The organism is Aquaspirillum serpens DSM 68 (assembly GCF_000420525.1).
Taxonomy (GTDB): Bacteria; Pseudomonadota; Gammaproteobacteria; order Burkholderiales; family Aquaspirillaceae; genus Aquaspirillum; species Aquaspirillum serpens.
On sequence record NZ_ATVC01000005.1, the window covers coordinates 1 to 57671 of the forward strand.

At 50.0% G+C, this 57671-nt stretch carries 51 protein-coding genes and 1 other RNA gene (1 of these 52 running past the window's edge); 23 read left to right on the forward strand and 29 right to left on the reverse strand.

The features are described 5' to 3' along the window. Positions 1–434: 434 nt before the first annotated feature. Positions 435–2330: a bifunctional tRNA (5-methylaminomethyl-2-thiouridine)(34)-methyltransferase MnmC2/FAD-dependent 5-carboxymethylaminomethyl-2-thiouridine(34) oxidoreductase MnmC1 gene (gene mnmC / locus G465_RS0101880; protein WP_022652785.1), complete on the reverse strand. Its 1896-nt coding sequence runs from the start codon at positions 2328–2330 to the stop codon at positions 435–437. A gap of 101 nt (positions 2331–2431) precedes the next feature. Here mnmC and G465_RS14905 point away from each other — a divergent pair, with 101 nt between their 5' ends. Next, complete coding sequence (locus G465_RS14905) at positions 2432–5320, forward strand: bifunctional diguanylate cyclase/phosphodiesterase (RefSeq protein WP_022652786.1); 2889 nt, start codon at positions 2432–2434, stop codon at positions 5318–5320. 22 nt (positions 5321–5342) lie between these two features. Here the strand turns inward: G465_RS14905 and pdxH are convergent, their stop codons facing one another. Together pdxH and G465_RS0101895 are read right to left on the reverse strand one after the other, a co-directional pair. Continuing rightward, entirely contained in the window at positions 5343–5984 is a 642-nt protein-coding gene (gene pdxH, locus G465_RS0101890) for a pyridoxamine 5'-phosphate oxidase (protein ID WP_022652787.1), read from the reverse strand. Positions 5985–6018: 34 nt separating this feature from the next. Further along, positions 6019–7200 (reverse strand): benzoate/H(+) symporter BenE family transporter, encoded by a 1182-nt coding sequence (locus G465_RS0101895; RefSeq protein WP_022652788.1) that lies wholly within the window; start codon positions 7198–7200, stop codon positions 6019–6021. A 210-nt stretch (positions 7201–7410) separates the two neighbouring features. On the opposite strand from G465_RS0101895, the gene G465_RS0101900 reads away from it, so the two are divergent. From G465_RS0101900 to G465_RS0101915, 4 genes are all read left to right on the forward strand, one after another. Then, positions 7411–9591 (forward strand): TonB-dependent receptor, encoded by a 2181-nt coding sequence (locus G465_RS0101900; RefSeq protein ID WP_162138801.1) that lies wholly within the window; start codon positions 7411–7413, stop codon positions 9589–9591. 77 nt (positions 9592–9668) lie between these two features. After that, the gene (locus G465_RS0101905; protein ID WP_022652790.1) at positions 9669–10349 is read left to right on the forward strand and encodes a Fe2+-dependent dioxygenase; all 681 of its coding nucleotides are present in this window, start codon (positions 9669–9671) and stop codon (positions 10347–10349) included. A gap of 66 nt (positions 10350–10415) precedes the next feature. Next, a complete protein-coding gene (uvrA, locus tag G465_RS0101910; protein WP_027405083.1) occupies positions 10416–13244 on the forward strand; it encodes an excinuclease ABC subunit UvrA in 2829 nt (942 codons plus the stop codon). A gap of 15 nt (positions 13245–13259) precedes the next feature. Continuing rightward, entirely contained in the window at positions 13260–14705 is a 1446-nt protein-coding gene (locus G465_RS0101915) for a protein adenylyltransferase SelO (protein ID WP_022652792.1), read from the forward strand. Positions 14706–14741: 36 nt separating this feature from the next. On the opposite strand, the gene G465_RS0101920 is transcribed toward G465_RS0101915, so the two are convergent. The 8 genes from G465_RS0101920 to G465_RS0101955 all read right to left on the reverse strand — a co-directional run bounded on the left by G465_RS0101920 (position 14742) and on the right by G465_RS0101955 (position 22529). Further along, on the reverse strand, positions 14742–15503 hold the full coding sequence (locus G465_RS0101920) for a hypothetical protein (RefSeq protein ID WP_022652793.1): 762 nt from the start codon (positions 15501–15503) through the stop codon (positions 14742–14744). Between the two features lie 85 nt (positions 15504–15588). Beyond that, positions 15589–15846, reverse strand: coding sequence for a PhaM family polyhydroxyalkanoate granule multifunctional regulatory protein (locus G465_RS0101925; protein ID WP_022652794.1), 258 nt, complete (start codon positions 15844–15846; stop codon positions 15589–15591). A gap of 89 nt (positions 15847–15935) precedes the next feature. Then, entirely contained in the window at positions 15936–16673 is a 738-nt protein-coding gene (phbB, locus tag G465_RS0101930; protein WP_022652795.1) for an acetoacetyl-CoA reductase, read from the reverse strand. A 366-nt stretch (positions 16674–17039) separates the two neighbouring features. Continuing rightward, a complete protein-coding gene (locus G465_RS0101935; protein WP_022652796.1) occupies positions 17040–17363 on the reverse strand; it encodes a DMT family transporter in 324 nt (107 codons plus the stop codon). A gap of 8 nt (positions 17364–17371) precedes the next feature. Beyond that, on the reverse strand, positions 17372–19015 hold the full coding sequence (locus G465_RS0101940) for an ArnT family glycosyltransferase (RefSeq protein ID WP_022652798.1): 1644 nt from the start codon (positions 19013–19015) through the stop codon (positions 17372–17374). 80 nt (positions 19016–19095) lie between these two features. Further along, on the reverse strand, positions 19096–19308 hold the full coding sequence (gene rpmE / locus G465_RS15285) for a 50S ribosomal protein L31 (RefSeq protein ID WP_081642665.1): 213 nt from the start codon (positions 19306–19308) through the stop codon (positions 19096–19098). Positions 19309–19408: 100 nt separating this feature from the next. Next, positions 19409–20794, reverse strand: coding sequence for a cysteine--tRNA ligase (cysS, locus tag G465_RS0101950; RefSeq protein ID WP_027405084.1), 1386 nt, complete (start codon positions 20792–20794; stop codon positions 19409–19411). A 133-nt stretch (positions 20795–20927) separates the two neighbouring features. Continuing rightward, positions 20928–22529, reverse strand: a complete 1602-nt coding sequence (locus tag G465_RS0101955; protein WP_022652801.1) for a YdgA family protein — start codon at positions 22527–22529, stop codon at positions 20928–20930. A 197-nt stretch (positions 22530–22726) separates the two neighbouring features. Here G465_RS0101955 and G465_RS0101960 point away from each other — a divergent pair, with 197 nt between their 5' ends. The 5 genes from G465_RS0101960 (at position 22727) to G465_RS0101980 (ending at position 27531) form a co-directional block, all read left to right on the forward strand. Continuing rightward, entirely contained in the window at positions 22727–23914 is a 1188-nt protein-coding gene (locus G465_RS0101960) for a DesA family fatty acid desaturase (RefSeq protein ID WP_022652802.1), read from the forward strand. A 15-nt stretch (positions 23915–23929) separates the two neighbouring features. Next, entirely contained in the window at positions 23930–24280 is a 351-nt protein-coding gene (locus tag G465_RS0101965; RefSeq protein ID WP_022652803.1) for a RidA family protein, read from the forward strand. Positions 24281–24340: 60 nt separating this feature from the next. Further along, positions 24341–25639, forward strand: coding sequence for a replication-associated recombination protein A (locus tag G465_RS0101970; RefSeq protein ID WP_022652804.1), 1299 nt, complete (start codon positions 24341–24343; stop codon positions 25637–25639). A gap of 192 nt (positions 25640–25831) precedes the next feature. Then, complete coding sequence (locus tag G465_RS0101975) at positions 25832–26947, forward strand: AAA family ATPase (RefSeq protein ID WP_022652805.1); 1116 nt, start codon at positions 25832–25834, stop codon at positions 26945–26947. Then, positions 26941–27531 (forward strand): DUF4276 family protein, encoded by a 591-nt coding sequence (locus tag G465_RS0101980; RefSeq protein WP_022652806.1) that lies wholly within the window; start codon positions 26941–26943, stop codon positions 27529–27531. Before G465_RS0101975 ends, G465_RS0101980 begins: the two co-directional genes overlap by 7 nt. A gap of 29 nt (positions 27532–27560) precedes the next feature. On the opposite strand, the gene nagZ is transcribed toward G465_RS0101980, so the two are convergent. The 14 genes from nagZ to rpoE form a co-directional block, all read right to left on the reverse strand. Then, a complete protein-coding gene (nagZ, locus tag G465_RS0101985) occupies positions 27561–28652 on the reverse strand; it encodes a beta-N-acetylhexosaminidase (protein ID WP_022652807.1) in 1092 nt (363 codons plus the stop codon). A gap of 4 nt (positions 28653–28656) precedes the next feature. After that, a complete protein-coding gene (acpS, locus tag G465_RS0101990; protein WP_022652808.1) occupies positions 28657–29040 on the reverse strand; it encodes a holo-ACP synthase in 384 nt (127 codons plus the stop codon). Beyond that, positions 29037–29771, reverse strand: a complete 735-nt coding sequence (gene pdxJ, locus G465_RS0101995) for a pyridoxine 5'-phosphate synthase (protein WP_022652809.1) — start codon at positions 29769–29771, stop codon at positions 29037–29039. The genes acpS and pdxJ overlap by 4 nt, the downstream gene beginning before the upstream one ends. 25 nt (positions 29772–29796) lie before the next feature. Next, positions 29797–30564, reverse strand: a complete 768-nt coding sequence (recO, locus tag G465_RS13090) for a DNA repair protein RecO (RefSeq protein ID WP_022652810.1) — start codon at positions 30562–30564, stop codon at positions 29797–29799. 9 nt (positions 30565–30573) lie between these two features. After that, positions 30574–31521 carry a GTPase Era gene (gene era, locus G465_RS0102005; protein WP_022652811.1) on the reverse strand — a complete coding sequence of 316 codons (948 nt, stop codon included), beginning with the start codon at positions 31519–31521 and terminating at the stop codon, positions 30574–30576. Beyond that, positions 31518–32228 (reverse strand): ribonuclease III, encoded by a 711-nt coding sequence (rnc, locus tag G465_RS0102010; RefSeq protein ID WP_022652812.1) that lies wholly within the window; start codon positions 32226–32228, stop codon positions 31518–31520. The genes era and rnc overlap by 4 nt, the downstream gene beginning before the upstream one ends. Before the next feature lie 2 nt (positions 32229–32230). Continuing rightward, on the reverse strand, positions 32231–33193 hold the full coding sequence (lepB, locus tag G465_RS0102015) for a signal peptidase I (RefSeq protein WP_022652813.1): 963 nt from the start codon (positions 33191–33193) through the stop codon (positions 32231–32233). Positions 33194–33205: 12 nt separating this feature from the next. Then, positions 33206–34999: a translation elongation factor 4 gene (gene lepA / locus G465_RS0102020; RefSeq protein WP_022652814.1), complete on the reverse strand. Its 1794-nt coding sequence runs from the start codon at positions 34997–34999 to the stop codon at positions 33206–33208. Between the two features lie 66 nt (positions 35000–35065). After that, positions 35066–35317 (reverse strand): glutaredoxin family protein, encoded by a 252-nt coding sequence (locus G465_RS0102025; RefSeq protein ID WP_022652815.1) that lies wholly within the window; start codon positions 35315–35317, stop codon positions 35066–35068. Beyond that, the gene (locus G465_RS13095) at positions 35318–36661 is read right to left on the reverse strand and encodes a DegQ family serine endoprotease (RefSeq protein ID WP_245556736.1); all 1344 of its coding nucleotides are present in this window, start codon (positions 36659–36661) and stop codon (positions 35318–35320) included. 75 nt (positions 36662–36736) lie between these two features. After that, a complete protein-coding gene (locus G465_RS14910) occupies positions 36737–37219 on the reverse strand; it encodes a SoxR reducing system RseC family protein (protein WP_022652817.1) in 483 nt (160 codons plus the stop codon). A gap of 28 nt (positions 37220–37247) precedes the next feature. Then, on the reverse strand, positions 37248–38192 hold the full coding sequence (locus G465_RS0102040) for a MucB/RseB C-terminal domain-containing protein (RefSeq protein ID WP_022652818.1): 945 nt from the start codon (positions 38190–38192) through the stop codon (positions 37248–37250). Further along, positions 38192–38842 carry a sigma-E factor negative regulatory protein gene (locus tag G465_RS14915; protein WP_022652819.1) on the reverse strand — a complete coding sequence of 217 codons (651 nt, stop codon included), beginning with the start codon at positions 38840–38842 and terminating at the stop codon, positions 38192–38194. The genes G465_RS0102040 and G465_RS14915 overlap by 1 nt, the downstream gene beginning before the upstream one ends. Then, on the reverse strand, positions 38842–39441 hold the full coding sequence (gene rpoE / locus G465_RS0102050) for an RNA polymerase sigma factor RpoE (RefSeq protein ID WP_022652820.1): 600 nt from the start codon (positions 39439–39441) through the stop codon (positions 38842–38844). The genes G465_RS14915 and rpoE overlap by 1 nt, the downstream gene beginning before the upstream one ends. A gap of 359 nt (positions 39442–39800) precedes the next feature. Here rpoE and prpB point away from each other — a divergent pair, with 359 nt between their 5' ends. The 4 genes from prpB (at position 39801) to prpF (ending at position 45910) form a co-directional block, all read left to right on the forward strand. Continuing rightward, entirely contained in the window at positions 39801–40682 is an 882-nt protein-coding gene (gene prpB, locus G465_RS0102055; protein WP_022652821.1) for a methylisocitrate lyase, read from the forward strand. 91 nt (positions 40683–40773) lie between these two features. Then, on the forward strand, positions 40774–41922 hold the full coding sequence (gene prpC / locus G465_RS0102060; protein WP_022652822.1) for a bifunctional 2-methylcitrate synthase/citrate synthase: 1149 nt from the start codon (positions 40774–40776) through the stop codon (positions 41920–41922). 63 nt (positions 41923–41985) lie between these two features. After that, complete coding sequence (acnD, locus tag G465_RS0102065) at positions 41986–44604, forward strand: Fe/S-dependent 2-methylisocitrate dehydratase AcnD (RefSeq protein ID WP_022652823.1); 2619 nt, start codon at positions 41986–41988, stop codon at positions 44602–44604. 118 nt (positions 44605–44722) lie between these two features. Continuing rightward, the gene (prpF, locus tag G465_RS0102070) at positions 44723–45910 is read left to right on the forward strand and encodes a 2-methylaconitate cis-trans isomerase PrpF (protein WP_022652824.1); all 1188 of its coding nucleotides are present in this window, start codon (positions 44723–44725) and stop codon (positions 45908–45910) included. A 148-nt stretch (positions 45911–46058) separates the two neighbouring features. Here prpF and G465_RS0102075 read toward each other — a convergent pair whose 3' ends face one another. Continuing rightward, positions 46059–46424, reverse strand: coding sequence for a DUF4870 family protein (locus tag G465_RS0102075; protein ID WP_022652825.1), 366 nt, complete (start codon positions 46422–46424; stop codon positions 46059–46061). 161 nt (positions 46425–46585) lie between these two features. Here G465_RS0102075 and G465_RS15290 point away from each other — a divergent pair, with 161 nt between their 5' ends. Next, positions 46586–46723, forward strand: a complete 138-nt coding sequence (locus G465_RS15290; RefSeq protein WP_022652826.1) for a DUF3149 domain-containing protein — start codon at positions 46586–46588, stop codon at positions 46721–46723. Positions 46724–46826: 103 nt separating this feature from the next. Here G465_RS15290 and G465_RS0102085 read toward each other — a convergent pair whose 3' ends face one another. From G465_RS0102085 to G465_RS0102090, 3 genes are all read right to left on the reverse strand, one after another. Continuing rightward, positions 46827–47162, reverse strand: coding sequence for a helix-turn-helix domain-containing protein (locus G465_RS0102085; protein ID WP_022652827.1), 336 nt, complete (start codon positions 47160–47162; stop codon positions 46827–46829). A gap of 579 nt (positions 47163–47741) precedes the next feature. Continuing rightward, positions 47742–47840: signal recognition particle sRNA small type (gene ffs / locus G465_RS15295), an RNA gene on the reverse strand. 86 nt (positions 47841–47926) lie between these two features. Further along, positions 47927–48373, reverse strand: coding sequence for a c-type cytochrome (locus G465_RS0102090; RefSeq protein ID WP_022652828.1), 447 nt, complete (start codon positions 48371–48373; stop codon positions 47927–47929). Between the two features lie 175 nt (positions 48374–48548). On the opposite strand from G465_RS0102090, the gene G465_RS0102095 reads away from it, so the two are divergent. The 8 genes from G465_RS0102095 to G465_RS0102135 form a co-directional block, all read left to right on the forward strand. Next, positions 48549–48998 (forward strand): Fur family transcriptional regulator, encoded by a 450-nt coding sequence (locus tag G465_RS0102095; RefSeq protein ID WP_022652829.1) that lies wholly within the window; start codon positions 48549–48551, stop codon positions 48996–48998. Continuing rightward, complete coding sequence (locus G465_RS0102100; protein WP_052165358.1) at positions 48983–49945, forward strand: CobW family GTP-binding protein; 963 nt, start codon at positions 48983–48985, stop codon at positions 49943–49945. Before G465_RS0102095 ends, G465_RS0102100 begins: the two co-directional genes overlap by 16 nt. 126 nt (positions 49946–50071) lie before the next feature. After that, the gene (locus G465_RS13110) at positions 50072–50851 is read left to right on the forward strand and encodes a metal ABC transporter ATP-binding protein (RefSeq protein WP_022652832.1); all 780 of its coding nucleotides are present in this window, start codon (positions 50072–50074) and stop codon (positions 50849–50851) included. Between the two features lie 56 nt (positions 50852–50907). Then, positions 50908–51732 (forward strand): metal ABC transporter permease, encoded by an 825-nt coding sequence (locus G465_RS0102115; protein ID WP_052165360.1) that lies wholly within the window; start codon positions 50908–50910, stop codon positions 51730–51732. A 13-nt stretch (positions 51733–51745) separates the two neighbouring features. Continuing rightward, positions 51746–52651: a metal ABC transporter solute-binding protein, Zn/Mn family gene (locus tag G465_RS0102120; RefSeq protein WP_022652834.1), complete on the forward strand. Its 906-nt coding sequence runs from the start codon at positions 51746–51748 to the stop codon at positions 52649–52651. 293 nt (positions 52652–52944) lie between these two features. Next, positions 52945–53580: a response regulator gene (locus G465_RS13115; RefSeq protein ID WP_022652835.1), complete on the forward strand. Its 636-nt coding sequence runs from the start codon at positions 52945–52947 to the stop codon at positions 53578–53580. Between the two features lie 44 nt (positions 53581–53624). Then, positions 53625–55094, forward strand: coding sequence for an anthranilate synthase component I (gene trpE, locus G465_RS0102130; RefSeq protein ID WP_022652836.1), 1470 nt, complete (start codon positions 53625–53627; stop codon positions 55092–55094). Between the two features lie 54 nt (positions 55095–55148). After that, positions 55149–57671: the 5' portion of an EAL domain-containing protein gene (locus G465_RS0102135; protein ID WP_022652837.1), read on the forward strand. The gene runs 399 nt beyond the window's last position; only the first 2523 of its 2922 coding nucleotides appear in the window; its start codon is at positions 55149–55151; its stop codon lies beyond the right edge, outside the window.

Sequence of the window (57671 nt, forward strand, 5' to 3'; positions counted from 1 at the left end):
ATCAAATCCGACAGCAATTCCGGTGATTGGGCAAAGAGACGTTTGAAGATGTAATCGTTCTTCGGGTCGAGCAATGGCAGCATGGTTGGGGCAGAGACGAAAAGTAATACGGATGATTATAGTAGGGTGGATAAACGTAGTGCATCCACCCAAAACAATCATTGAGCAATCAAATTAGAATGGTGGGGACAAAATTGGCGGATGGGTTTGGCGATGCAGTCAGTAGGCACAAAACCCGTGCACGCTACGGGTTTGGCGGATGCGCTGCGCTTATCCGACCTACAGCACTGGCCTCCCCCTGAAATCAGGGGGAGGCTGGGTGGGGGTCAAACCTCGAAAATATCCTCCAACCGCTGTGCTTGGGTTAAGGATACCCCCATTGCGGCAACTCCTCCGGCGACAATGGAACAGCCACTAACTCAAGATTAGCTCATTCAATTACTTTGACCACGCCGTGCCACCCGCATAGCAAAACGCATGGGATCAATGGCGTGCAACAGGCTTTGCTCCACCGGCATCGGTTCGCCTTGGATTTGGCTGGCTAGGATGTCGCCGGCCAAGCTGGCCCACGTCAAACCTCGGGCACCGAATCCTAAAGCACAAAACAAACCGGCAGTGCGTTGAATGCGTTCTGGTGGGCGTTGCAAATTTTGTTGAGTGGAAGCCAAAGCACCAATCAATGGTAGGCGATCAGGCGATGTTGGCCGTTGGCAATAACGACCATTTAACTCAGCCGCCGCCGGCAAAGTAGCATCGGGCAGTAGTTGTGCTAATTTGCGCAAATTCTGTTGATGATGCTGATCAGACACTTGCTCCAGCCCGACCTCACTCGCCCCCAACACAGAATAACCAGCGACATTCGGCGTTAAATAGCCATCGCCACATAAGATAGCCTCTGTTTTTGGCGCAACGGTGGTTTTCAACAAACTGACAAAACGGCGATTTTCACCTAACGGCAACTCAGCACAAGGCGCCAAATCCCGTGCAGCAGTGGCATTCGCGAAAATCACCACTGGTGCAGTGGCAATCAGCTTGTTTTGAGCATCAAAAACTTGCCATTCTCCATCTTCTAATTGTACCAATCGCTGCACTTGTCGTTGCAGGTGCAGTTGAATGCGCTGCGGTTGACTGGCTAACAAGGCGCGGCAATAAGCCGGTGGTTGCACCCACGCCCCATCAGGAAACCACCAACCGCCGCGTGTGAGATGTACCCCTACTCGTTCGCTGGCTTCATCTGGATTTAACCAACTGACTAAGGTCGATGGATAAAACCCTTTGGCGATAATCGCCTGTTGCAATTCAGTGTGTGCGGCGTCGCGTCCGACCTGCAACACGCCGCAGCGTTGATAAGGTAAAGGATGCCCAGCATCAGTCAAGGTTTGCCACCGGCGCAAGGTATAAAAAAAGCCGGCCCGAGAGAAACGTGCCAACAAATTATCATCTAGCGATAAAGTTGGCATCACCACACCAGCATGATTACCAGAGGCATGTTGCGCAATCTCGGCCTCTTGTTCAATCACATCAATTTGCCACCCCCGCGCCGCCAGCCGTTCTGCTGCGGCACAACCAGCAATCCCCGCCCCAATCACAATGGCGCGGTTAACTGCATAGTGTGGTTGTCGATTGGGTACGCGACGTTGGTAAACACCGGCCAAACTTTGCCGTTTTCCGCCAAAACCTGCTCGTTTTTCTACCGCAAAACCACAGGCTTGCAACCCCCGCCGCACATGGCCGGCCACAGTGTAAGTCGCTAGTGTTGCACCAGCTTTGGCGACGCGGGCCAATTGGCGGAAAATGGTTTCATTCCATAATGTTGGATTTTTTGCAGGAGAAAAACCATCAAGATAAAACGCATCAACATTTGCTTGTAACTGAGGCAGCACATCATGTGCATCACCAAAAAGGAGTAATAATGTCACTCCATTTTCTAGCTCTAATTTATGCCAACCGGCGATCAACGGCGGCCATTTTTTGCATAATAATTCACTTAACTCGGCAAACTGCGGCCATTGCTGGTGTAGATATCGCAAATCTTTCGCACTAAAAGGAAATTTTTCGATAGAAATATAGTAAAATTGTTTGCATCGCTGTAAATCATCACGCCACTTGGCCCAAGTTGTTAAAAAATTCAAACCTAAACCAAATCCAGTTTCTAAAATGGTAAAAGACGTTTGTTGTGCCCAACGATGGGGCAGACTATTGCCAGCAAAAAAGACTTGCTCAGCTTGGCCTAATCCCCCAGCAGTGCTGTGATAGACATCATCAAAAGTTTCAGAATAAGGAATTCCTTGTGCATTGTGGTGTAGCGGGGCGGCAGAAATGGGCAACATAATCGAAATTTCACCGTGAAAACGAGCATAATACGGCCAAGCCGGCGTAGTGAGATAGTCTCTCTATTCGCGTCTTTTCCGTTCTTCTGTGTCTGATATCCATGTTCAAAGACCCTACTGAGCATTCGCTCGCCCGCATTCAACTTCTTGGTATGTTGGGCATTTCTTTGCTGATTTCGTTGGTTTTCAGCTTCTATTTCCTGTGGGCACAACGAGAAGATTTTGACTCTACCCTCACCTCAGTGAAGGAAAGGGTATTGTTAGAACAACAAAATATTCTGGCAAAACAGATAGAAACCATTCAAAACGATCTGGACTACCGCCGCAGCAATACCGAATCGATTTTACGGCGCGAGATCCGACAACGTGTCAACGATGCCTATCAAATTGCCGAGAGCCTTTACCAACAAAATCGTCATAGAATGAGCGATCAACAAATTAAAAGCTTAATTGTTGAATCATTGCGCTCACTGCGGTTTTTTGAGGGTCGTGGTTATTATTTTATTGATACCCTAGATGGGCTATGTGTGTTATTACCCACCGCACCACAATTAGAAGGCACTTCATTGTGGGATAACCGCGATCCCACCGGCTATTACATTATGCGTGGTTTAGTTGAAGCCACCAAAAACCCACAACAAGCTGGCTTTTCTCGCTATTATTGGTATCCGCCTAATGAAAAAATCATGCGCGAGAAAATTTCTTATGTCCGCACGTTTCAACCTTTTAATTGGGTGATTGGTGCAGGTGAATATATTTATAACGTAGAACGCGATTTACAAAAAGATGCTTTACAGCAATTACGTTCTATTCGTTTTGGCAATGATGGTTATATTGTTGTTTTCGATCAAAATAAAAGAGTTTTGGTTTCGCCTTCTCGCATTAAATCAGAAGGTAAATCGGTCGATCAATTAACCGGCCTCGAGAAAAAATCTGTTGATAAAATTTTACAACAAGCGCAATTGGGCAATGGTTTAGTCAAATATACTTGGTATCGCCCGGGGACATCGATTGCCACAGAAAAATTCTCTTATGTCGCCAATTACAAGCCGTGGGGCTGGACACTGGTAACAGGGGTTTATTTAGGTGATGTCGATTCACTGATGGCAAACCAGCGGTCGGCAATGGAAAGCCGCCTTGAAGCACGGATTATGGTTGGTATCATCATTACGATTGCAGTGCTTTTGCTAGCCACTATTTTCTCTTGGGGTTTCTCCCACAAAATGCGCTCGCTGATCCGCCGTTATCAAGCCAGCTTGGCCCAAAAAAATGCCGAGCTGGAAGAAAACGCAAAAAGATTGAAGTTATCAGCAGCGGTATTTGAAAGCGGCTCAGAAGCGGTGATGATCAGTGATAGGGAAAATCGAATTGTAACCGTTAACCAACCTTTTACCAAAATCACTGGCTATGCAGCTCATGAAGTGATTGGTAAACGGCCTGATCTATTTTCTTCTGGCTACCATGATGCAGAATTTTACCGGCGGATGTGGGAAAAACTAAAAAGTACAGGGCATTGGGATGGTGAAATTTGGAACCGGCGCAAAGATGGCTCAGTATTTCCAGAGTGGTTACGCATTGCAACAGTAAAAGATATGTCAGGCAATATTGAGAATTATATTGCCACCTTCTCCGATATTTCTGAGCGAAAAAATGCTGAAGAACAAATTCGTCATTTAGCATTTTATGACCCATTAACTGAATTACCCAATCGCCGTTTGTTAATGGATCGTTTACAACAGGCTTTGGTACATAGCGAATATGCCAACACACATGGCGCTGTTTTATTTCTTGATCTTGATAACTTCAAATCATTGAATGACACCAAAGGGCATGACTTCGGTGATTTATTGCTGATGGAGGTTGCCCATCGCTTAAAACTACATGTCCGAGAAACCGATACCGTTGCTCGTTTAGGCGGTGATGAATTTGTAGTGATGTTGGAAGATCTTGCCGAAGATTTTGCAATGGCGGTCAGCGAGGCAGAAAAAATGGCCAAACATCTGATCTCGGTGGTGCAACACGAATTTTCTTTACAAGGTTATGCCTATCATTGCTCATGCAGCATTGGCGCCAGCATGTTTTCTGGTCAGCAAGAAACAGTGGAGGAGCTGATTAAACATGCGGATACGGCAATGTATCAAGCCAAGGCCGCTGGTCGTAATACCACTCGTTTCTTTGTCCCTGCGATGCAGGCAGCGTTGGAATCACGTTTACGGCTCGAAGCCGAACTGCGGCAAGGGATCCAAGAAGGACAGCTGCGGGTGTTTTATCAAGTGCAGATGGGATTGCAACAGCAAGTGTTGGGAGCTGAAGCATTAGTGCGCTGGCAACACCCCGAACGTGGCATGGTCTCGCCAGCCGAGTTTATTCCACTGGCCGAAGAAACTGGTTTGATTCTTCCCTTGGGTTCGTGGGTGTTACGTGAAGCCTGCCGACAGTTGGCGATTTGGTCACGCTCACCGATGACTGCTGAATTGCAAATTGCCGTCAACGTCAGTGCCAAACAGTTCCATCAGGCCAGTTTTGTCGAGGAAGTGCGCAATTTGGTCACGGAGTTCGGTTTCCCGCCTTCTCGCTTAAAGTTAGAACTCACCGAAAGTTTGTTATTGGACAATATCGGCGATTCGATTCAACACATGCAAGCACTACGCGCATTGGGGATTCAATTCTCGATGGATGATTTTGGGACTGGCTATTCTTCACTCACCTATATCAAGCGACTACCGATTGACCAGCTGAAAATTGACCAGTCATTTGTGCGTGATCTCCCCGCCGATCGTGATGATGAAGTGATTGTGCAAGCGATTATTGCGATGGCACATAGCCTGCGTTTGGAGGTAATTGCAGAGGGGGTAGAGACCGAAGAGCAACGGGCGTTTTTAGAAGCCCAAGGTTGCTATGCTTTCCAAGGCTATTTGTTTGGCCGTCCAATGCCAATCGAACAGTTACAAACGCTATTAGAAAAAGCCGCCACACCATCGCTATCCTGATGGTAGGCGGCTAGACACTGACTCAAGGCGCTAAACGGCTCCGCTGCCAGCCCTCAGAGGTGCGTTGATATAACACACGATCATGCAGCCGGCTGGGACGGCCTTGCCAAAATTCAATTCGTTCGGGTGTGACGGCATAGCCTCCCCAATGCGGTGGACGGGGGACATGTAGGGGATGACGCGCCGCAAACAACGCAGCGCGGGTAACCAATTCGGTTTTGCTGCTGATTTCACGGCTTTGTTCCGATGCCCACGCCCCCAAGCGGCTTTGGTAGGGGCGACTGTGGAAATAGGCATCGGATACGTCGTCTGATACTTTTTCTGCCCGTCCTTCAATGCGGACTTGACGTTCTAACTCCGGCCAAAAAAAGGTCAATGCCACATCAGGATGACTGGCAATCGCCTGTCCTTTACGGCTGTCATAGTTGGTGTAAAACACCAGTTGGCCAGCCTCTATGCCTTTTAGCAATACCATCCGCGCACTCGGTTTTCCATCGGCATTCACCGTAGCAAGGTGCATCGCCGTCGGTTCATGCACTTGCGAGGTAATCGCCTCATTGAGCCATATTTCAAACTGTGCCACGGCATCGGCCAAACACTCTTCCGGCGACAATTCTTTCTTGCTGTAATCTTGGCGAATATCTGCCAAATTCGGTGTACTCATCGTCTGTCACTTTCTTTAAAGAATCCTGTTTTGCTTAGTTACGGCGTGGTTGACTATGCAAAACTAAGCTGGCCACACCACCTGCCACCAAGCCCCAAAATGCCGACCCAATGCCCCACAAGGTCAATCCTGACGCCGTGACCAAAAAGGTAATCAAAGCCGCTTCGCGTTCTTGCTCATCGCGCATGGCCGTGGCTAAACCATTGCCAATGGTGCCGAGCAATGCCAACCCAGCAATGGCCAAAATCAAGGTTTTCGGCAGCGCACTGAATAAAGCGGCAACTGTCGCACCAAACACCCCGATTAACAGATAAAACACCCCAGCGGCAACCGCAGCCACATAACGGCGTTGGCTGTCTTCGTGTGCTTCACGGCCCATACAAATAGCAGCAGTAATGGCGGCGAGATTCAACGCATAAGCACCAAACGGCGCCAGCAACAGCGTTACCGTTGAAATCCAACCAATTAAGGGTGAAATCGGCGCTTCATAACCCGATGCCCGAATCACTGCCACCCCTGGGATATTCTGCGAAGCCATCGTCACCATAAACAACGGCAAGGCAATCCCGATCATCGCTGATAATGAAAAACTGGGTTCAATCCACACCGGTAAGGCTACCGCGAAGGCAAAACGTTCAAAGTGTAATTGGCCTTGCACCGCCGCAATCACCGTCCCCACGACCAATGCCAGAATCACCGCATAGCGCGGCAAAAAACGCCGACCCAATAGATAGACCACACACATGCTCAATACCATTGCTAGTGCATGTTGCAGCGAGACAAACACATCCAGACCAAAACGCAATAACACGCCGGCCAGCATCCCCGAGGCCAACGACAACGGGATACGCTTTAATGCACGCTCGAACCAACCAGAAAAACCACTCACCGCCATCAGCACAGCACACACAATAAATGCGCCAATCGCCTCAGCCATCGGCACCCCAGAAGCCGAAGTAATTAGCATGGCTGCCCCCGGAGTAGACCATGCGGTCACCACGGGTACACGGTAGCGCAATGATAAGACGATACAAGTCACCCCCATACCGATACCCAATGCCCACATCCATGACGCCATCTGGGCTGGCGTTGCACCTACGGCATGTCCCGCTTGAAACACCAATGCTGCCGAGCTGGTAAACCCAACCAACACCGTCACAAAACCGGCCAAAATAGCCGAGAGCGAGCAATCTCGCCATACATCACGCAATCGCATGCAAAACTTTCCTTTTTGTTTAAGTTGCAATTGAGACGAGTTCTCAATAGAATTGAGGCCGCATTTAGCCAGCAGCAGCTGATCAGGATAATCGGGTCAGCGTCAACTGCAAGCCACTGCCCACGTTTGGATCAAAACCATCCAACCGTCTGTGCCCGCACCGTATGGCGCGGACGGCTTTCTTTGACGCAAATTCAAGAGCACACCCTGATGATGAAATGCCTGAAAGAGTCTTCTGCAGTCCACAGCTTTGCTAAAGTTCCACTCAGTGTTGCCACTGTGGCAGGTTTATTAGGCACTTTGGCCGCCCCCGCTTTTGCTGATACTGCCGCTAACACCCAAGTTTTACAGCCGGTGAATGTGACGGGTCAAAACAGCACTGGCCGCACACCACAAAATGGCTATGCCGGCAATTTTACCAGTGTTGGCAAAGGCAGCCAGCAACAACGCGATATTCCACAATCCACCACCGTCATTACACAAGAAGTGTTGAAAGATACTGGTGCAACCAGCTTAAAAGATGCGTTGAGAACTGTCAGCGCCATCACATTTAACGCTGGTGAAGGCGGTCGGACGGGTGATATTTTGGCTTTGCGGGGTTTCTCTGCGACCACCGATTTGTTCCTCGATGGGGTGCGTGATGCCGGTCAATACAACCGCGACACCTTTAACATTGAACGTGTAGATGTACTGCGTGGCGCCAGCTCAATGTTGTTTGGTCGAGGTTCGACAGGTGGGGTGATTAACCAAGTATCGAAACGGGCGCATTTAGAGAATGAACGCACGGTTGGTTTAACTGTCGGCACCAGCGATTTCTATCGTGTTGAAGCGGACATCAACCAAAAATTAGATGACACCTCCGCCCTGCGGGTGAATGTCATGGGGCAAGATGCCGAAAGCTTCCGCTCGGGTGCAACCAGTGACCGGTGGGGCGTTGCACCAACTGTTCGCTTTGGGATCAATACGCCAACGGAAGTTGAGCTGTCTTATTTCTATATGAAGGAAAAAAATGTCCCCGATTATGGCGTGCCATTTAATTCCTTTACCCGCGAGCCTTTGGATGTGCCGGTGGATCGTTTCTATGGCTTGAAAAACCATGACTACGAACACACTGAAACTCATATTGCCACCGCCACCATTCAACATCGCTTCAGCCCAACAGCCAGCGTAAAGAACACCCTGCGTTATGCAGAATACGAACGTGATGTGTGGCCAACCGCGCCACGTATCAGCCTCGGCGGGGCCTCGTCGATTAGCGATAAAACCACGGTCAACCGCAGCCGCCCCGGTCGCAGTGGTAAAGATGAAGTCTGGTCGAACCAAACCGATTTTTCGTTCCGATTATTTACTGGCGACATCAAACATGATGTGTTGGCCGGCTTAGAATTGGGTCGTGAAAAATCGAATACCTTGCGTTGGGCTAACGTCAATGGTGCGGTTCCTCCAACAACGGTCGGCAACCCCAATAATAGTGACAACATCACCAATGCCACCAAAGTCTATAGCACAGATGTCAATTTCACGGCAGACACGGTATCGGCGTATGTGCAAGATATGATGTCGATCACGCCAGAATGGAAAGTGCTGTTGGGCGCACGTTGGGATCGTTTCTCGGGTGATTACACCACAGTCAATCTGGCCAATAAAACCAAGGAAGACACTTCGCGTACCGACTCGATGTGGAACTGGCGCGCAGGCCTGATTTGGCAACCTGATGCACAACAGTCTTATTACATTTCCTATGGCACATCGTTTAACCCTTCTGGTGAAGCCTATGCCTTAGATCCTCGTGGTGCCAATACGCCACCGGAGAAAAACCGTAACTATGAAATTGGCGCGAAGTGGGATTTGTTTGAAGGTGATTTGTTGCTGAGAACTGCGATTTTCCGTACCGAAAAAACCAACGAGCGTAATACCGACCCGTTGGTAACCGATGTGTATCTGTTGTCGGGTGCCCGTCATACCGATGGTATCGAGTTGGAAGCAGCAGGTCGTATCACTGACAAGTGGAAGGTGTTTGCTGGTATCGCTTTGATGAACCCGAAAATCACCAAAGCCGCCGGTTCTGCTAAAGGTACCGAGGGCAATGCGCCAGCCAATGCCCCTGAATACACTGCCAACTTGTGGTCAACCTACGAAGTGGGTAATGGTTGGAAAGTTGGCGGTGGCTTCAACGCCGTGGGCCGTCGTTTTGTTAACGCGAACAACGTCAACAAGATGCCGTCTTATGTCCGTTGGGATGCGATGGTGGGCTATGACGCTAAGACATGGGATGCACAGTTAAACATCTACAACGTGTTTGACGAGAAACATTACGAAGGTCTGTATGGCGGTCATGCCTTACCAGGCACCGAGCGTTCTGCCCACGTCAAAGTCAATTTCAAATTCTAATGTGAGCTGATTTCACACTGAACCACAACACGGCACAGCTTTGTGCCGTGTTTTTCATATACCAGAAAGGTCATATTATGTTGCTCCATATTCCTGAAGTGCTCAGTGGTGAATCGCTACAACAGGTGCAACAGCTATTGGAACAAGCGGAATGGGTCGATGGTAAGGTCACCGCTGGCACCCAATCGGCCCAAGTCAAAAACAATATGCAGTTACCGGAGGATAGCCCCGCCGCCCAAGCCGCCGGCCATATTATTTTGACGGCTTTGGGTCATCACCCCATTTTTATGTCGGCTGCCTTGCCAAAACGGGTGTTTCCGCCACTGTTTAATTGTTATCAAGGTGGGATGGCCTTTGGCAATCATGTTGATAATTCTGTCCGCACCATTGCCCGCACTGGCGAGCATATTCGTACCGATGTGTCGTGCACTTTGTTCTTGGCCGAGCCCGACAGCTATGAAGGCGGAGAATTGATTGTTGAAGACACCTATGGCGTGCATTCGGTGAAGCTACCCGCCGGCCATGCAGTGATTTATCCATCAACGAGTCTGCATCGGGTCGAGCCGGTTACCAAAGGCGCCCGCGTGGCTTCTTTCTTTTGGCTGCAATCGATGATTCGTGATGACAGTAAACGGGCACTGTTGTTTGATATGGATATGAACATCATGCGCTTGCGTGAAACCTACGGCGACCAAGAAACCATCATCGGCCTTACTGCGACTTATCATAATCTGGTGCGGATGTGGGCGGAGATTTAACGCGACTCGCGAACTGACAAGCGGGCGGTGTATAGTGATGGGTTTCCTGTACTGCTGGCTTTGGACATGACCGACTTTATCCGTATTCGTGGTGCGCGTACGCACAATCTGAAAAATGTTGACTTGGACTTGCCGCGTCACCAGCTGATTGTGATGACGGGTCTTTCTGGCTCGGGCAAATCTTCGCTCGCTTTTGATACGCTCTATGCCGAGGGCCAGCGCCGTTATGTCGAATCCCTCTCGGCTTATGCCCGTCAATTCCTGCAAATGATGGAAAAGCCGGATGTCGATTTGATTGAAGGTCTATCGCCGGCCATTTCAATTGAACAAAAAGCCACCAGCCACAACCCCCGCTCAACCGTCGGCACCGTTACTGAAATTCACGATTACCTGCGCCTGTTATTTGCCCGTGTGGGTACGCCAATCTGCCCCGATCATGGCCAGCCGCTGGCCTCACAAACCGTGAGCCAAATGGTCGATCATGTCTTGTCCTTACCCGAAGACACCAAACTGATGGTTTTGGCACCGGTGGTGATGGGGAAAAAAGGCGAGAATCACGATTTATTTGAAGAATTACGCGCCCAAGGCTTTGTTCGAGTGCGGGTTGATGGTGAAGTTTATGACATCGACGCCATCCCCAAACTGGAAAAAAACCGCAAACACACCATTGAAGTGGTGATTGATCGTTTAAAAGTCCGTGCCGATAATCAGCAACGGTTGGCAGAATCGTTTGAAACAGCACTTGGTCATGCCGAAGGGCGGGCGATTGCTGTGGAAATGGATAGCGGTAAAGAACACTGGTTCTCTGCCAAGTTTGCCTGTCCGGTGTGCAGTTATTCCTTACCAGAATTAGAACCGCGCTTATTCAGCTTTAACAATCCAATGGGGGCATGTCCCAGTTGCGATGGGCTGGGGCATATGAGTTTTTTTGATCCAAAACGGATTGTTGCCCATCCTAGTCTTAGCTTAGCCGCCGGTGCTATTAAGGGATGGGACCGCCGCAACCAATTTTATTTTCAGATGCTACAAAATCTGGCTGAACACTATCAGTTTGATTTAGAAACCGCATTTGAAGACCTGCCAGAAGCGGTACAACAGGTGGTGCTGTATGGTTCTGGGCACGAGGAAATTGCGTTTACCTATCTCAATGAACGTGGCACGCGTTTTTCTCGCAGCCATCCGTTTGAAGGGATTGTCTCTAACTTCGAGCGGCGCTATCGCGAAACCGAATCCAGCGCGGTGCGTGAAGAACTCGCCAAATATCAAAACAGCCAAGTATGTCCAAGCTGCCAAGGGTCGCGGTTACGCAAAGAGGCACGATACGTCGAAGTCGGCGGCCAGACCTTACATCACATCAACCAATGGCCGTTAAAAAATACCCTCGCTTGGTTTGAACAGTTGCAGCTTGTCGGCCACAAACAAACCATTGCCAGCAAAATCGTCAAAGAAATTGCCGACCGCCTAGGATTCTTGGTGAATGTCGGTCTCGATTATTTATCACTCGAACGCTCCGCCGACACCTTATCCGGCGGTGAAGCCCAACGCATTCGCCTCGCCAGCCAAATTGGTTCGGGATTAACGGGGGTGATGTATGTGTTGGATGAACCTTCGATTGGTTTACATCAACGAGATAATGACCGTCTGTTAACAACGTTGATGCGGCTGCGCGATTTAGGTAACAGCGTGATTGTGGTTGAGCATGACGAAGACGCAATTCGGGCGGCTGATTTTGTGGTGGATATGGGGCCTGGTGCTGGTGAACATGGTGGAAAAATTTTAGTGGCTGGCAAACCAGAAACGGTTGCCAACCACCCGGACTCCATCACCGGCGCTTTTTTATCCGGTCGGCGCAGTATTCCCACGCCGACTGACCGCCGCGCCCCCAGCGATAAAGTATTAAAAATTCATGGCGCCAGCGGCAATAACTTAAAACAGGTTGACCTGACCTTGCCGGTGGGGTTGTTTGTCTGTGTGACCGGTGTATCGGGGTCTGGCAAATCGACGCTGATCAACGATACGCTCTATCACGCTGTCGCACATCATCTTCACAATAGCCAAACCGAAGCCGCACCGTATCAAGACATCACGGGCTTAGAGCATTTTGATAAGGTCATTAACGTTGACCAATCACCAATTGGCCGCACGCCGCGTTCCAATCCCGCCACCTACACCGGTTTATTTACCCCAATTCGGGAATTGTTTGCTGGTGTACCCATGAGCCGCGAGCGTGGCTATGGCCCTGGCCGCTTCTCATTTAATGTCAAAGGTGGACGTTGCGAAGCGTGCCAAGGCGATGGTGTCTTGCGTGTGGAAATGCACTTCTTACCCGATATCTATGTCCCTTGTGATGTCTGTCATGGTAAACGCTACAACCGTGAAACATTAGATGTGCAATATAAAGGCAAAACGATTGATGAAGTGTTGCAAATGACAGTGGAACAGGCGCTGGCTTTTTTTGCGGCTGTGCCGACTGTCGCTCGTAAACTACAGACTTTAATGGATGTCGGTTTGGGCTATATCCGGCTGGGACAATCTGCCACCACCCTATCCGGCGGCGAGGCGCAACGGGTTAAGTTGGCATTGGAACTCTCGAAACGCGATACCGGTCGAACGCTGTATATCTTGGATGAGCCCACCACCGGCTTGCATTTCCACGATATCGATTTATTGCTCAAGGTTCTGCATCGTTTGCGTGAACATGGCAACACGGTGTTGGTGATTGAGCATAATTTGGATGTGATTAAAACTGCCGACTGGATTATCGATCTTGGGCCAGAAGGGGGTGCTGGAGGGGGGATGATTCTCGCCAATGGTACACCAGAACAGGTCGCCGCCATGAACAACAGCCACACCGGCCGCTATTTGGCAAAAGTCTTAGGCATGGCAACACCCTAATTTTAGAAAACTATCATGGCTCAATTTATCAACCGTTTTGCCCGCCTGCCAGACGCCTTGTTTGCGCGGGTGAAAGCCACGCCACTCTCGGACAGTCGGTTGCTGCTATGGAATCAAGCGCTGGCACAACAACTGCAAATAGAAGCGTGGCAACAACAACCGGCAACCCTCGCCGCATTAGCTGGAGACGGCCATCTTGTTGGCAGTGAGCCGCTGGCCGCTTTATATGCAGGTCATCAATTTGGGGTGTATGTGCCACAACTTGGCGATGGCCGCGCATTATGGCTTGGCGAATTGGCTGTCGCCGATGGGCAGTGTGCTGAGTTACAACTCAAAGGCGCCGGCCCTACGCCATTTTCTCGCGGTGCCGATGGTCGAGCGGTGTTGCGTTCCAGCGTCCGCGAATATCTGGCCTCGGAAGCGATGCACGGTTTAGGCATTCCCACTACCCGCGCCCTTGCCTTATTTGCCTCGTCCCAGTTGGCACGGCGTGAGCGTTGGGAACCCACTGCGGTGGTGTGCCGCGTCGCACCGACGTTTATCCGCTTTGGCTCATTTGAAGTGTTGTACTGGCGTGGTGAAACTGCTTTATTAAAAACCTTAGCCGATTTTGTCATTGAACAAAGTTATCCCGACTGTCAATCGGCTCCCAATCCGTATCAAGCCCTGTTGCAATGCGTGGTATTGCGCACAGCAGAGCTGATGGCCGCATGGCAAGCGGTGGGGTTTGTGCATGGGGTAATGAATAGCGACAATATGTCGATTGCTGGGCTGACGTTGGATTATGGGCCATATGGTTTTCTCGACCGCTATGTACCCGATCAGGTATTCAATCACTCCGACGATCATGGGCGCTATGCTTTCTCACAACAACCGCGCATTGGCCTGTGGAATTTATATTGTCTTGGTCAAGCTTTAATCGATCTGATCGGTAAGGACACCACGCTGGCGGTACTCGGACAATATGAAGCGCATTATCAACAGGCTTGGCAACAGAATATGGCCGCCAAATTGGGATTAAGTGAATGGCAACCCGACGATGCCGCTTTAGTTGAGGCATGGCTGGCTTTATTAGCCGAGCAAGGGGCAGACTACACCCGTGCCCACCGCCTGTTGGCTTATTTCTCCAGCACCGAAGCCGCCGGCCCAGTTCGCGATGAATTTGTCGATCGAGCTGCGTTTGACCAATGGGCACAGCGCTATCAGCAACGCTTACAACAACAGGCCTTATCTGATGCCGAGCGGCAAACGATGATGCTGGCGGTGAATCCCAAATATATCCTGCGCAACTACATGGCAGAACACGCCATCCAGCAGCTAGAACAACATCAAGACGACAGCGAGTTACAACGCCTCGCCCATCTGTTACAACAACCCTACGCTGAACAAGAAGAATACGAAGCCTATTTCGCCCATCCACCAGCATGGGCGGAGGGCATCCATCTCAGTTGTTCATCCTAAACACTGCGCCCACCTGCCCCCTCGGGGCAGAACACACTATTTGCTGAGGGGTGCCAGTTGGAGGTAAGGCGAGGTTGGCGCGTAGGCAGGCTGATCACCAGCAGTGGAGACACGATGTAGAGACAATAAGGTGTAATGACCGATATTGCCCTTTTCAATCGCCATCTGTTGCCACTGTTCGCCATCAAATAGCGCAATGCTGTTGCCATGTTCCATCTTCGGGCATTCATCGGCTAAACAGAGGGAATAGCGGGTAAAGCGTGCCGCACCTTCAACCCGTCCATCAGGTAAAAAGCGGACTTGCTGTGGTGTCGCTTGACCGGAGGGGGTCAGGACACGATAGTAACCTTGGAACCACATTTGATTGAGCAAGCTGCGAAACGGCGATGCCTCGTCCGGACTGACTTTCATAAACAAGGCATTATCTCGTAGGCGTTGATACTTGCCATTCGCCAGAGGGATAAAGACTTCTTGTGGATGTTCACCCATCGCCGACACGGTAACGCGACCACTGAAATCACGTTGGTAAGCCAAGCTAAGATTGTGTTTGGCGGTACTCAACAACACTTGTGGCGCGGACGGATGGAAACGCAGCTCTAGTGTTTCGTGAACAGGCAGCGTGCCTTGTAGCGTTTTCGCTGTGGATAAGGTTTCAAGTGCCGATTCATTGATCCACACCCCGCGCTCACCCTGTATTTTTACTTGTTGTGTAGCCAGCGGGGTGGTACACGCGCCCAACGTCAAGCCCATCATCGTTGCGGTCATCGTGGTTTGCCACATGCGTTTTGACATGACCATCTTATTTTTTTCCTTGGCAAAGAAGCAATAGGCGAAGATTAACAGACTTGGCGCTGTCGTACAGCCGCTTTGCAGCATAGATGACTTAGCTATTGTCCTTCGGTTTCAGTGCCGCCAACGCATTGCGTTGCGCTTCTAAGGCACGAACCTGCATGGTAATCATGCCCAAATTCATGGTCAGCCAATTTTCAATCACGCGCAATTCAGCCAACTTACGATCTAATTCCGCTTCGTTCATCGGTGGCATGAATTGTTGTAAGGCTTGTAAAGGATTGACCGTGCCACCCGGCCAAAATTGACGCAACAGGGCAAAGGGATCGGTTGGGTTGAAGTCTTGACTCATACTATCCTCGGCTCACATGAGGTTAAAAAAAGCGCATGCTGAGACATACTCTAACACGCGCTTGTCATTCACAGGAAAAGGTGAGACAGTTACATCATGTGTTGACCGCCGTTGATGGCTACGTTAGCACCGGTCATAAAGCCCGCTGCATCAGAGGCCATATAAGTAACCAAAGAAGCGATTTCTTCTGGTTTACCGAGGCGACCGACTGGGATATTGGCAATGATTTTATTGCGTACTTCTTCCGGTACTGCCATCACCATCTCAGTGGCAATATACCCTGGGCTGATGGTATTGACGGTTACGCCTTTTTTCGCCACTTCTTGCGCCAAGGCCATCGTAAAACCGTGCATACCGGCTTTAGCAGCAGAATAGTTGGTTTGACCAAATTGACCTTTTTGGCCATTGATAGAAGAAATATTGATCACACGGCCAAAACCACGCTCAACCATTCCATCCACAATCGGTTTACAGATATTGAACAGTGAATCCAGATTGGTGCGAATCACCGCATCCCAGCTGTCCTTATCCATCCGCTTAAATGTGCCATCGCGAGTAATGCCAGCATTATTCACCAACACATCAATCGCGCCGACTTCGGCTTGCACTTTTGCCACCATCTCAGCACATGACGAGAAATCGCCAACATCACACTGATAGGCGTGGAATTGGTATCCCTGTTCTTTCATGTTTGCCAACCAATCCTGTTCTTTGCCAGGACGGCTGAATGTTGTCACGACGGTCATTCCAGCATCAGCCAGCATTTTACAAATTGCTGTTCCAATGCCACCCATGCCACCTGTTACAAGTGCGATACGTTGAGTCATGACTCCCCCTTTATGGTTTTTGTGTGTCTTAACATCCTGCTTGCAGCAGTTTCGCTAGCTTGTTTATGCCCATTTTTGGGCCAATTCGTACAATTCAGTACGATCGACAAGATTTGAGACTCGCCCCGCTTGGGTTCACGGGACAGGTCAGATTCAATAGGGTCAATGGTTTTAAAGCCGTATAGCTTAACTTGGTATTGTTAACTTAGCATGAAAGCTGCATGCAACAACAGTTCCACTAGGCGGTAATGTCGCGAAAATGTACGTTTTGTTGCAAAAACGTACAATTCAACACAAAAAAAACCTACTGCCAGCAACGGAGCAGTAGGTTTAGATAGAATTAAATCATTTTGGCAAAAAACAGACTTACTCGCTATGAGACAACTTTAAGCCAACAATCCCAATCACAATGCAGAGCACAGACAGAATCCGCCACAGATTGGCACTGTCTTTAAATAAAGCGATGCCAACAATAAATGCCCCTACTGCACCAATTCCGGTCCAGATCGCATAGGCAGTGCCAATTGGAATGGTGCGTTGAGCTAACCACAAAAAATAGCCACTGGCAGTCATTGCCGCAACCGCAAAGCCGATCCACGGCCATTTATATGGCGTGGTTTGCGACAACTTTAAGCCCAACGGCCAACCAATTTCACACACGCCTGCCAACAACAAATAAATCCATGCCATAAAACGACCTATTGTTTTTTCAATAAAAAATAAAACTCTCGCCGCGAGCCAGGGCGATTACCTTGCCAGATAATTTGCCACTGAGGCGAGGGTTGATAGTCAGAACGGTAGTGCATCACCATCCGATACTGACACGCGGCGCCGGTGGTTTGTTCCGTCGGCAATAACCGAATACCCGCAAAGTAATACCACAACGCACGCTGCACATAATGAGTGGAGGCCGTGGCGACACAGTTGGCATCGGACGGAATCGCCGCTTGCATTGCCAACGCTGTTGAGCGATAGCTTTTTTGTGCATCAAACCACGGCAACCACAGCGTCATGCCTAATCCCCACACCAAAGTTGCCCCTGCCGCCCAATTGGTCACCGCTTGGCGACCACGTACATGGCGGCGTGTAACAGCCCATAGCCATGTCAAGCTCGCTGCAATGCCCAAAATCAGAAAAGGCCAGTTAACGTGAGGCTGGTATGCCGGACTAAAGAAATGTGAACGCTCGGCTAATTTTGTTGGCCAGCCAAAATTCATTGCCCCCCAACCCACCCACATAAACGCCCCCAACAGGCCAAAGGTCATCAACCCAAACCAATTAAGGAAAGAAGCCGCGCCACGCCGTAACGAATCCAACTCGCTGGCAGCCAAGATCACCAAGGGCAATAACAACGGCAAAGCCAACGCTTGGGTTTGACGAGGGGATAGGGTTAACAGGAATAGCAACACGGTGAAGAACAATAGCGACAGCTGTGTCACAGGCTCATCTAAACGGTAACGGCGTTGCCACACCGCCCACGCCGCCAACGGCCACGCCGGCCACGTAAACCACGGGAAAAGTTTGAGGTAATAACCAAACTCGTGCAGGACATCTAAGCGGCCAAAACCGTTAAATGGCCCCAGCGCATGTTGCAACCACCATTGTTCAAATACTTCAGGACTGGCTTTGTGCAATAACAAAGGCCAACACAATAGCAATGGCAAGGCCACCACCGGCGCCACTAATAGGGTTTTGAGATATTCTTCGCCACGCCATGCTCTAAACGCAGGTAGCGTTAACGCCACCATCCAAATCAATGCCAGCTCTAACAAACTGGCGCACCACATAATCAATACACTCGCCAACCCCAGCCACAAACCGGCTAGCCAGCCCTGACGAATGCCGAGGGCGAGGGCATAAAAGCCAAGACAAAAACCGGTGAACAAGCCGACATCGGGTGATAACTCATGACCCCACGTCATTAAACCTAGACAACCAATCAGGATCATCACCGCACTGCGGCCATGGCGACGCCCAATTAAATCGCGCCCAGCCAATCCGACACACCACAGCGCCAGCGACATCAACAACGGTGTCGCAATCCGCGCTGCATCGTGGGCAGACAACAACCACGGTGACAATAACGAAACCAGTGATGCAGCCAACCAATGATAGAGCGGGGGCGTTTCTAAGTAAGGCACCCCGACAATGCTTGGTACCGACCAATTGCCCGTTTCTAACATCGACTGCACGATGCCGACCACATATGGTTCATTGGGGCGCCACGGATCGTGCCCCAAGATGCCGGGCCATAGCCAAACAAAACACAATAAAAGTAACAACCACGGTTTTTCTGTGGGTCGTTCGGCTTCGGGTGGGCGGGGAGGAGTGTAGGTCAACATAACAGCACCACGTGATCCAAAATGGACAGGCGAAAAAAAAGGCAGCCTGCGCTGCCTTTTTTTGCGGAGACGCGCAGAAATTAACGCGCGAACTTGCCGAACTTCTGTTTGAACTTGTCGATACGACCTGCGGTGTCAACCACTTTCTGTTTGCCTGTGTAGAAAGGATGGCACTCGGAGCACACTTCAACGTGGAAGCTTTCTTTGCTCATGGTCGATTTGGTCACAAAAGCGTTGCCGCAAGAGCAAGTCACTTTCAGATCGGTGTATTCAGGATGGATACCGGATTTCATGATTTTCCTTTGGGGTTTCGGGTATAGGGGTTGTGCCTATACCGCTTTGAAAACCCAGCATTATCCTTGAGCCTTGGCCGATTGACAAGGTAAAACCGCGTTAAACACGCCGCCAAGTGGTCCCTTGTGGGCCATCTTCTAACAAAATCCCCGCTGCCAATAATTCATCACGGATGCGGTCAGATTCTGCCCAATTCTTTGCCGTTCTTGCCTCGCGCCGCGCCACAATCGCTGCTTCGACACGTTCAGCATCCCAATCCCCCGCTTCTTGCCCGCCTTGTAGGAAAGCCAGCGGTTCGCGTTGCAATAAACCCAACACACCACCCAAAGCACGCAACATCGCCGCCAAAGCTACCGACCCCGTACGATTGACTTCACCAGCCAATTCAAACAACACTGCGACAGCTTCAACCGTATTGAAGTCATCATTCATGGCAGCTTGGAAACGCTGGGCATACGGTTGTTGCCAATCAATTTCTGCTGTCAAATCAGCGACTGCAAACGGTTTTAATGCCGTGTAAAGACGGGTTAAAGCCCCTTTGGCATCTTCTAAATGGGCATCAGAGTAGTTTAATTGGCTACGGTAGTGTGCACGCAAGATAAAGAAGCGCACCACCTCGGCATCAAATTTTTCTAGCACTTCGCGGATGGTGAAGAAATTGCCGAGAGATTTCGACATTTTCTCGTTATCCACCCGAATAAAGCCATTGTGCATCCAATAGTTCACATAAGCGTGACCATGTGCGCCTTCGCTTTGTGCAATTTCATTTTCATGGTGAGGGAACTGTAAATCTGCACCGCCGCCGTGAATATCGAAGTGATCACCTAGATGGTGGCAGCTCATGGCCGAGCATTCGATATGCCAACCCTGACGGCCTTCACCCCACGGCGAAGCCCATTTTGCCTCGCTGGGCTCATCGGCTTTGGCTGCTTTCCACAACACAAAATCCAACGGATCTTGTTTATTAGGATCGACATCAACCCGTTCACCTGCACGTAAATCTTCTAAACTTTTGCCGGACAACTTGCCATAACCAGCAAATTTACGCACCGCATAGTAGACATCGCCATTCGGGGCAGAATAGGCCAAGCCTTTTTCAATCAGGGCTGCAATCAGTTGGTGCATTTGCCCGACAAACTCAGTGGCTTTTGGCTCATGATCGGGTCGTAACACACCGAGCGCGTCGGCGTCTTCGTTCATCGCTTGGATAAAACGGGCAGTTAAGTCGTGAATGGACTCTTGATTTTCCAGTGCGCGCTTAATGATTTTGTCGTCGATGTCAGTGATATTGCGAACATAGGTGACTTGATAACCCGCAGCACGCAACCAACGCGCCACCATGTCAAAGACCACCATCACTCGAGCATGACCTAAGTGGCAATAATCATAAACCGTCATACCACAGACATACATCCGCACTTGATTAGGGGTAATAGGATGAAAAACTTCTTTTTGACGAGACAGTGTATTGAACAGAGTAAGCATAATGATCCGACGGTAGGCCAGCTGAAAATGGTACAGTGTAACAGAAAGGCGCGCAGCAACTGAACGCCACGCGCCAACAAATAAAACGTGCTCTACCGGATGAGGGCAGAGCACTGATTATCAAGCGCCAAGCTTAAGCGGGTTTCTTCACGTCTGCAGCGGCGTCCTGTGGTTCTGAAGGGACTTCTGGCTCGGGTTCGGGTTCTTGCCACGGCAAGCTAATCGGCTGTTTATTTACCGTCAGTTGCTGCCCGTCCCACGTCAGCGCAGTATCAATCTGTCCGCCTCGGATAACAACATAGCCCTGTTCTCGCCATTGTAGTAACTGACTTGAAAAGAGACTTTTCGCCAAGTCATCAATTTCTTGCACACTCGGTGGATTTTCGGCCCGTTCATCCACCATAAACAAATTACGCGCCTGTGCCACCACTAAATCTTCTAGTGTTTGACGTGGCAGGCTTAATTTGGCATCAGCATGCACTTTCGCCAAAAAGTCGAGGGCTTTGTGTAAGTCGGCGTCTTGTACCGCTTTCAACGCCACCTGTCCACTGACATCCACCACCCCATCTGGCAACTGCAATTTTAGCGTGTTGACTTTAACAATCGGGTCTTGCTTCAGCAGTGGCGCACCCTCACGCAACACGGTGTCAACATAAGCACGGCGCAATTCAGCAGGGTCTTTGCCTTCGAATGGGATAGCAGATAGGGCTTTATCGAGTTTGACCAAGGTAGGGCCATGTAGATGATTTGCCGACACATCCAACTCTAACGGGCCCACCGTGGTTTTATTGATCATCAAACTGGCGAAATCGAAGCGGCCACGGGTGTTAACAAATTCACCATCCTCTTCTGTATTGACACGATAGCGCAGCTTTTTCAGCTCGGCTTTCGATGGTTTGATTTCACCGGAAGGATTGATAAATTCACCAACCCGAATCCGCGTCAACAAATAGACCAACTCATTCAAACGAATTTCGTAAGGCACACTTTCTCGGGAATCGAGTTGGATGTTTTCTATCGTTAATTCGCTATTACCAATATCAACGCCAGTTTTGCCAGGGGTGGTCTCGGACACAAACGCCACATTTTTAAATTCAACATGGCCTTTAATCGCCGCATCGACTTCTAAACCGGGTAAACGTGCATCAATATGGTATTGCTGATAACCCGAGGCATAGTCCACTTTGCCATTAAAACCGCCCCAACGAATTTTGACGCCGGAGAGGGTTTCTTCGTAGTCAAATTTTGGAATGGCGACCTGCAGTTCACCACCACCGGAGAAGTACAGACGGTTGGTTAAGGTAATCGGGTCGGCATCGCCAAAAAACTTGCTCAATGTCTTGCGCGTGGCATCACTCATAATAAATTCAGTGCTGACCAAGGCACGTGCAGGACGTAAGTCGAAATCAGTCAGGCCGGGTAAAGGCCCATGTTTGATGTGGTGGGTATAGACAATTTTGGCGTCTAACATCCCTCTTGCTTGTTCGGGCAAAATATTGAGATAGGGTTCAAACAACTTACGGTTGAGCACCAACTCGGTTTTTTCACTAGAGCTAAACCAACCGCGTTGATAGTCATGAGATTGCACAGTAAATAAAGGCAACCCAGCCACCATGCGGTGTTGTTCTAACAAGGTTTCTTCTGCTTTTAAACCTGTCCAATACGCTGCCCCTGCATAGCACAGAGCTGACAGAGCCACTCCAGCCGCAGCGAGCCGCCATGTTTGCTTACTCACTATTTCTATTCCATCAGTATTTGCCGTGGCAAGAATCTTAGCATCATTGCTCACCAAATCGTGTTTTTCTACGACTTTTCTGCTATCACACTACGGCACCCATACAACGATCAAACAAGCCTCATCTAACAGTGCCAAGTCGATGGCTGCATCTGTTAAGATAGTATTTTGGTTAAAAAATGAAGGATGTACCGCCCATGTTGTTCCTCGAAGGTCTGATCGACCTAGCCTGGTGGGGCTATGTCTTGGTGGCATTGGGATTAACTCATATCACCATCGCGGCAGTGACCATTTATCTGCATCGTCATCAAGCACATCGTGCACTCGACTTGCATCCCATCCCAAGCCATTTTTTCCGCTTCTGGTTATGGTTGACAACGGGGATGATTACCAAACAGTGGGCTGCCATCCATCGTAAGCATCATGCACGCTGCGAAACCGCAGATGATCCACATAGCCCACAAGTGCTCGGCATCAAAAAAGTGATGTGGGAAGGGGCCGAGTTATATCGTGTCGCCTGCAAAGATCAATCTATCATGGATAAATTTGGCCACGGTGCTCCGGATGATTGGTTAGAGCGCAATATCTACACCAAACACAATGGCAAAGGGATTGTCTTAATGGCAGTCATCGATGTCTTGTTGTTCGGCCCAATTGGTTTAACGATCTGGGCGGTGCAAATGGCGTGGATTCCGTTTTGGGCTGCCGGTGTAGTGAATGGGATTGGCCACTATTGGGGTTATCGCAATTTCGAAAACGAAGATGCCGCAACCAATGTCTTCCCTTGGGGTATTTTAATCGGCGGTGAGGAGTTGCATAACAACCACCACACCTTCGGTACCTCGGCCAAGCTGTCTTATAAATGGTTCGAGTTTGATATTGGCTGGATGTATATCCGTATCATGGAAATGATCGGCCTCGCCAAAGTTCGCCGTGTCGCGCCTAAATTATTGCATGGCGAAGTGAAATCCCATCTCGATTTGGACACCCTACACGCCATCATCGCCAATCGTTATGCGGTGGCAGCGCAATACGCTAAATCGCTCAAATCGGCTTATGAACAAGAATTAGGCAACTTGCGTGATAAATTGCCCGAGATGCAAGGCAATATGACGCGGCAAATGAAGGTTTGGCTCAAGCAAGATGGTAAAGACATTCCAGCGCAAGAACGCTCACAGTTAGATCAATTGTTAGAGCAAAGCCCTGTGTTACAGACCATCTATTCGATGCGGCAAGAATTATCGCGGCTGTGGGAACGCTCGAATTTGACCAAAGAGCAGTTGCTGAAAGAGTTACAAGATTGGTGCGCACGGGCGGAAGCATCTGGTATTGCCCAATTGCGTGAGTTTTCCTTGCGTTTGCGTGCTGTTGCCGCAGTGGCTTAATCAAGGGGAAAAACGATGTCATCTATTCAACGTTTATTACCTGGCGCACGGTTATCGGAAGCGGTGGTATTCAATGGCATGGCCTTTTTAGCAGGCCAAGTGCCTGAAGATACCAGCCGCGATGCCGAAGGGCAGACAGCGGAAGTGTTATCGTTAATCGATAATGTGTTAGCGCAACTGGGCACTGATAAAACCCGTATTCTCGATGCAACGATTTTTTTAGCCGATTTGGCGGATTATGAGGCAATGAATCGGGCATGGGATGCGTGGGTTCCTGCTGGTCACAGCCCAGCGCGTGCCACCGTCGAGGCAAAATTAGCCAATCCAGCGTGGAAAGTCGAAATTAAAATCGTCGCTGCATTGTGATTTTTTTGTGGTATCAGGCCCGCTGTGTCCGCACAGCGGGTCTTTTTTTGCGATGTGAAAATGGATTTATTCGAGACCTTTCCCTCAACCACGCTGCCCTTAGCCGAACGGATGCGCCCGCAACATCTGGATGAAGTCATTGGGCAATCGCATTTGCTTGGTGCAGGTAAACCATTACGGTTGGCTTTTCAAGCACGAAAACTGCACTCGATGATTTTTTGGGGGCCACCTGGGGTGGGTAAAACCACTTTGGCAAGACTCACCGCCCATGCTGTTGATGCAGAATTTATTGCGCTCTCGGCAGTATTTTCCGGTGTGAAAGAGATTCGTGCGGCAATGGAGCAGGCCGAACACTATCGGCAACAGAATAAAAAAACCATTTTGTTCGTCGATGAAATTCACCGTTTTAATAAGTCGCAACAAGATGCGCTATTGCCTTATACCGAGAGAGGCGTCATCACCCTACTCGGTGCCACCACCGAAAACCCCTCATTTGAAGTGAATTCGGCTTTGCTGTCGCGGGCACAAGTCTATGTTTTGCAATCCCTCACCGATGATGAATTACAACAGCTATTAGCCCGCGCTCAACAAGTGGCGATGCCAGATTTGATTTTGGATGAAGTGGCACGCACTACGCTGGTTGCCTATGCCGATGGTGATGGCAGAAAATTGCTCAATTTGGTTGAACAGTGCGCCACTGCTGCACAAGCGGCAGGGGTTCACAATATTGATGCGGAATTTATCCACAACGCCTTAACCCTCAACCAGCGCCGGTTTGATAAAGGGGGCGAGTTTTTCTACGACCAAATTTCGGCTTTACACAAGTCAGTACGCGGCTCTAATCCCGATGCCGCCTTATATTGGTTAACTCGAATGTTAGATGGTGGGGCCGATGCTAAGTATTTGTCGCGGCGGATTATTCGGATGGCGTGGGAGGATATTGGGCTGGCCGATCCAAGAGCGATGCAAATTGCCAACGATGCCGCCACCACTTTTGAGCGTTTAGGCAGTCCTGAGGGAGAATTGGCCTTAGCGCAGGCAGTGATTTATTTAGCTGTCGCCGCAAAGAGTAATGCGGGGTATGTGGCTTACAATCAGGCCAAGGCTTTTGTAAAGCAGGATAAAAGCCGAGAAGTCCCCGTTCATCTACGCAATGCGCCTACCAAGTTGATGAAGGAACTGGGCTATGGCCATGAGTACCGCTATGCGCATGATGAACCCAATGCTTACGCCGCCGGGGAAAACTACTTCCCAGAGGGGATGGCCGCCCCGAATTGGTATCAACCTGTACCAAGGGGGCTGGAAATAAAAATTGCGGAAAAACTCGCTGTTTTGCGGAAGTGGGATGAAGAAGGATAGTCACAAGCCGATTAGGTTTGAGTCTATCGATATGGTCAGCTTCGGTACTACCCTCGAATAAATTTGAGAAAAATGTTTTATTAACCACCATAAAAAATGCCAATTTATTTACCTAACGATATTTTTTAATCGGTTAAAGGTAAATCATGGAAAAATAGTGCTTTACTCATAGTATCCTTACAAGGAATAACAATGAATATACATAAGCTAGAGATCAAAGGTTTTAAAAGTATTGCACATATTAAGCTTGGTAATAGTTCACCCTTTCTGGTGTTAGCAGGTGCAAATGGCTCAGGAAAAAGCAACTTAGTTGATGCACTTGCATTCCTTGGTGCAGTTATAAAACGAGGGGTTGTTCAAGCGGTTCGTGAGTTTGGTGGGTTTAACCAAATTCACTGTTTCAAGTTTCGCAAAGAGCAACGGACAACGATGTCATTCACACTAGAAATAGATATAAACAGTGTGCACTATCATTATGACTTAACGATCCGATCGCTAGAAAACTTACCAGAAATCCAAGAAAGTTTAAAAGTCAATGGTAGCATATTGATTGATCGTAAAAACTCCAGTGAACCTCAAGTCCAATTAGGTGATCGTGAGGGGTTACAAAAATTAACAAGCTATCCTAAGGAAATGTCAGCGATGATGTTATTAAGCGATACTGCACTTTATCGCTTTCTGACTAATATTTGTGTTTTCCGTATTGACCCGTTTGCAGCAAAAGAACCTGATAATGCTGCGGCCGATGCCACAGCGCTTGATCCAAACGGCAAAAACATCGCAACGATGTTATCTGTGCTTGAAAAAGACGATGATTTTCGCGAACAGGTATTAGAGTGGATCGAACTCATCGTTCCGGGTATGGAAAACGTGAAAACAGAGAAGCAAAGGCTGGATGCTTCAACCGTAATAACATTTAAAGAAGAAGGCACCAAGGCACGATTTCCAGCTTCACTAATATCAGATGGTACAATTTACGCTTTATGTATATTAACTGCCATTCTAAGCCGCGCACGGGAATATGGAATTACCATCATTGAAGAACCTGAGCGTGGCATTCATCCGAAGGCTATCGCCGAACTCGTTCAACTTATGCGTGAAAATGCCTCTACCCAGCACCCTGTGTTCATCACCACTCATAGCGAATCAGTTGTGAGAAGTTCGGAGGTAGAGGAACTTTATTTTGTGAGTAAAAAAGAGGGAAAAACACAAATTCAAAGTGCTAAAACCTCTGGTATTGACAAGAAAAAAATTGCATTAGATACAGCATGGTTAACAAACCTATTTGATGGGGGTTTGCCATGGTAACAAATGAACGTAAAAAAATAGGCTTTATTGTTGAAGGGGGTAGTGAAAAAATTATTATTGAGTCGCCACAGTTTAGGGCATTCTTGAACAAACATGGTTATGAACTGGTAACACCAGTTATCGATGCCGAAGGCGGGGGTAATTTACTACCACAAAATATTGAGGAATTTATTAGCCGACTTGAACAAAAACAAGTAGATGCTATTTATGTTTTGACTGATTTAGAAGATGAATTGCACATCGAGACGGTCAGAAAAAGGGTGAGACACACCAAGGTTACCTTTGCTTTCATTGCTGTCAAAGCACTTGAAGCATGGTATTTAGCAGATACCGATGCGATGAATACTTGGCTAGGCACCCAAGATTTTTATGAATCAGAGCCAGAGAAAACAGTGGGCAAGCCATGGGATAGATTAAAAGAAATTGCAGCTGAAAAGGGTAAGCGTGGCCCTGGACAAAAAATATCTTTTGCAAAGAGAATCACTAAATATTGGCATTTCGCTATTGAAAATGCTGCAAAACATGAAGCTTGCCCGAGTGCAGCGGAGTTGATCAGTCATTTTGAAAAATCAACTCACAGATAATCAACTCAGACTACAAAACTTGAATGGCGCTAATGCGCCTCCCCGACTTTCACACCAGAACGTAATTGCTCTGGTGGAATGGCGAGGGCGGCGACGGTGGTTTGCATCGCAATAAAGTCTGCTTCGGTTAACCGTTGCTGTGCCGCTTCGATAGACAACTGCCCCGCCATCGCAGCCAAACGCGGCGCTAAAGAAGACGGAATCGCACGCTGTTCACCCCATGCGTTCAAAAGCGTCTGTGCCAAATCAGGACGGTTACACACCAACACCATGTCACAACCGGCTTGCAAAGCCAACACAGCCCGTTCCACCACGCCACCGGCGCCTGCAGCCCCTTCCATGCACAAATCATCGCTGAAAATCACGCCTTCAAAACGCAATTGTTGCCGCAGAATGTGTTGCAACCAGAAAGCAGAAAAACCAGCAGGTTGATCATCAACCGCCGGATATACCACATGGGCCGGCATCACCGCAGCCAACCCCTGTTGAGCCAAAGCAGAAAAAGGCTGTAAATCCGCCGCTGCAATCGTGGCAAAATCACGCTCATCCACTGGAATTGCATGATGAGAGTCTGCTTCTACCCAGCCATGCCCCGGGAAATGTTTGCCACACGCCGCCATCCCACCGCGAGCTAAGCCACGTATCAACGCCTGTGCTAACACCGTTACCGTGCTTGCCTGCAAAGCAAAAGAACGGTCGCCAATCACCCCAGAACGGCCCCAGTCTAAATCTAAGACTGGCGTAAAACTCAAATCGACGCCCACTGCACGCAATTCAGTCGCCAACACTTCGCCACATTGCTCTGCCAAAACCAGCGCCTGTTCAGGGGTTTGTTGCCATAACTGCCCCAATACCCGCATCGGCGGCAAATGCGTAAAACCGGATAAAAAGCGTTGCACCCGCCCACCTTCATGATCGACTGCCACCAATAAAGCAGGAGATCGCACCGCATGAATCTCTGCCACCAAATCGCGAATTTGTGCTGGCGAGAGAAAATTACGCCGGAACAAAATCACCCCGCCGACTTGTGGGTGACACAGTAATTCGCGTTCATGGGCTTGTAGCTCGGTGCCCTGAATATCCAACATTAAAGGGCCGCGTGGCAAAGATAAAATTGGCATCGGTTTATTCGTCCGTTTCTAAGACAACAAAAGCTAGCGACAGCTGTTTTTCATCAGAGAGAGAAAGATGACAACGCTGAATCTGACGTTCAGCCAACCACTGCGCCGCTGCAGGGGCAAACACCACAACAGGCTTGCCAAGGTGATCGCGTTGAATCGACATGGCCGGCAACAAAAAAGGCGCACGTACCCCCAACCCTGTCGCCTTACCAATCGCCTCTTTTGCCGCCCAACGCTTGGCTAAAAAAGCCACCGGCTGTGGATGGGAAAGGAACTCAGCAAACTCAACCGCACTCAGCAAACGGCGGGCAAACCGCTCACCATGTCGGTGCCACACCGCAGCAATGCGTTGATGATCGGTGAGATCGGTACCAACACCGTAAATCACTTCGCACCCCGCCGTGCCTCAACCATCAGGGTTTTCATATCGCGTACCGCTTGAGAAAAACCAGTGAACAAAGCTTGTGCCACAATGGCGTGACCAATGTTTAATTCTGCGATGTCGGCAATTTCTGCAATCGGTGCCACATTGTGATAGTGCAAACCATGACCGGCGTTCACCACCAAGCCTAAATCGGCGGCACGACGAGCAGCAACACGAATCCGCTTCAATTCTTGTTGCGGTAAATCATGCCCCTCGGCATCAGCGTAACGGCCAGTGTGCAATTCAACCACCGTTGCCCCCGACTCTGCTGAAGCACGAATCGCTTCTTCATCAGGATCGATAAACAGCGACACCCGAATGCCAGCCTTACGCAACGTGCGGACATAGTCTTGAATCAAATCAAACTGTGCCAACACATCTAAACCACCTTCAGTGGTGATTTCTTCACGTTTTTCTGGCACCAAACAGACATCTTGTGGCCGAATGGCAAGAGCGTGTTCCAACATCTCTGGCGTCAGTGCCATCTCTAAATTCATGCGCGTTTTAATCGCCCCACGCATCAATTTCACATCTTGATCTTGAATATGGCGGCGGTCTTCACGCAAGTGCAGTGTGATTAAGTCAGCACCGGACGATTCCGCCACCAAAGCTGCCTCAAGTGGACTGGGATACCGTGTGCCACGCGCTTGTCGCAAAGTAGCGACATGATCGATATTTACACCAAGCAAAATCATGGCAAACCCTTCTTAAAAAGAAACATTAAGCCGGCATCACCGGCCACACGCGCGTACGCGGCTCATGTACCGCATGTAACACCCGTCGCGAGGCTAAAGGCACCGCCCCTAACACGGCATCAAGCAAAGTGCGCAGCAAGATTTTTGCTTCTTGTACGACCCAACGCTGTTGCAGTTGATCGTGCGCTAACGCCAATAAGGTCGTGCCGGAAACCAGACATTGATAACCGGTTTCGGGAATATCAACCGGCAACACCAACGGCAACGGTTCAGCCCCATGACCGGCAATAAAACAATATTGTTGTTCTGGCTCAATCGGTATTACACCACCGGCTTGGTGGCTGAGGTTGGGGGCATAACCCAAGCCGGTCAACAACGCCAATTCAAAACGCCGCAATACTAACGACACCGCGCCGAGTTCACCACAGGCTAGCCCAATAATGGCTTGTTGATAGGCAGTGAACACCGCTTCATGTGGGTCATCACGCGCCAGCAATCGCAACAACAACTCGTTGAGATAAAAGCCAGACAGCAAGGGCAACCCGCTTAACTGTGGCACACCGCCTAGCCATTCCACCCGCGCTAAAGTCCGCAGTTCGCTTTTACCAAACCAATCCAGCACCAACGGCACAAACGGTAAAACTTGCCCGCGAATTTCTGCCCGAGGCCGCCGCGCACCACGCGCCACTAAAGCCACTCGACCATAATCACGGCTCAAGCATTCCAACAACAGGCTGGTTTCTTTATAAGGCTGACTGTGTAGCACAAAAGCCGGTTGTCCCTCGACTTTCATGGCCGGTGCTTATAAATCGAATTGCTTCAAGAAACGAACATCATCTGCCCACCCGCCTTTAACCTTGACCCATACTTCAAGGAACACGCGGGTGGCAAACAGTTTTTCCATATCAGCCCGCGCTTCGGAGGCAATTTTCTTCATCCGTTCGCCGCTTTTGCCAATCACAATCGCCTTTTGTCCGGGTTTATCGACAAAAACAGTGGCGTAAATATGGAAGCGGCCATCTTCTTCGGTTTCAAAGCGATCCACTTCGACATTCATCGCATACGGTAATTCTTCACCGAGATAACGGAACAATTTTTCACGGACAATTTCTGCGGCTAAAAAGCGCGAATTTTTGTCGGTGACCATGTCCTCTGGATATAACGGTGGGCCTTCTGGCAAATAGGGGCTGATGATGCTGAGCAGTGCATCTAATCGATGACCATGTTTTGCCGAGACACTAATAATTTCGGCAAATTCAAATGCTTGGCTGGCCGATAATAAAAACGCCGCCATCCGCGCTTTGTCTTTTAAACGATCGGCTTTATTCACCACCAAAATCACTGGGCGGTTTTTCGGCAGTAACGCAATCACTTCACGGTCGGCATCCGACAAACGCCCCGCTTCCAACACAAATAACACACAATCGACATCAGACAAGGTATCACGCACGCTCTTATTCAACGCATCGTTAAGCGCATTGCGGTGTTTGGTCTGAAAGCCTGGGGTGTCAACAAAGATATATTGCACCAATGGCCGTGTTTCGATACCGGTTACACGATGGCGTGTGGTTTGGGCTTTTTCTGAAGTAATCGAGATTTTTTGCCCAATCAGGTGGTTCATCAACGTCGATTTACCGACGTTTGGCCGCCCGACGATGGCGACAAAGCCACAGCGGAAACCTTCTGGCACAGCAAAATACGGTTGCGCGGTCTCGGGGAGCTCGGGCAAGGTGTCGATAGAGTCGTTCATGATTTCACTTTCCGTTTTTTGCTGGGTGATGGCTGGGCCAAAATGGCAAGCACAGCCTCAGCCGCTTGTTGCTCTGCACGCCGGCGGCTCGAACCACTGCCCTCGGCCACCACGGTCAGGACAGGTAGTTCACAACTGACGCGGAAGTGCTGTGCATGGGCTTCGCCCGACTGTTCGATAATACGATAGTTCGGCAATGCCAAGCGGCGGCTTTGCAGCCATTCTTGCAGCCGAGTTTTGGCATCTTTGACGTGGCCTTCTGGGTTTAAAGCATTGACCTGTTCAACAAACAGATGGCGCACCACATGCTCTGCTTGTGCAAAATCGGCATCTAAACAGACCGCCGCAAAAATCGCTTCTAGGGCATCCGCCAAAATCGATGGCCGTTGTGCACCACCGCTTTTCATTTCGCCTTCACCCAAACGCAAGACACCACTGATACCGATGTCTAATGCCACTTGTGCCAAGGTATCCTGATTGACCAAATTGGCACGCAAACGCGACAAACTGCCTTCGGATTGATCAGGAAAACGGTCAAACAGCATCCGCGCAATGCTGTAATTCAAAATACTGTCGCCGATAAATTCGAGGCGCTCATTATTAGGTACACCAAAGCTGCGATGGGTCAGCGCCTGTAACAGCCATTCAGGTTGTTGAAAGACATAATTCAGACGCTGCATCAACAGCGGTAGAGAAGAAGACGCCATGCTCAATGTATCCGCGTCCCAATGCGAGAGGGTTCGCTAAAATTCATCCAAATAAAGAAAGCCTCACCGACTAATAACTGATCTGGGACAAACCCCCAATAACGGCCATCATGACTGTTATCGCGGTTGTCACCGATGGTGAAATAATGTCCAGCAGGCACTTTGCAGCTAAAACCTTCTTCGTTGTAACGACAATTTTCACGGAAAGGAAACTCCGCCACTTGAGGCATAAACACCGGCGGCATTCCTTCCACTTTCAACACTTGGTAAGAACGGCCATCAATCGTTTCGCGATATTGCCGCGAATGCACCATCGCCAACCCTTGTTCTAAATAATCGTAGGTACCATCGGCAACATCTTTGACTCGTTCGCCGTTGATAATCAAAGTCTTATCACGGTACTCAACCACATCACCCGGCAGACCTACTACCCGTTTAATGAAGTTCACCTGTGGATTTGGCGGAAAACCGAACACCACCACATCACCGCGTTTTACCTTGTTCACTTCGATTAAAACATTGTTTAACACCGGCACTCGAATACCGTAGGTAAATTTATTCACCAGAATAAAATCACCGACCACTAAGCCCGGTCGCATCGAACTGGAAGGAATTTGGAATGGTTCGACCAAAAAAGCACGCAGCAAAAACACCACTAGAATCACAGGGAAAAAGCTACGGGCATATTCAACAAAATGAGGTTGTAGCTGTTCGGGTGAACGGCGTTTGGCTAGCACAAAGCGATTCAGCCCTGTCACCACCCCCGTCACCAGCACAAACACCAACATCACAGCAGTAAAGCTCATCCATTGGGACAACAAACCAAAGCCACCGAGCACCAAACACAAATAACCTGTTTGCACGCCAATCGGCTGATCTTTATCGGTTGGCTGCCGTTTTCCTGAGACCGCAATCAGGATAGGGCCCAATACGGTCAGAATGGCAAATACCCATAACCAATTCATCTCGTGCAATCCTTATTTATCGCTGACTTGCAAAATGGCCAAGAAAGCGGCTTGTGGAATTTCCACATTACCCACTTGCTTCATCCGTTTCTTACCTGCTTTTTGTTTCTCGAGCAGCTTTTTCTTACGCGTAATATCACCACCGTAGCACTTCGCTAACACATTTTTACGCAGTGCTTTAATGGTTTCACGGGCAATAATGTGGCTACCGATGGCGGCTTGCACGGCAATATCAAACATCTGGCGTGGAATTAATTCGCGCATCTTGGCGGCTAATTCTCGACCACGATATTGGCTAGAAGCACGGTGTACGATTAAAGACAAAGCATCGACCCGTTCGCTATTGACCAAAATATCCAATTTCACCAAGTCTGCCGTTTGGAATTCTTTGAATTCATAATCCAACGAAGCATAGCCACGGCTGGTTGATTTCAATTTATCAAAGAAGTCCATCACCACTTCATTCATTGGCATGTCATAGGTCAGCATCACTTGCCGCCCCATGTATTGCATATTGCGCTGCACTCCGCGTTTTTGATTACACAAGGTCATCACTGCGCCGACATAATCTTGTGGTACCAAAATGGTCGAGGTGATGATCGGTTCGCGGATTTCTTCGATTTTGCCGGGGTCGGGTAGGCGCGAGGGGTTTTCCACCTCGATTAACTCACCGTCTTTCAGCAACACTTCATAGACCACCGTTGGCGCAGTGGTAATCAAATCCATATCGAATTCGCGCTCAAGACGCTCTTGCACAATTTCTAAGTGCAACAGCCCCAAGAAGCCACAGCGGAAACCAAAACCCAAAGCTTGCGAGACTTCTGGTTCAAATCGCAACGAAGCATCATTGAGCTGCAATTTTTCTAGCGCATCGCGTAAAGCTTCGTAGTCATGGCTTTCCACCGGATACAAACCGGCAAACACTTGTGATTGCACTTCTTTGAAACCTGGCAAGGCTTCAGTAGCGGGCTGGGTGGCTAAGGTAATGGTGTCGCCGACTTTGGCCGATTTCAGCTCTTTAATGCCAGCAATCACAAAACCCACTTCACCAGCATGCAATGCCGGACGTGGCAGCGATTTAGGTGTAAAGACCCCGACTTGCTCACATAAATGTTCCGCGCCGGTGGCCATGAACTTGATTTTGTCTTTGGGTTTGAGACTGCCATCCACCACCCGCACCAACATCACTACACCAACATAGTTATCAAACCAAGAGTCGATAATCAGGGCTTTCAGTGGGGCATCAGGTTTTCCCTGTGGCGGCGGAATTTTTTTAACAATCTCTTCTAAGATATCTTCGATACCAATGCCCGATTTTGCCGAGGCACGCACGGCATCGGTGGCTTCAATCCCGATAATGTCTTCAATTTCTTGCGACACGCGCTCCGGTTCAGCGGCGGGCAAGTCAATTTTATTCAACACCGGCACCACTTCTACCCCCAGCTCGATGGCGGTATAGCAGTTGGCAACGGTTTGGGCTTCCACCCCTTGTGAAGCATCAACAACCAACAACGCCCCTTCACAGGCCGACAACGAGCGACTGACCTCGTAAGAAAAGTCAACGTGTCCAGGGGTGTCAATCAGGTTTAAGGCATAGGTTTGACCATCACGGGCGCGATATTGCAAAGCAGCGGTCTGAGCTTTAATGGTAATGCCACGCTCTTTTTCGATATCCATCGAATCAAGCACTTGGCTGTTCATTTCACGCTCAGATAAGCCACCGCAGTATTGAATAAAACGATCAGCCAGTGTGGATTTACCGTGATCAATATGGGCAATAATCGAAAAATTACGGATTAGGTTCATGGCATTCGGCAAAAAAGATGAAGGGCACACGCGGTGCCCTCTAAAGACGCTTAACAGCGCGCGATTCTAGCGGATTTCCTTTAGGAAAGCATTAACCCGTGTCAGGTCGAGATGCCAATGACAGAGTTCTTCTTCCTCGTACATTAAAACTGGCACCTTTTCATCAAAGCGGGCTTCTAATTCGGGGTCGGCATCAACATCCCGAATATCCAGTAAAAACGGATAGCTTTGTTGCAACTGTTTTAACTGCGCCAGCATGGTATGACACAAACTGCAATACTCACGGAAATAGAGAGTGAGGGTGATGGGTTGTGTCATTTATTCTGCCCCAACCGGAATGGCAACAAACAGCGTACCACCACCGCGCACAATACGCAGCGCCAGTGCGCCACCGGATTTGGCTTCATTGACAGCTTGGCGGAATTGTTCACTATTGCTCAACATCTCATTACCCACCCCAATAATGATGTCCCCCGTCTGCACACCGGCGCGCTGCGCCCCTGCACCGACTCGCTGCACCAACAAACCAAATTTCACCTGAAAGCGGGCGAGCTGTGCAGCAGGTAATTCAGCCAGCTGTAAACCCAAACGCGGCGCAGCAACTTGGCCGGCAGGTTCGGTATTACGTTTCGGCTCACGTTGTGCGACACGACCTTCGGCTTCGCGGATTTCATCCGGTGTTACTGATACCTGCCGCAGACCACGATTGCGCCAAATTTCTAATTGAATGGGCTTACCGGGTTGGCTATTACCCACTTGACGCGGTAAATCAGCAGAGTTTTCAATCGCCTGCCCATTGACCTTCAAAATAATATCGCCAGTGCGTAACCCTGCACGCTCAGCCGGCCCCCCAGGCTCTACCGCATTGACCAAGGCACCATTGGCAGAGGTCAGGCCAAAAGAGGCCGCTAAATCACGCGACAGCTCTTGAATGGTGACACCAATCCGGCCACGCACCACACGGCCTTTATTTTTCAGTTGATCAGCAATTTGCATCGCCACATCAATCGGGATAGCAAAGCTAATCCCCATAAAACCACCAGAGCGGCTGTAAATTTGCGAGTTAATCCCAACGACTTGGCCATTCATATTGAACAACGGGCCACCAGAGTTACCCGGATTAACGGCAACATCAGTTTGAATAAAAGGCACATAGGATTCATCTGGCAACCGGCGCCCTTTAGCCGAGACAATCCCCGCTGTGACCGAACTTTCAAAACCAAAGGGAGAGCCAATCGCCACCACCCACTCACCGACTTTCAGTTGCGCGGGATTACCCAAAGAAACCGACGGCAAATTATTGGCCTCGATTTTGAGCAATGCCACATCCGTCCGCGCATCCGCGCCAATCAATTTGGCACGATACTCCCGCTTGTCAGTGAAAGTCACTGTGATTTCATCGGCTTTTGCGACCACATGGGCGTTGGTTAGCACATAGCCATCTGGCGAAATAATAAAGCCAGACCCCAAAGAGCTGGCTTGAAACTCGCGCTGCGGTGCGGTTTGTGGTTGACCAAAGCGGCGGAAAAATTCGAATAGTGGATCATTTAATAATTCATCAGGAAACGGCGAAGCATTTTGCCGCTGTCGTACTGTTTGTTTGGTCGAGATATTGACCACAGCACGGCCTTCTTTTTCGACCAGTTGCGAGAAATCCGGCAAATTGTTTACCAACGGTGAACGGTGCCGCTGTTACCGGCATCGCCACCGCTAATAAGGCAGCGAGGCTGCTGGCAATTAAGAGTTGGCTGAATTTTTTTTGAGCTGACATGGCTTCTCCACACAACGCCGCTGTTGTGGCAAGCGACGTAAAATCACAGGCTGAAACACAGCATTGCCACGGTATTTGGCTGCGTATTGTCGAATCATCAAGAGTGAGAACAAAAAGGCCACCACCGCCGCCACCACTGAAGCGATTTCACTCATCAGTGCCCCCAATATTGCCCCAAAAAATAGGGCCAATAATGGCACGATATAACCCAGTAGTGCGCTGCGGGTGAGTGCTTGCTCTGCCACCGCCACCACCACTTGATCCCCCGGTTGCGAATGCAGGGGATCGAGAACTTGATAGTGTTGTGGCTTAAGCGCAAACACACGCGCAATCGAAAGTGAGCGACAGCCATGCACGGGGTCGCAGTTTGGGCAAGCTTGATGAGGGCGGGTTTCTACCCATGCCATGCCATCTGCTACCGAGATGACATACGCTTCTGTTTCAATCATAAGGGTCGTGGGCTAAAAAATCGGCGGATTAACGTTTTGCTGAAACCGATTCAGCAATATCACGCAGCGCATTATCCGGCAAATCACCCACTACCGTCACTCGCGTTCCGTCACGTTGACGAATATACAGTCGTGTGGCGCCTTGGCCTTCCATCTTCACTGGCCGCATCTGTGGCTGCACCGGCTCGATAAACACAGAAAAGCGCGCCAAACCATCGCTAAAAGTCAAATGGCGCACCGCTTGTCGGCCATCGGGAAAGGTGCGGCTACGGTCTTTCAATAAATAGAATCCGGTTGGCAGGGTCAATATGTCGGTTGTGGCGGCGCTGTTGTTCGAGATCGGTGGTTCAACAAAACGCCGTTGTTCAGGAAACGCCGGTTTTGGCCATGTATTGGGCGGCGGCACTTGGCGAGAGAAAGCAGTAAACATCAGTCGCTCTAAGACTTTGCCATCGACATCTAATACTTGGGTTTTCATCACCATACCGCTGTCGGGTTGAAAACAGACATGGCGGACAAAACGATTTGGCTCGATTGGCACCAACGCCCACCACAGACAATTTTGCCCTGCGGCACGATCAAGGTGTAATCGCTGTAAGCGATAGTGGTTCAGAATATGTTTCGGTTCACCGGTAAAAATATTGGGGTAGGGACGAGCAAGTGCCGTATGTGCTGCCATTTTTCCAGCATGATGAGGCGCAAACAGCCGAATCAGATGACCATCACGCCATGCTTCCCATGTTTCACCCTCGAGGGAACTGCGTTTTTCTAATACACCCTCGGGGCTCCAATGGTGCATGATTTGTAATGCCGTCAACTGTGCATCGGCATGTAACACATAGCTACCTTGATAGGTCGTTTGCTGGGCGGCCAGCGTGGCCTTTTCCAACAACGCCACCCCTGCCTCATTGTTTGCCATCGCCCAGCTTGCTTGCCACAACAAGCCCATGGCCAGCCCATAGCGCCAGCGCATCAACGGCCTTCTCCAGACAGGGCGACACGTTGTGCCATCACGGGTGCAAAAGCACCCTCTTGGTGCGCATAGAGATAAGGATTATTGACCCCTGTATCACGCCATGCCACCGCCGTTTGGTCGGCCACCATCGGCGCACGCACTGAGACCGTGGGTTCTGCTTTCACACTCACAGCAGCCACTGGGGTTGCCGACACCGCCGACTCCCACTGCGGAGCAAACCACCAACTTAAGGCAAACACCGATGCTGCGGTGGCAGTAAACCACCACGCCGAGGGCATCATGCGTGGTTTTGCCGGCGGTTGTTCTTGGATTGGGATCACCGAAGGCGCAGGTTGAGCAACATCAACTGTTAGGTCAGCCGTTGGCTCATTGTGTGGGATGGTTTTCTGTTCAAACGCACGCGGCGCTAAAATCACTGGTTCGTGCTGTAACGCTTCGCGCACCCGATCAGCCACCGAACGCCCCACCACCCCCGCATCCCCTCGCAAGGCATCACCAATCAGGTGATAGGTTTGCCAACGCTCGTTCAATAGCGCGTCGCTTGCCGCCAATCGAGCTAAACGGGCAGATTCGGCAGGATCATCTACCTCGCCATCTAACCACGCCGACAACTCGGCCAGCTTATCCTCATCATGTTTTGACATCATTACCACCTTCTATCTTCAGATGTTTCCAGAATCGGGCGCAAACGCGCTGCAATCGCCTCTCGGGCACGGAAAATACGCGAGCGAACCGTACCAATCGGACAATCCATCACTCGCGCAATTTCTTCATAACTTAGCCCTTCCAGCTCGCGCAGCGTAATAGCAGTACGCAATTCTTCTGGCAAGGCCTCTGTCGCGGCATGGACAGTCGCGACAATTTGCTTGTTGGACAATTCCGCCTCGGGCGTCGCCAAATCGCTACCGTGGGCAAAGGATTCTTGCCACTCGCCTTCGTCATCTAGTGTATCGCCGTTTACCACAATTCGACGACTGCCGGCGCTGATGTAATTTTTGGCAGTATTGATGCCAATTCGATACAACCACGTATAAAAAGCACTATCACCACGGAAGTTCGGCAAAGCCCGATACGCTTTGACAAAAGCTTCTTGTGCCGCATCCTCAACTTCGGCAGGATCGCGTAGATAGCGACTGATTAACCGCATTAGGCGCCGTTGATATTTCAAAACCAACAAATCAAACGCACGAGGCTCCCCTCGTTGTGCTCGGCGCACCAAATCTTCATCGACTTCTCGTTCAGTCATGATTCATTATTCTTTCGTTACGCAGGTCGTCCCCATCGAGATTAGATGGGGACAACGTCACTTGGCCAAGTTACCGCGAACATGCAGTGGGTACGGTGCGACATCTGAGACACACTGCTTACATTTCAGTGCACTGTGCTACATTTGATACACGCATCAGCTGTCAGTTAAGAACAACTATGCAGACAAAAGTTCCCAACAAAACAATCTTCTGCTGGGACTTGCCAATGATTTCCTTGTTGCAGTTTGATGAAGATATTGCATCTTCTATTTACGCCTAAACCAAGCACTTGCTAGAATACCAAGCAATTGCTCGGTAACCCCGCAGCACAACCCCAGTTTCCTTCAGGAGAGTAACTATGACCACAGCCGGCCAGCGCTTCCGTCAAGCCGTTCAAGAAGAACATCCACTCCAAGTTGTTGGGGCGGTGAATGCCTATGCCGCCCGTCTTGCTGAACATTCCGGTTTCAAAGCCTTATATCTGTCCGGTGGCGGTGTGGCGGCTTGCTCTTGCGGGATTCCAGACTTGGGCATCACCACATTAGAAGATGTGTTGATCGACGTGCGCCGGATTACTGAAGTCACCGAATTGCCCCTGTTAGTCGATATCGACACTGGTTGGGGTGGCGCTTTTAATATTGCTCGTGCTGTGCGCGCCTTGGAAAAAGCCGGTGCTGGTGCGGTGCATATTGAAGACCAAGTGCAACAAAAACGCTGCGGCCATCGCCCAAACAAAGCGATTGTGAGCCAAGAAGAAATGGTTGATCGCGTGAAAGCCGCAACCGATGCCCGCCGCGATGACAGCTTTGTCATTATGGCTCGTACCGATGCGCTGGCGGTTGAAGGTTTGCAATCTGCCATCGACCGTGCCCGCGCTTGCGTAGAAGCCGGTGCTGATATGATCTTCCCAGAAGCCATCACCGACTTGGCAATGTATAAGCAATTTGCCGAAGCAGTTGGTGTGCCCGTGTTAGCCAACATCACCGAATTTGGCTCCACCCCACTGTATACCACCCAAGAACTGGGCGAAAACGGCGTCAGCTTAGTGCTGTATCCGCTGTCAGCCTTCCGTGCCATGAGCAAAGCCGCATTGGCCGTTTATGGCAGCCTGCGTGAACACGGTACCCAAAAACATGTGGTTGACTTAATGCAAACCCGTATGGAGTTGTACGATCACTTGGGCTACCACGACTACGAACAAAAGCTGGATGCGCTGTTCGCCGAAGGTAAAAACAAGTAATTCATTTAATAAGGGCGTTGTGCATACTGACACAACGCTTTACCACGCAGTTGCCTCACTTAATGTCACTGCCTACTCAGGAGACTCACCCATGACCGAAGCAGCACAAGCCCCTAAAGTTAAAAAATCTGTTGCCTTGTCTGGTGTCGCCGCCGGTAACACCGCTTTGTGTACCGTTGGCCGTACCGGTAATGACCTGCACTACCGTGGTTACGACATTCTCGATATCGCTACCACCTGCGAATTCGAAGAAATCGCTTATCTGCTGATTCATGGCAAATTGCCAAACACCGCCGAATTGGTCGGTTACAAGAAAAAATTGAAAGCCCTGCGTGGCTTGCCAGTGGCAGTGAAAACCGCATTGGAAGCCTTGCCAGCCGCCAGCCATCCAATGGATGTGATGCGTACCGCAGTGTCGGTGTTGGGTTGTGCCTTGCCAGAAAAAGACGACCACAACAGCCCTGGTGCACGCGATATCGCCGACCGTCTGATTGCTTCCTTGGGTTCGGCCTTGCTGTACTGGTACCACTTCAGCACCAACGGCAAACGCATTGATGTCGAAACCGATGACGATTCCGTCGGTGGTCATTTCTTGCATCTGTTACATGGCGAAAAACCCTCCGAATTGTGGGTGAAAGCCATGCACACCTCGTTGATTCTGTACGCAGAACACGAATTTAACGCTTCGACCTTCACTGGTCGTGTGATTGCCGGTACAGGATCGGATATGTACAGCGCCATCACCGGTGCCATCGGTGCTTTGCGTGGTCCAAAACACGGCGGTGCCAACGAAGTGGCATTCGAAGTGCAAAAACGCTACGAAACCCCAGACGAAGCCGAAGCTGACATCAAAGCACGTGTCGAGCGTAAAGAAGTGGTGATTGGTTTTGGCCATCCGGTTTACACCATTTCTGATCCACGTAACAAAGTGATCAAACAAGTGGCACAAGAGTTGTCCGAAGCCGCTGGCGATATGAAGATGTATGACATCGCTGAACGCTTGGAAAGCGTCATGTGGGACATCAAGAAAATGTTCCCGAACCTCGACTGGTTCAGTGCCGTGTCTTACCACATGATGGGCGTACCAACAGCGATGTTCACCCCATTGTTCGTGATTGCTCGTACCACTGGCTGGGCAGCACACGTGATCGAGCAGCGCATTGATGGCAAGATCATTCGCCCAAGCGCCAACTACACCGGCCCAGAAAATCTGGAATTCGTTCCTATCGCTCAGCGGTAATCAAGAATTGGGGGGGCTACGGCCCCCTTGCCGAGTTATGACTTCTCTTTTTGCATCGACATCATGAACACAGCAAACCGCAAACCTCTGCCTGGTACCTCTCTGGATTATTTCGACGCGCGCGCCGCAGTCGAGGCCATTCAACCTGGCGCATACGATACCCTGCCTTATACCTCGCGTGTGTTGGCAGAAAACTTAGTGCGTCGTTGCGATCCCGCTACCCTAACCGACTCTCTCAAGCAACTCATCGAGCGCAAACGCGATCTGGACTTTCCTTGGTATCCAGCACGGGTAGTGTGTCATGACATCTTAGGTCAAACTGCACTGGTGGATTTGGCGGGTTTGCGTGATGCGATTGCAGAACAAGGTGGCGATCCAGCTAAAGTCAACCCAGTGGTTCCCACCCAGTTGATCGTTGACCATTCGCTGGCTGTTGAATGTGGCGGCGATGATCCAGACGCCTTTGCCAAAAACCGCGCCATCGAAGAACGCCGCAACGAAGACCGTTTCCACTTTATTGATTGGACACGTACTGCATTTAAAAATGTGGATGTGATTCCTGCCGGTAACGGCATCATGCACCAAATCAACTTGGAAAAAATGTCGCCGGTGATCCAAGTGCGTGACGGCATTGCTTTCCCAGATACCTGTGTTGGTACCGATAGCCACACCCCGCATGTCGATGCTTTAGGTGTGATTGCGATTGGTGTGGGTGGTTTGGAAGCAGAAACCGTGATGTTGGGCCGCGCCTCGATGATGCGCTTGCCAGATATCGTCGGTGTGAAATTGACCGGTAAACGTCAACCCGGCATCACTGCAACAGATATCGTTTTAGCATTGACCGAGTTCCTGCGTAAGGAACGGGTGGTCGGTGCTTATGTTGAATTCTTTGGTGATGGTGCTGCCAGCCTGTCAATCGGCGACCGCGCTACCATCTCCAATATGTGTCCAGAATATGGCGCCACTGCAGCCATGTTCTACATCGATGAACAAACCATCGATTATCTGAAATTGACTGGCCGCGAGTCCGAGCAAGTGGCTTTGGTGGAAAACTACGCCAAAGTAACCGGTCTGTGGGCGGATAGCTTGGTGAAAGCAGAATACGAGCGTGTGCTTGAATTTGATCTGTCCAGCGTCGTGCGCAATATGGCTGGCCCATCCAACCCACACCGCCGCTTGCCAACCAGTGCCTTGGCCGAACGCGGTATTGCGGTGGATCTTGATAAGGCCAAAGCAGAAGAAGCACAGGGCTTGATGCCAGATGGTGCAGTGATTATTGCCGCCATCACCAGCTGTACCAACACTTCGAACCCACGCAACGTCGTCGCCGCCGGTTTGTTGGCGAAAAAAGCCAATGAATTGGGCTTAGTGCGTAAACCTTGGGTGAAATCCTCTTTTGCCCCTGGTTCTAAAGTGGCTGAGTTGTATCTGCAAGAGTCTGGTTTATTGCCTGAACTGGAAAAACTCGGCTTTGGTATCGTGGCTTTCGCTTGCACTACCTGTAACGGCATGTCTGGTGCACTCGATCCAAAAATCCAACAAGAAATTATCGACCGCGATTTGTACGCCACTGCCGTGTTGTCAGGCAACCGCAACTTTGATGGTCGGATTCACCCCTATGCCAAACAAGCTTTCTTGGCATCGCCTCCATTAGTGGTGGCCTATGCCATCGCTGGTACGGTGCGTTTTGACATTGAAAATGATGTCCTCACCGTAGTCGATGGCAAAGAAATCCGCCTGAAAGACATTTGGCCTTCGGATGAAGAAATCGACGCTATCGTTGCCGCTTCGGTGAAGCCAGAGCAATTCAAACAGATTTACATTCCGATGTTCGACCTCGGCACAGTAGAAGAAGCCAAGAGCCCACTGTACGACTGGCGCCCAATGTCCACCTATATCCGTCGCCCACCGTACTGGGATACCGAAGGCGTAGGCGCACTGGCAGCCAACCCACGTACGCTCAAGGGCATGCGCCCCTTGGCTGTGTTGCCAGACAACATCACCACTGACCACCTGTCGCCATCTAACGCGATTTTGGCCAGTTCGGCAGCGGGTGAATATCTGGCGAAAATGGGCTTGCCGGAAGAGGACTTCAACTCTTACGCCACTCACCGTGGCGACCACCTGACCGCGATGCGCGCCACCTTTGCCAACCCACAGTTGGTGAATGAAATGGCCGTTGTCGATGGCGAGGTGAAAAAAGGTTCGCTGGCCCGCGTCGAGCCGGATGGCAAAGTAATGCGGATGTGGGAAGCGATCGAAACCTACATGGAACGCAAGCAGCCACTGATTATTGTGGCCGGTGCTGACTACGGCCAAGGTTCTTCCCGTGACTGGGCAGCGAAGGGCGTGCGTTTAGCTGGGGTAGAAGCGATTGTTGCAGAAGGATTTGAGCGCATTCACCGCACCAACTTGGTCGGTATGGGTGTGTTGCCACTGGAGTTCAAATCTGGCGTCAACCGCAAGACCCTGAACATCGATGGTACTGAAACCTATGATGTGATTGGTGAGCGTAAACCACGTGCCGACTTGACCTTGGTCATCCATCGTAAAAATGGTGAAACCGTCGAAGTGGCTGTGACCTGTCGTCTCGATACCGCAGAAGAAGTGTCAATCTATGAAGCAGGCGGTGTGTTACAACGCTTTGCACAAGACTTCTTAGCGTCTTCTGCTTCGGCCTAATCGCCCTACTGCGCTGATGTCCCACTCTATGTTTTAGACATGGAGTGGGGCAGTAGGCTTATTTTTGAATGACCCCAATCGCGTGCTGTGCTGCCGCGTTTGATGAGGATTGATTGTCATGGCTCACCTACCTCAAATGAAAATCCCCGCCACTTATATGCGTGGTGGCACCAGCAAAGGCGTGTTTTTCCGCTTACAAGATTTACCAGCCAGCTGCCAAGTCCCCGGTGAAGCGCGTGATAAATTGTTTATGCGGGTCATCGGCAGCCCCGACCCCTATAGTGCCCACATCGATGGCATGGGCGGCGCCACCTCGAGTACCAGCAAGTGCGTGATTCTTTCTCAGTCCAGCGTACCAGACCACGACGTAGATTATTTGTATGGTCAAGTATCGATTGATAAAGCTTTTGTCGATTGGTCGGGTAACTGTGGCAATCTGTCTACTGCCGCTGGTGCCTTTGCCATCCACGCAGGCTTAGTAGACCCAGCCCGTATTCCAGATAACGGCACAGCCGTCGTGCGGATTTGGCAAGCCAATATCCAAAAAACCATTATCGCCCATGTCCCAGTGGTCAATGGTCAGGTGCAAGAAAGTGGTGATTTTGAGCTCGATGGTGTGACTTTCCCTGCGGCAGAGATCGTCTTGGAATTTATGGATCCATCGGATGATGGCGAAGAAGGCGGCTCGATGTTCCCCACAGGGAATCTGGTCGATGACTTAGAAGTGCCCGGTGTTGGGACTTTTAAGGCCACCATGATTACCGCCGGCATTCCGACAGTATTTGTTAACGCGGCGGATATTGGTTACACCGGCACCGAATTACGCGAACAAATCAATACTGATCCCGAAGCATTAAAACGCTTTGAGGCGATTCGTGTGGCAGGGGCATTGCGGATGGGTTTGATTAAAACGCCAGAAGAAGCCCTCAAGCGTCAACATACGCCAAAAATTGCCTTTGTCGCTCCCCCCACTGATTATGTCGCCTCTAGCGGCAAAACGATCCAAGCCAATGAAATTGACTTATTGGTACGCGCCTTGTCGATGGGCAAATTGCATCATGCCATGATGGGCACGGCTGCTGTTGCTATCGGTACTGCCGCCGCCATCCCTGGCACCTTAGTCAACCTCGCCGCAGGCGGTGGAGAACGGCAAGCCGTGCGTTTTGGCCATCCCTCGGGCACCTTGCGCGTTGGGGCAGAAGCCAAGCAGGTTGATGGCACATGGACAGTCACCAAGGCCATTATGAGCCGCAGTGCGCGGATTTTAATGGAAGGTTGGGTGCGAGTCCCAGCGGACACCTTTTAACTGAAGCAAGGTTTGTTTTTGGTCAATGGGTCGCAACACGGACCCATTGACCGGTAGTGTGTGTCGTTCTACCGGTGTGGCGATCCCAGGCACCGGTCCTTGTCGCCGTTCGGTATTTGCCGAACGGCGTTTTTCTTGCCATAGCGGTTTAAGGGTGGTAGTACAAGCCGTACATTGGACGTTGGTCGTTATAATTTAGCCAACCACGAATCACCCGATACAACGTCCACACCCAAACTATCCCCAATACAATAAAACCGACACCTAGCCACGATGTCAGCAATCCCAACCCAGTCCACAGCAATCCATACCAAAAGGTGCGAATTTGCCAACGGAAGTGCGATTCTAGCCACGTACCGGCCACGGCATCACGCTTGAGATAGTTAATGATAATCCCCGCTACCGCAGGCAAGCCGCCGAAGAAAAAGGCAAGCCCCTGTAAAATATAGACAAATAGTGTCACTTTAGCCGCAGCGGCCAGTCGGTCAGGTTGATTCGGGTTAGGGTAGTACATAGACGTCTCCAAAGGCACCAAATATTCAGTAACAACCTATCATATACGGCAGCATCACATTTCATATAAATGTGATATGTTTTTTGACTTGGCTCAAGATAGAGAAGGACAAACTGCGTCAAATTGACGCTATCTATTTTAACTAAGCAAGGAGAACAGCGATGGCTCTGCTCAAAGAAATGCTGTCATCAGATGTGGGGTTGATGAGCCTAGGTACAATCGTCGTGGCAACGATTGTGGTGGTGGTCTGTGCTATTGTCTTTATTCGCAAAGCAAATGAAGAACCGCCAAAACAATAACCACAGCCCCAAAAAAACAACCCCGCGATGTGAGGCAAGGGATACTTGCTGTTTACATCGCGGGGTTTTTGTTGCGGCCTAACCGCAGCTAATCCGATCAAGATCAGCCGATGGTCGAACCCAGCGCGTCGCCAGACTCGGCTTGAGCCGCTTCGGTCTTTGCTTTTACTGCTTTACGCAAGCTCTTGTACAGATCTGGATGCGTCTCTTTGAGATACTCAATGATTTCAAAGTCTTCGCGTTTCACTTTGGACAGATCGATTTGCTCGATGTGCACCAAGCGCAACAATTCGCGCACCGGCTTAGGCATGTTCCTGCCAGATTCGTAGCGAGAACCGCCAGATTGCGTCACACCGATGCGGCTCCAGAATTCTTGCTGGTTCAAGCCCAATTTGCGGCGGATTTCACGAGGGTTTTGGATTTTTTCAAACAATTTCATTGATTGTGTGCGAGCAAGCCCGGCTAATGTGCACGGGTAGGGATAGCGCGTCGTTATGTCAACGACCCTGTCCTCGCCTCTCCTTTCTGTTCAGAGTGCTATCTTTAACGTTAACCATCACACCATCACTACACAGCGTTGGTATCTGTGATGGCGCCGATTTCATGCCTAGTGTTTACGGTAAGCATAAACGGGATTTTGCAATTTCATCTCGCTTGCTTACCGACAAAGAACGTTTACTACAGCCTTTCTGACATAAAAACTATGTTGAAAGTTGCAGTGGCCGAATCATTTGTCCTCTCGTTTTGACTAATGAAACAACCGCTCCCTGAATTTTATAAACAATATCTTCAAAAAAACCAGCAAAATTTGCAAAAAACTTTCTTCACCTGCGGTTTCTACTGAGGGTCGTGCCTAAGACATGACCACTTCATTAGCCATTCTATGCAAAGAATAGGCACATGACAAACAAGAGAATGTTACATATTGTTCAAAATGCAACATCTTTTCAGTTATAACAAATGAGTTCACAGCAGAAAAATTCAAGAGAAGAAAAATACAACAAGAGAATAAAGCGGAGGTGGCGAGCCTTAACCCCGGCACTTGCAAATCATAGCTGTGGCTGCTTCCTTCCGGACCTGACCAGGTTCACTACATTGCAATGCGAGGAGACCCGCCATAGAGACAAGACGGCGGACTATATACCTATCCGTCTTGTTTGACAAGAGTCAAAGAAAAGAAATTTTTATGCTGCTTACAACAGCTTAATCTTCTTTCTTAAACTGGTCGTGACAGCTTTTACAGGTTTTTTGCACTGCGCCAAACTGGGGTTTGATTTGGGCTAAATCGCCGGTTTGTGCCACTTGTACCAGTTTTGCAGTTTCAGCTTGATGCTGATCGATGGCTTTTTTGAATTCGGCAGGTTTGGTCCAAATTTCAGCACGCGAATTGGTTTTGCCTTTGTCGCTCCCTGCGGGGAAATGCTCCCATGGTTTTTTTGCCAAGGCATCCATATCGCTAGCCAACTTAGCAAAAGCAGCTTTGTCGTAAGGTTGTTTGCCTTTAATCACTGCCCCCATCTGCTCGCCGAACACTTTTTTGTATTCTTTGAAGACCGCTTTACGCGCTTCGATAGGATCTTGGGCAGCAGCTTGCGCGCCGAAGGCAGTACCGGCTAACACGGCTGCGAACAACAATTTGGTGATACGCATGTTTTCCATCTCCTTTGTCATAAGACAATGACTATTTACAACACAAACCGACATAGTATCGGCAAATCATAATTAAGAAAATATTAAACTGATGCCAATGGCGAAAAATTTTTCGGGCTATCTGTCAGGCCAGAAATGTTATACAATATCATTTTGATCGCCACTTGCTAGACTTATGGACGCTGAACTGTATTTACAGCGCGCAGCATCACACTGCACCGCACAAGGCAGTCGCCTCACGCCACTGCGCCGCAAAATTTTACAACTCGCTCTTGCCCAATCCGGTTTGGTCAAAGCCTACCAGCTCCTGCATTGTTTACAAGCCGAACGAGGGCTCGATAACGGGGTGGTTGCGCCGCCGACTATTTACCGTGCGCTAGATTTTTTGGTAGCACACGGTTTTTTACATCGTGTGGATGCTCTCAACGCGTATGTCGTGTGTCCACATTTTGCCTGTGAACATGATGGCATTATGTTGGTATGCGACCATTGCGGCCAAGTGCAAGAAGTCGATGCCACACACAGCCTCGGTTCTCTGTGGCAACAGTGCCACCAACATGGCTTTCAGCCTCACCAACGCGACTTAGTCCTCACCGGAACGTGTCAACAATGTCAAACAGCCTAAGCGCCCCGACTCAAGGCATCATGACGCCGGTTCACTTGCTGGCGGGATTCCTTGGCACCGGTAAGACCACCACACTATTACAGCTATTGGCCCAACGTCCTACCACAGAAAAGTGGGCAGTAATCGTCAACGAGTTTGGTGAAATCGGCATTGATGGTGTGGTGTTACAGCAACAAGACATTGAAGTACGCGAAATCAGTGGCGGGTGTCTGTGCTGTACCACCGGCCCACAGTTACCCGTCACTGTTACCCGTCTGTTACGCGACTATGAACCAGATCGCCTGTTTATTGAAACCAGCGGCCTTGCCCATCTGGCAACATTAGTCGATCAACTGAAACGGCCACCATTGGGCAATGCACTGGCGATGCAAGCGGTGATCACCCTTGTCGATGTCCGACAATTTTTTGATAGCCAATATCGCGATCATCCGGTATACCGTGACCAAATTCAAATTGCTGATGTTTTGGTTGCCAGCAAAACCGATCTCGCCAGCCCGGAACAATTGTCGGCCTTCGAACAAGAAGCCGCCGCCATGTTCCCCCCTAAACAAGCCATCTTGAATATTCAACACGGCCACCTCGGCGCCGAAGTGTTGACGATGCACACCGCCTCGCCCGCACCAAGTCGCTATCGGCCCAAATTACCCAGTGCTGATAATGACATCAGCAGTTGTGGTTGGCGTTTTCCGGCTCAACAACGCTTTGATACAGACCGCGTGGCACGGCTTTTTGATCAACTACCCCATTTAGTAACAGGGCTGTGGCGTGCAAAAGCGGTGTTATACGTCCATCAACAACGCTTGTGGTTTAACTGGAGCGCGGGGCAATGGGGTGTTGAATCTGTGGCATGGCGCGGTGAAAGTCGCTTTGAGCTAATTTGTCGTCAAGCACAAGACTTTTCTGATCTCGAAGCCGCGTTATATGCCTGTCTGGTTACCGATTATTGAAGCAGGAATGGTTATGCATCATCACACAGGTTTTAGCCTGTTTGCCGCCTCATTGTGGGCACGGCTGGGTTTGGTTGCGTTAGCAGCAAGCACTTTATGGCTTGGCGTCTATTGGGCAATGTCACAATGAATAGCGTCTCTCTCTCCAGCGACGCCCAATTTGGCCTCGACAATCTTACTGTCTCTTATCAGCGTCGTCCGGCAATTCACCACCTCAGTGGCCGCTTTACCCTCGGCAGCAGTAATGCCATTTATGGCCCAAATGGTGCCGGCAAGAGTACGGTCCTTAAAGCCTTACTGGGTTTGGTGCGCCCCGACCACGGCAAAGTGATTTGTGACGGTATCCGTACAGCAGACATTGCTTATTTACCGCAGGCCAGCGATATCGACCGCAGTTTGCCAATTACCGTAGCTGATTTGGTGTTAACGGGCTTATGGCAACGAATTGGCATGTTTCGTGCCGCAGGCAAAGCAGGCCGACAACGGGTCAGTGCGGCGCTCACCACCGTCGGCTTATCTGGCTTTGAACATCGTCCGATTTATCAGTTATCGGGTGGTCAATTTCAGCGGGTGTTATTCGCTAGAATTTTGGTACAAGACGCCAAGGTGATTTTGTTAGATGAACCGTTTAATTCGATTGATGCCAAAACCACAGAAGAACTGTTGGCACTGATTAACCAATGGGTATTAGAACAACGTACCGTGATTGCCGTGTTACATGACGAACAACAAGTGCGCAACCATTTCCAACACACGCTTTTACTCGCCCGCGAAATGATCGCGTGGGGCCCAACTCACAAAGTGCTAACCCCGACCCACCTCCAACGCGCTCGGATGAATGTAGCGGTATGGGATGAGGCGCCACCAGTCTGCCATCGTGATGATGCCGTCGTAACCGCTTCTTGAGATTCACTGTGACCTTTTACGATTTATTTTTTGCTCCCTTTGTAGAGTTCAGTTTTATGCGCCGCGCACTGGTGGGGTGTATTGCCCTCGCCTTCGGCTGTGGCCCGATTGGTTTATTTTTGGTGATGCGGCGGATGAGTCTGATGGGTGATGCCATGAGCCATGCCGTATTGCCAGGGGCGGCAGTCGGTTATCTGTTGGCAGGTCTATCACTGCCAGCAATGAGTATTGGTGGCTTTATTGCGGGTGTCAGTGTGGTGTTAATCGCTGGCCTTGCCAGCCGCTTTACCGAGCTAAAAGAAGATGCCAGTTTAGCGGCGTTTTACTTGTTGTCTTTGGCCGCCGGTGTGTTGTTAGTGACCCGTTTTGGCAGTCAAGTCGATTTAATCCATATCTTGTTTGGTTCGGTGCTTGCCGTCGATAACGCCGCGCTCTACCTCGTCTCGACTATCGCCACCCTATCAATGCTCACCCTCGCGGTGATTTATCGGCCTTTACTGTTAGAAAGCCTCGACCCTGCGTTCCTGCGCGCCAGCGGCAACCGAGGGGGGTGGTACTACCAAATCTTTATGCTGTTGGTGGTGTTGAATTTAGTCGCGGGCTTTCAAGCACTGGGTACGCTGATGTCAGTCGGATTGATGATGATTCCAGCTGTCAGTGCCCGACTGTGGGCGCAATCCATTGGCTACATGTTGTTATTTGCAATTGGTATTGCACTGTTTTCCGGTTATGGCGGTTTATTACTGTCGTTCCATTTTGACCTACCTTCTGGCCCCGCCATTATCTTGCTCGCTGGCAGTATCTATGCCGTCTCGCTTCTGATTGCCCCTGCTGGAGGCGTTTTAGGCCGCTATCTCCGCTTACGCCATTTAGAACGCTAGGAATGCTCATTCAATGAAAAAATCCCTTCTTGCCCTTAGCCTCAGTCTCGGTTTTTCTGCCTCCGTTTGGGCAGCAGAACCCTTACCAGTGTTAGCCAGTTTCAGCATCCTTGCCGACATCACGCAACAAGTCGGCGGTGAACGGGTGGCGGTAAACAGCTTGGTCGGCCCTAATCAAGATGCCCATGTCTATCAACCCTCGCCGCAAGACGTCAAAAAACTGTTAGCCAGCCGCGTATTTGTGGTGAATGGTTTAGGGTTCGAAGGCTGGATTCAACGGTTGACCCAATCCAGCCAATATCGTGGTCAAACCGTGGTAGCGAGCGAAAAAATCAAACCGCTTACCGTAAAAAACAACCATGGACACGATCACGGTCATCGCCATGATCATGGAAAAGGGGTCGATCCCCACGCTTGGCACAATCCACAGCATGTCATTCAATATGGCCATACCATTGCCCAAGCGTTAGCCAAGGCCGATCCTGCCGGTGCCAGCTACTATCAACAGCGCGCACAACAGTTTGAACAACAACTGCGCCAGCTCGACCAGTCGATTGAACAACAGTTTGCTGCAATCCCAGTGGCACAACGTAAAGTGATCACCAGCCACGATGCCTTTTCCTATTTGGGACAACGCTATCAGATTCGCTTTATCGCCCCACAGGGCATGAGTACCGAATCGGAAGCCTCTGCCGCCAGCGTGGCCAAATTGGTCAAACAAATTCGCCAAGAGAAGGTCAAAGCGTTGTTTGTCGAAAATATGGCCGACCAACGTCTGTTACAGCAAATTTCACAAGAAACCAGCGTCAAAATCGGTGGCAAGTTGTATTCCGATGCTTTGTCAGCCGGCGCTCCGGCTGGTTCATATATTGAACTAATGCAATATAACGCTAAAAATCTCGCTTCTGCTTTGCAATAATTGCGCTAGAATGGCCACCCATCACCGGTTTCCCCATAGAAATTGGGGATGGGTGTTTATTTTCTTTGACATTGGCGTTTAATTTGTTAAATTAGACCAAACATAGCTTGTCTAACACAATTCTTTTTCCTGTTTATTCAGCTACCGAGGCAATATCCTTGTCTCACATCCGCTTGGCTGCAAATTTTAGCCACAGTGAACGACAAAATTTTTAGGTATTTGTCCATAACAGTGCTCATCTTTGACAAAAAATCGGATAAAGTAGCGTTTTTGTTATTCTGAACGAGGTTTGCATGTCTCGCACACCCAATACGTCCCAATCAGCAGCTCTCGATGCCGACTCGCCTGATGCTTTCTGCAGCACACGCCAAGCAGCCACTCGTCTAGGTGTGTCAGTAGGGACAGTACAGCAAATGGTCGAACAAGGCGTGCTATCTGGTTGGAAAACCGCCGGTGGACACCGCCGTATCAGCCTGCGCTCGCTCGAAACGCTACTACGCTCCCGCGTTGGCGCAACCTCATCGTCTGACGCGCACACGCTCTCTGTGTTGATCGTTGAAGATGATCCTTTCGAACAAGCGTTCTATCGTGAAACGCTGGCCGAAATGAAATTGCCCTTAAAACTGGAAATTGTTGGCAATGGTTTCGATGGTTTGCTGGTTGTCGGTCGCCAACGCCCTGATGTGTTGATCTCTGACTTGATGTTACCGGGGATGGATGGCTTCTTGATGATTCGTGCCTTGCGTGCCGATCCAGATTTATCCTATCTCGATATTGTTGTCGTCAGTGGCCTCAGCAACGAAGAAATCGCCGAGCGCGGTGGTTTACCAGAAGATGTAACTGTCTTTTCCAAGCCAATTCCTTTCCGTGAATTACACGGCTATTTACTCGCTAAACGTATCCAGCTCGGTCGACGCAGCGCACGCTAATTCCTTTCTGCCAGCCCGTCTGCATGATATCCGGAAGTTTTAATATGCTGAATCAATCAGAATTTGACGCGCTGGCGGCACAGGGATATAACCGTATCCCCGTTACGCTGGCTTTATTTGCCGACCTCGACACGCCCTTGTCGGTTTATTTGAAGCTAGCCAACCAACCTTATTCCTATTTGCTTGAATCGGTTGTCGGCGGGGAACGGTTTGGTCGTTACTCTTTTATTGGCCTGCCTGCGGCAACCCGCTTGCGGGTGAATGGTAAACGGGTACAAGTCGAACACGGTGATCGAGTCCTCGAAACCCACGATGGTGACCCACTGGCGTTTATCGAAGCATTTCAAAATCGCTTTTCTACCCCACCACAGCAAGGTCTACCGCGCTTTTGTGGCGGTCTTGTCGGTTATTTCGGTTATGAAACGATCAAACTAATCGAGAAAAAATTGGCCGATTGCCCAAACAAAACCGACACAATCGGCACCCCCGATATTTTGTTAATGCTGTCAGAAGAACTGGCCGTGGTAGACAATTTATCGGGCAAATTGCATTTGGTCGTGTATGCCGACCCAGCCGTCCCAAATAGCTATCAAAAAGCCCTTGCACGCTTGGAAGTATTACGGCAAAAACTGCGTGAACCCACGCCGATGCCGCTGTCGAGTCCATCTCAAGTGACCACAGCACACAGTGTCTGGGGACAAGAGGCGTTTAAAGACGCAGTGAGCCGCAGCAAAGCTTATATCCAAGCGGGTGACATCATGCAGGTGGTGTTATCACAGCGGATGGAAATGCCTTTTAGCGACAGTCCACTGTCACTGTATCGCGCCCTACGCAGCCTCAATCCCTCGCCCTATTTGTTCTTCTACCATTTTGATGATTTTCATGTCGTCGGAAGCAGCCCTGAAATTCTCGTACGCCAAGAAAACCGAACGGTCACCGTCCGCCCAATCGCCGGTACCCGTGTGCGCGGTCAAACACGCGAAGAAGATCAAGCACTCGCAGAGGACTTGCTGGCCGATCCCAAAGAGATTGCTGAGCATGTGATGTTGATGGATTTGGGCCGCAATGATGTTGGTCGTGTTTCGGAAACTGGCTCGGTGCAGGTCACTGATCGCATGGTGATCGAAAAATATTCACACGTAATGCACATCGTCTCTAGTGTGGAAGGCCGTTTGCAAAAGCAACTCGGTAATCTGGATGTGCTAAAAGCGACTTTCCCAGCAGGGACTCTATCTGGTGCGCCCAAAGTCCGCGCCATGGAAATCATTGATGAACTAGAACCGATTAAGCGTGGGATCTACGGCGGTGCCGTCGGTTATCTCGGTTTTAACGGTGATATGGACTTGGCGATTGCGATTCGGACAGCGGTGATTAAGGATGGCACCTTGTTTGTGCAAGCGGGTGCCGGTGTGGTCGCTGACTCGGTCCCAGAAAGCGAATGGCAGGAAACGTGCAATAAAGCCCGCGCGGTGCTGCGCGCCGCCGAATTGGTGCAACACGGTTTGGATGCCTAATGCCCTGATTGACAAAATCAGGGTATAATTGCCCGACATAATAGGGCAATAGATATGACAAAGCAAAAAGCCGTTCTCACACCCTTCCTCACTGCCTCCCGAGCAAGTGTGATACTGTTTTTGCTGTATTTGCTCAGTGGCTGGGTGTCGTTGCTGTTAATCGCACCACCCGACTATGCCATCCCCATTTATCCCCCTGCCGGTTTTGCCCTTGCCTTTGCTCTGATCTATGGCATTCGGGTTTGGCCGGCGGTGTTGTTCGGCTCTATCGGCATCCAATGGTTATTAAACACCTCACAACCAATGCCGAGTGGTATTGGCTGGCCGATGCTGTCCTTTATCCCCCTTGGGGCGGTATTACAGATGTGGGTGGGACACCGCCTTGCTAAAACGCTACTCCCCTTCCCGTACGCCTTAGATACCCCAAGCAGTATTGCGCGGTTTTTACTGATTATTGCACCGCTAGGTTGTCTCATCAGTGCCAGCGTGGGGATTGCCACGCTCTATTTTGCCGGTCATCTCAAGGGTGATGATCTTGGCTTTAATTTATGGAGTTGGTGGATTGGCGACACCCTCGGTGTGTTGGTGGTCACGCCACTGGTATTTGCCTTGTTGGGCCAACCGCGTAGCGATTGGATAGGCCGCCGCTTAGTGATTATCTTGCCGTTAATCGTGGCGCTTTCGGTGGTTGCGGTGGCACATACCCATATCAACCGCTGGGAAAAACAACGCCTCGCCAGCGAATTTGAACGCGATGCCAACCACCTCAGCCAGTTACTCAGCCATCGGCTGCGCGTGCAGAACGATATGGTATTTGCACTGGAACGGTTTTTAATCTTGCACCGTAATCTGACTGCGGCTGATTTCAAAACTTTTGTTTCCGCTTGGCTACAGCGTTATCCCGGTTCACAAAATATTGCATGGAGTCCGATGGTACCAGACAGCCAACGCACCACATTTGAACAGCACTGGCAACAACAACTGCAACAACCCGATTTTTCCATTCTGGTGCGCGACCCAAACGGCAAAACCTTCCCAGCCCCCACAGCATCACATTATTTACCCATTTTGTTTGTTGAACCTCTACAAAAAAATCTCAGTGTCAGAGGACTCGATCCACTCGGCTTTGCCCCAACTCGCTCGGCGATTGAAACCGCCATTCATAGCGGCAACCCCTCCGCCGCCCAAGCCATCCGCTTGGTTCAAGAAGCCCATCATCAAAAAGAACAGCGCGGTATCGCGGTCTATCATGCGGTGTATGCGCCAGCAGACACCCCCAATGAAAAACCGACTTGGCTGGGGGTGATTTCCACCGTATTTCGGATGGATGATGTGTTACAGGCCACATTAGGCAACCCGTCTGACCAAATTGAAATTTGTTTGGTTGATATTTTCTCGCCACCGAGTAAACAACGGCTTTCCGGCCCAGAAGGTTGCCAATACAACAATTGGCTTGCCGGTCACAGTCCAGTTTATCGAGAAACTTTACAATTCGGTGGGCGCGAATGGGAATTGCGCTTGCGTCCAACAGAATTGTATTTGGCACATAAGCGGACATGGGCAGCATGGTTTATGTTGGCAGCCAGCTTGGGTTCGGTAGCGGTCTTAGGTGCTTTCTTACTGTTAATCAGTGGTCGAACACGGCGCGTGGAGGAACACATTGAATACCTCGCCCACTACGATGTATTGACCAATTTACCCAACCGCAATCTATGGCGACAACAGGCAGAAGAAGCGATTGCAGAAGCACAAAAATATCAAGATAAATTAGCCATCTTATTTTTAGACCTCGATCATTTCAAAACCGTCAATGACTCCCTCGGTCACCCGGTTGGTGATCAATTATTGACCATCGTCGCCGATCGTCTGTCCTCTTGTCTGCGGCAAGAGGATGTTTTAGCCCGCCAAGGGGGGGATGAATTTGTATTGGTCTTACCTGCGCTCGACAACCCACAGCAAGCGGGTGTTGTCGCACAGCGCATGTTGACCACCCTCGGGCAAAAAGTGGAGATTGAAGGCCACGAATTAAAACCCTCCATGAGTATTGGCATTGCCATTTACCCCGAAGATGGTGAAGACATCGATACCCTGTTGCGCCATGCCGATTTAGCCATGTATAGCGCCAAAGCCGATGGCCGTAACAGCTACCGCTTCTTTGAAGAAGAAATGAATGCCCGCGCTTTAGAACGTCTGATGTTAGAAAGCGCACTGCGGCGGGCGATTGAACGCGATGAATTGGTGTTGTTCTACCAAGCGCAATTTGATACGGAACAGCAGGGCTTTTTTGGCTGTGAAGCCTTGGTTCGCTGGCGGCATCCTGAAATGGGGATGATTTTGCCAGCACAATTTATCCCTGTAGCAGAAGAGTCGGGATTGATTGTGCCGATGGGGGAATGGATTTTGCGCGAGGCGTGCCGACAACAAGTGCGGTGGCGCATGGAAGGCAAACACATCATTATTGCGATTAACATTTCGGCATTGCAGTTTGCTAAGCCCGATTTTGTTACGACAGTGGCAAAAATTTTGCAAGAAACGGAAGCCGACCCCGCCTTTATCGAACTGGAAATTACCGAAAGT

Coding starts and splice junctions, on each gene's coding strand:
- mnmC (WP_022652785.1), bottom strand. CDS start 2,330: ATGTTGCCCATTTCTGCCGCCCCGCTACACCACAATGCACAAGGAATT.
- G465_RS14905 (WP_022652786.1), top strand. CDS start 2,432: ATGTTCAAAGACCCTACTGAGCATTCGCTCGCCCGCATTCAACTTCTT.
- pdxH (WP_022652787.1), bottom strand. CDS start 5,984: ATGAGTACACCGAATTTGGCAGATATTCGCCAAGATTACAGCAAGAAA.
- G465_RS0101895 (WP_022652788.1), bottom strand. CDS start 7,200: ATGCGATTGCGTGATGTATGGCGAGATTGCTCGCTCTCGGCTATTTTG.
- G465_RS0101900 (WP_162138801.1), top strand. CDS start 7,411: ATGATGAAATGCCTGAAAGAGTCTTCTGCAGTCCACAGCTTTGCTAAA.
- G465_RS0101905 (WP_022652790.1), top strand. CDS start 9,669: ATGTTGCTCCATATTCCTGAAGTGCTCAGTGGTGAATCGCTACAACAG.
- uvrA (WP_027405083.1), top strand. CDS start 10,416: ATGACCGACTTTATCCGTATTCGTGGTGCGCGTACGCACAATCTGAAA.
- G465_RS0101915 (WP_022652792.1), top strand. CDS start 13,260: ATGGCTCAATTTATCAACCGTTTTGCCCGCCTGCCAGACGCCTTGTTT.
- G465_RS0101920 (WP_022652793.1), bottom strand. CDS start 15,503: ATGGTCATGTCAAAACGCATGTGGCAAACCACGATGACCGCAACGATG.
- G465_RS0101925 (WP_022652794.1), bottom strand. CDS start 15,846: ATGAGTCAAGACTTCAACCCAACCGATCCCTTTGCCCTGTTGCGTCAA.
- phbB (WP_022652795.1), bottom strand. CDS start 16,673: ATGACTCAACGTATCGCACTTGTAACAGGTGGCATGGGTGGCATTGGA.
- G465_RS0101935 (WP_022652796.1), bottom strand. CDS start 17,363: ATGGCATGGATTTATTTGTTGTTGGCAGGCGTGTGTGAAATTGGTTGG.
- G465_RS0101940 (WP_022652798.1), bottom strand. CDS start 19,015: ATGTTGACCTACACTCCTCCCCGCCCACCCGAAGCCGAACGACCCACA.
- rpmE (WP_081642665.1), bottom strand. CDS start 19,308: ATGAAATCCGGTATCCATCCTGAATACACCGATCTGAAAGTGACTTGC.
- cysS (WP_027405084.1), bottom strand. CDS start 20,794: ATGCTTACTCTGTTCAATACACTGTCTCGTCAAAAAGAAGTTTTTCAT.
- G465_RS0101960 (WP_022652802.1), top strand. CDS start 22,727: ATGTTGTTCCTCGAAGGTCTGATCGACCTAGCCTGGTGGGGCTATGTC.
- G465_RS0101965 (WP_022652803.1), top strand. CDS start 23,930: ATGTCATCTATTCAACGTTTATTACCTGGCGCACGGTTATCGGAAGCG.
- G465_RS0101970 (WP_022652804.1), top strand. CDS start 24,341: ATGGATTTATTCGAGACCTTTCCCTCAACCACGCTGCCCTTAGCCGAA.
- G465_RS0101975 (WP_022652805.1), top strand. CDS start 25,832: ATGAATATACATAAGCTAGAGATCAAAGGTTTTAAAAGTATTGCACAT.
- G465_RS0101980 (WP_022652806.1), top strand. CDS start 26,941: ATGGTAACAAATGAACGTAAAAAAATAGGCTTTATTGTTGAAGGGGGT.
- nagZ (WP_022652807.1), bottom strand. CDS start 28,652: ATGCCAATTTTATCTTTGCCACGCGGCCCTTTAATGTTGGATATTCAG.
- pdxJ (WP_022652809.1), bottom strand. CDS start 29,771: ATGATTTTGCTTGGTGTAAATATCGATCATGTCGCTACTTTGCGACAA.
- recO (WP_022652810.1), bottom strand. CDS start 30,564: ATGAAAGTCGAGGGACAACCGGCTTTTGTGCTACACAGTCAGCCTTAT.
- era (WP_022652811.1), bottom strand. CDS start 31,521: ATGAACGACTCTATCGACACCTTGCCCGAGCTCCCCGAGACCGCGCAA.
- rnc (WP_022652812.1), bottom strand. CDS start 32,228: ATGGCGTCTTCTTCTCTACCGCTGTTGATGCAGCGTCTGAATTATGTC.
- lepB (WP_022652813.1), bottom strand. CDS start 33,193: ATGAATTGGTTATGGGTATTTGCCATTCTGACCGTATTGGGCCCTATC.
- lepA (WP_022652814.1), bottom strand. CDS start 34,999: ATGAACCTAATCCGTAATTTTTCGATTATTGCCCATATTGATCACGGT.
- G465_RS0102025 (WP_022652815.1), bottom strand. CDS start 35,317: ATGACACAACCCATCACCCTCACTCTCTATTTCCGTGAGTATTGCAGT.
- G465_RS14910 (WP_022652817.1), bottom strand. CDS start 37,219: ATGATTGAAACAGAAGCGTATGTCATCTCGGTAGCAGATGGCATGGCA.
- G465_RS0102040 (WP_022652818.1), bottom strand. CDS start 38,192: ATGCGCTGGCGCTATGGGCTGGCCATGGGCTTGTTGTGGCAAGCAAGC.
- G465_RS14915 (WP_022652819.1), bottom strand. CDS start 38,842: ATGATGTCAAAACATGATGAGGATAAGCTGGCCGAGTTGTCGGCGTGG.
- rpoE (WP_022652820.1), bottom strand. CDS start 39,441: ATGACTGAACGAGAAGTCGATGAAGATTTGGTGCGCCGAGCACAACGA.
- prpB (WP_022652821.1), top strand. CDS start 39,801: ATGACCACAGCCGGCCAGCGCTTCCGTCAAGCCGTTCAAGAAGAACAT.
- prpC (WP_022652822.1), top strand. CDS start 40,774: ATGACCGAAGCAGCACAAGCCCCTAAAGTTAAAAAATCTGTTGCCTTG.
- acnD (WP_022652823.1), top strand. CDS start 41,986: ATGAACACAGCAAACCGCAAACCTCTGCCTGGTACCTCTCTGGATTAT.
- prpF (WP_022652824.1), top strand. CDS start 44,723: ATGGCTCACCTACCTCAAATGAAAATCCCCGCCACTTATATGCGTGGT.
- G465_RS0102075 (WP_022652825.1), bottom strand. CDS start 46,424: ATGTACTACCCTAACCCGAATCAACCTGACCGACTGGCCGCTGCGGCT.
- G465_RS15290 (WP_022652826.1), top strand. CDS start 46,586: ATGGCTCTGCTCAAAGAAATGCTGTCATCAGATGTGGGGTTGATGAGC.
- G465_RS0102085 (WP_022652827.1), bottom strand. CDS start 47,162: ATGAAATTGTTTGAAAAAATCCAAAACCCTCGTGAAATCCGCCGCAAA.
- G465_RS0102090 (WP_022652828.1), bottom strand. CDS start 48,373: ATGCGTATCACCAAATTGTTGTTCGCAGCCGTGTTAGCCGGTACTGCC.
- G465_RS0102095 (WP_022652829.1), top strand. CDS start 48,549: ATGGACGCTGAACTGTATTTACAGCGCGCAGCATCACACTGCACCGCA.
- G465_RS0102100 (WP_052165358.1), top strand. CDS start 48,983: ATGTCAAACAGCCTAAGCGCCCCGACTCAAGGCATCATGACGCCGGTT.
- G465_RS13110 (WP_022652832.1), top strand. CDS start 50,072: ATGAATAGCGTCTCTCTCTCCAGCGACGCCCAATTTGGCCTCGACAAT.
- G465_RS0102115 (WP_052165360.1), top strand. CDS start 50,908: ATGCGCCGCGCACTGGTGGGGTGTATTGCCCTCGCCTTCGGCTGTGGC.
- G465_RS0102120 (WP_022652834.1), top strand. CDS start 51,746: ATGAAAAAATCCCTTCTTGCCCTTAGCCTCAGTCTCGGTTTTTCTGCC.
- G465_RS13115 (WP_022652835.1), top strand. CDS start 52,945: ATGTCTCGCACACCCAATACGTCCCAATCAGCAGCTCTCGATGCCGAC.
- trpE (WP_022652836.1), top strand. CDS start 53,625: ATGCTGAATCAATCAGAATTTGACGCGCTGGCGGCACAGGGATATAAC.